This window comes from Roseococcus sp. (genome assembly GCF_965227005.1).
In the GTDB taxonomy this organism is placed as follows: Bacteria; Pseudomonadota; Alphaproteobacteria; order Acetobacterales; family Acetobacteraceae; genus Roseococcus.
In genome coordinates this window covers 1-56,538 of the sequence record NZ_CBDDFJ010000034.1, presented here as the reverse complement: position 1 = coordinate 56,538, position 56,538 = coordinate 1, and the positions used below count along the sequence as shown (strand labels likewise).

At 70.1% G+C, this 56,538-nt stretch carries 45 protein-coding genes, 1 tRNA gene and 3 pseudogenes (1 of these 49 only partly in view); 19 read left to right on the top strand and 30 right to left on the bottom strand.

All coding sequences use genetic code 11. The annotated features are described in order from the left end of the window. From ACO057_RS16195 to ACO057_RS16145, 11 genes are all read right to left on the bottom strand, one after another. A protein-coding gene (locus tag ACO057_RS16195; RefSeq protein WP_421993595.1) for a TIGR00730 family Rossman fold protein crosses the window boundary here: on the bottom strand, nucleotides 1-521 show its 5' portion. 244 nt of this gene lie to the left of the window's left edge; only the first 521 of its 765 coding nucleotides appear in the window; its start codon is at nucleotides 519-521; its stop codon lies beyond the left edge, outside the window. A 126-nt stretch (nucleotides 522-647) separates the two neighbouring features. Next, entirely contained in the window at nucleotides 648-4,859 is a 4,212-nt protein-coding gene (locus ACO057_RS16190) for an ATP-binding protein (protein ID WP_421993593.1), read from the bottom strand. A 75-nt stretch (nucleotides 4,860-4,934) separates the two neighbouring features. After that, nucleotides 4,935-5,282, bottom strand: coding sequence for an arsenate reductase (glutaredoxin) (gene arsC, locus ACO057_RS16185; protein WP_421993591.1), 348 nt, complete (start codon nucleotides 5,280-5,282; stop codon nucleotides 4,935-4,937). Between the two features lie 104 nt (nucleotides 5,283-5,386). Continuing rightward, nucleotides 5,387-6,556, bottom strand: coding sequence for an amidohydrolase family protein (locus tag ACO057_RS16180; RefSeq protein WP_421993589.1), 1,170 nt, complete (start codon nucleotides 6,554-6,556; stop codon nucleotides 5,387-5,389). Next, on the bottom strand, nucleotides 6,553-7,491 hold the full coding sequence (locus ACO057_RS16175; protein WP_421993587.1) for a threonine dehydratase: 939 nt from the start codon (nucleotides 7,489-7,491) through the stop codon (nucleotides 6,553-6,555). The genes ACO057_RS16180 and ACO057_RS16175 overlap by 4 nt, the downstream gene beginning before the upstream one ends. Before the next feature lie 57 nt (nucleotides 7,492-7,548). Beyond that, complete coding sequence (locus ACO057_RS16170) at nucleotides 7,549-8,505, bottom strand: TIM44-like domain-containing protein (RefSeq protein ID WP_421993585.1); 957 nt, start codon at nucleotides 8,503-8,505, stop codon at nucleotides 7,549-7,551. A gap of 171 nt (nucleotides 8,506-8,676) precedes the next feature. Further along, nucleotides 8,677-9,579, bottom strand: a complete 903-nt coding sequence (locus ACO057_RS16165; RefSeq protein WP_421993583.1) for a PHP domain-containing protein — start codon at nucleotides 9,577-9,579, stop codon at nucleotides 8,677-8,679. After that, nucleotides 9,579-11,594, bottom strand: a complete 2,016-nt coding sequence (locus ACO057_RS16160; protein ID WP_421993581.1) for a TRAP transporter permease — start codon at nucleotides 11,592-11,594, stop codon at nucleotides 9,579-9,581. The genes ACO057_RS16165 and ACO057_RS16160 overlap by 1 nt, the downstream gene beginning before the upstream one ends. A 129-nt stretch (nucleotides 11,595-11,723) precedes the next feature. Continuing rightward, nucleotides 11,724-12,713, bottom strand: a complete 990-nt coding sequence (locus ACO057_RS16155) for a TAXI family TRAP transporter solute-binding subunit (protein WP_421993579.1) — start codon at nucleotides 12,711-12,713, stop codon at nucleotides 11,724-11,726. A 199-nt stretch (nucleotides 12,714-12,912) separates the two neighbouring features. Beyond that, nucleotides 12,913-14,178, bottom strand: coding sequence for an MFS transporter (locus tag ACO057_RS16150; protein ID WP_421993577.1), 1,266 nt, complete (start codon nucleotides 14,176-14,178; stop codon nucleotides 12,913-12,915). A 49-nt stretch (nucleotides 14,179-14,227) separates the two neighbouring features. Beyond that, nucleotides 14,228-18,862 carry an NAD-glutamate dehydrogenase gene (locus tag ACO057_RS16145; protein WP_421993575.1) on the bottom strand — a complete coding sequence of 1,545 codons (4,635 nt, stop codon included), beginning with the start codon at nucleotides 18,860-18,862 and terminating at the stop codon, nucleotides 14,228-14,230. A 98-nt stretch (nucleotides 18,863-18,960) separates the two neighbouring features. On the opposite strand from ACO057_RS16145, the gene ACO057_RS16140 reads away from it, so the two are divergent. Genes ACO057_RS16140 through ACO057_RS16125 form a run of 4 tightly spaced genes read left to right on the top strand, consistent with a single transcriptional unit; the run spans nucleotide 18,961 to nucleotide 22,490 of the window. Further along, complete coding sequence (locus ACO057_RS16140) at nucleotides 18,961-20,190, top strand: cupin domain-containing protein (RefSeq protein ID WP_421993573.1); 1,230 nt, start codon at nucleotides 18,961-18,963, stop codon at nucleotides 20,188-20,190. Beyond that, nucleotides 20,187-20,615, top strand: a complete 429-nt coding sequence (locus ACO057_RS16135) for an OmpA family protein (RefSeq protein ID WP_421993571.1) — start codon at nucleotides 20,187-20,189, stop codon at nucleotides 20,613-20,615. The genes ACO057_RS16140 and ACO057_RS16135 overlap by 4 nt, the downstream gene beginning before the upstream one ends. An 8-nt stretch (nucleotides 20,616-20,623) precedes the next feature. Beyond that, the gene (locus ACO057_RS16130; protein ID WP_421993569.1) at nucleotides 20,624-21,766 is read left to right on the top strand and encodes a hypothetical protein; all 1,143 of its coding nucleotides are present in this window, start codon (nucleotides 20,624-20,626) and stop codon (nucleotides 21,764-21,766) included. A 4-nt stretch (nucleotides 21,767-21,770) separates the two neighbouring features. Further along, the gene (locus ACO057_RS16125; RefSeq protein WP_421993567.1) at nucleotides 21,771-22,490 is read left to right on the top strand and encodes an enoyl-CoA hydratase/isomerase family protein; all 720 of its coding nucleotides are present in this window, start codon (nucleotides 21,771-21,773) and stop codon (nucleotides 22,488-22,490) included. 22 nt (nucleotides 22,491-22,512) lie between these two features. Here the strand turns inward: ACO057_RS16125 and ACO057_RS16120 are convergent, their stop codons facing one another. The 7 genes from ACO057_RS16120 to ACO057_RS16090 form a co-directional block, all read right to left on the bottom strand. After that, a complete protein-coding gene (locus tag ACO057_RS16120; protein ID WP_421993565.1) occupies nucleotides 22,513-23,028 on the bottom strand; it encodes a GNAT family N-acetyltransferase in 516 nt (171 codons plus the stop codon). A 278-nt stretch (nucleotides 23,029-23,306) separates the two neighbouring features. Then, complete coding sequence (locus ACO057_RS16115) at nucleotides 23,307-24,908, bottom strand: ABC transporter substrate-binding protein (RefSeq protein ID WP_421993563.1); 1,602 nt, start codon at nucleotides 24,906-24,908, stop codon at nucleotides 23,307-23,309. Nucleotides 24,909-25,007: 99 nt separating this feature from the next. Beyond that, a complete protein-coding gene (locus tag ACO057_RS16110; protein WP_421993561.1) occupies nucleotides 25,008-25,730 on the bottom strand; it encodes an alpha/beta hydrolase in 723 nt (240 codons plus the stop codon). Nucleotides 25,731-25,764: 34 nt separating this feature from the next. Beyond that, nucleotides 25,765-25,850 (bottom strand) — tRNA-Leu (locus ACO057_RS16105). A 30-nt stretch (nucleotides 25,851-25,880) separates the two neighbouring features. After that, the gene (locus ACO057_RS16100) at nucleotides 25,881-26,849 is read right to left on the bottom strand and encodes a Bug family tripartite tricarboxylate transporter substrate binding protein (protein ID WP_421993559.1); all 969 of its coding nucleotides are present in this window, start codon (nucleotides 26,847-26,849) and stop codon (nucleotides 25,881-25,883) included. A 44-nt stretch (nucleotides 26,850-26,893) separates the two neighbouring features. Beyond that, entirely contained in the window at nucleotides 26,894-27,487 is a 594-nt protein-coding gene (locus tag ACO057_RS16095; RefSeq protein ID WP_421993557.1) for a Maf family protein, read from the bottom strand. Then, nucleotides 27,484-28,371 carry a pyruvate, water dikinase regulatory protein gene (locus tag ACO057_RS16090; protein ID WP_421993555.1) on the bottom strand — a complete coding sequence of 296 codons (888 nt, stop codon included), beginning with the start codon at nucleotides 28,369-28,371 and terminating at the stop codon, nucleotides 27,484-27,486. Before ACO057_RS16090 ends, ACO057_RS16095 begins: the two co-directional genes overlap by 4 nt. 310 nt (nucleotides 28,372-28,681) lie before the next feature. Between ACO057_RS16090 and hemE the strand changes: the two genes are divergently transcribed. From hemE to ACO057_RS16070, 4 genes are all read left to right on the top strand, one after another. Next, on the top strand, nucleotides 28,682-29,719 hold the full coding sequence (gene hemE, locus ACO057_RS16085) for a uroporphyrinogen decarboxylase (protein ID WP_421993553.1): 1,038 nt from the start codon (nucleotides 28,682-28,684) through the stop codon (nucleotides 29,717-29,719). Nucleotides 29,720-29,796: 77 nt separating this feature from the next. Then, the gene (gene hemH / locus ACO057_RS16080) at nucleotides 29,797-30,879 is read left to right on the top strand and encodes a ferrochelatase (RefSeq protein ID WP_421993551.1); all 1,083 of its coding nucleotides are present in this window, start codon (nucleotides 29,797-29,799) and stop codon (nucleotides 30,877-30,879) included. Continuing rightward, nucleotides 30,876-31,502 (top strand): HAD family hydrolase, encoded by a 627-nt coding sequence (locus ACO057_RS16075; RefSeq protein ID WP_421993549.1) that lies wholly within the window; start codon nucleotides 30,876-30,878, stop codon nucleotides 31,500-31,502. Before hemH ends, ACO057_RS16075 begins: the two co-directional genes overlap by 4 nt. 38 nt (nucleotides 31,503-31,540) lie before the next feature. Further along, on the top strand, nucleotides 31,541-32,749 hold the full coding sequence (locus tag ACO057_RS16070) for an MFS transporter (RefSeq protein ID WP_421993547.1): 1,209 nt from the start codon (nucleotides 31,541-31,543) through the stop codon (nucleotides 32,747-32,749). A 1-nt stretch (nucleotide 32,750) separates the two neighbouring features. Here ACO057_RS16070 and ACO057_RS16065 read toward each other — a convergent pair. The 5 genes and pseudogenes from ACO057_RS16065 to ACO057_RS16045 form a co-directional block, all read right to left on the bottom strand. Continuing rightward, nucleotides 32,751-34,555, bottom strand: a pseudogene (locus tag ACO057_RS16065) (DUF4175 family protein). Further along, nucleotides 34,521-34,841, bottom strand: a pseudogene (locus ACO057_RS16060) (DUF4175 family protein); the annotation flags it as partial. The pseudogenes ACO057_RS16060 and ACO057_RS16065, both read right to left, overlap by 35 nt. A gap of 71 nt (nucleotides 34,842-34,912) precedes the next feature. Beyond that, nucleotides 34,913-35,296: pseudogene (locus ACO057_RS16055) on the bottom strand (DUF4175 family protein); the annotation flags it as partial. After that, complete coding sequence (lysA, locus tag ACO057_RS16050; RefSeq protein WP_421993545.1) at nucleotides 35,293-36,645, bottom strand: diaminopimelate decarboxylase; 1,353 nt, start codon at nucleotides 36,643-36,645, stop codon at nucleotides 35,293-35,295. The pseudogene ACO057_RS16055 and the gene lysA, both read right to left, overlap by 4 nt. A 40-nt stretch (nucleotides 36,646-36,685) precedes the next feature. Beyond that, nucleotides 36,686-37,645 (bottom strand): hypothetical protein, encoded by a 960-nt coding sequence (locus ACO057_RS16045; RefSeq protein ID WP_421993543.1) that lies wholly within the window; start codon nucleotides 37,643-37,645, stop codon nucleotides 36,686-36,688. A gap of 137 nt (nucleotides 37,646-37,782) precedes the next feature. On the opposite strand from ACO057_RS16045, the gene ACO057_RS16040 reads away from it, so the two are divergent. Next, on the top strand, nucleotides 37,783-38,457 hold the full coding sequence (locus ACO057_RS16040) for a substrate-binding domain-containing protein (protein ID WP_421993541.1): 675 nt from the start codon (nucleotides 37,783-37,785) through the stop codon (nucleotides 38,455-38,457). Between the two features lie 122 nt (nucleotides 38,458-38,579). On the opposite strand, the gene ACO057_RS16035 is transcribed toward ACO057_RS16040, so the two are convergent. Both ACO057_RS16035 and ACO057_RS16030 read right to left on the bottom strand, forming a co-directional pair. Continuing rightward, complete coding sequence (locus ACO057_RS16035; protein ID WP_421993539.1) at nucleotides 38,580-39,755, bottom strand: UxaA family hydrolase; 1,176 nt, start codon at nucleotides 39,753-39,755, stop codon at nucleotides 38,580-38,582. 10 nt (nucleotides 39,756-39,765) lie between these two features. Then, a complete protein-coding gene (locus ACO057_RS16030) occupies nucleotides 39,766-40,050 on the bottom strand; it encodes a UxaA family hydrolase (RefSeq protein ID WP_421993537.1) in 285 nt (94 codons plus the stop codon). Nucleotides 40,051-40,286: 236 nt separating this feature from the next. Between ACO057_RS16030 and ACO057_RS16025 the strand changes: the two genes are divergently transcribed. The 3 genes from ACO057_RS16025 to ACO057_RS16015 are packed head-to-tail and all read left to right on the top strand — an operon-like array spanning nucleotide 40,287 to nucleotide 43,226. Next, a complete protein-coding gene (locus ACO057_RS16025; RefSeq protein WP_421993787.1) occupies nucleotides 40,287-41,537 on the top strand; it encodes a class I SAM-dependent methyltransferase in 1,251 nt (416 codons plus the stop codon). Nucleotides 41,538-41,554: 17 nt separating this feature from the next. Beyond that, nucleotides 41,555-42,433 (top strand): branched-chain amino acid aminotransferase, encoded by an 879-nt coding sequence (locus ACO057_RS16020; protein ID WP_421993535.1) that lies wholly within the window; start codon nucleotides 41,555-41,557, stop codon nucleotides 42,431-42,433. 28 nt (nucleotides 42,434-42,461) lie between these two features. Continuing rightward, nucleotides 42,462-43,226 (top strand): helix-turn-helix domain-containing protein, encoded by a 765-nt coding sequence (locus ACO057_RS16015; protein ID WP_421993533.1) that lies wholly within the window; start codon nucleotides 42,462-42,464, stop codon nucleotides 43,224-43,226. Between the two features lie 36 nt (nucleotides 43,227-43,262). On the opposite strand, the gene ACO057_RS16010 is transcribed toward ACO057_RS16015, so the two are convergent. After that, entirely contained in the window at nucleotides 43,263-43,595 is a 333-nt protein-coding gene (locus ACO057_RS16010; protein ID WP_421993531.1) for a DUF1330 domain-containing protein, read from the bottom strand. 143 nt (nucleotides 43,596-43,738) lie between these two features. Here ACO057_RS16010 and ACO057_RS16005 point away from each other — a divergent pair, with 143 nt between their 5' ends. Next, complete coding sequence (locus tag ACO057_RS16005; RefSeq protein ID WP_421993529.1) at nucleotides 43,739-44,092, top strand: nuclear transport factor 2 family protein; 354 nt, start codon at nucleotides 43,739-43,741, stop codon at nucleotides 44,090-44,092. Between the two features lie 80 nt (nucleotides 44,093-44,172). Continuing rightward, nucleotides 44,173-45,153 (top strand): Bug family tripartite tricarboxylate transporter substrate binding protein, encoded by a 981-nt coding sequence (locus tag ACO057_RS16000; RefSeq protein ID WP_421993527.1) that lies wholly within the window; start codon nucleotides 44,173-44,175, stop codon nucleotides 45,151-45,153. Between the two features lie 9 nt (nucleotides 45,154-45,162). On the opposite strand, the gene ACO057_RS15995 is transcribed toward ACO057_RS16000, so the two are convergent. Continuing rightward, nucleotides 45,163-46,212 carry a Bug family tripartite tricarboxylate transporter substrate binding protein gene (locus tag ACO057_RS15995; RefSeq protein ID WP_421993525.1) on the bottom strand — a complete coding sequence of 350 codons (1,050 nt, stop codon included), beginning with the start codon at nucleotides 46,210-46,212 and terminating at the stop codon, nucleotides 45,163-45,165. Between the two features lie 236 nt (nucleotides 46,213-46,448). Between ACO057_RS15995 and ACO057_RS15990 the strand changes: the two genes are divergently transcribed. From ACO057_RS15990 to ACO057_RS15980, 3 genes are all read left to right on the top strand, one after another. Further along, nucleotides 46,449-47,480, top strand: a complete 1,032-nt coding sequence (locus tag ACO057_RS15990) for an RluA family pseudouridine synthase (protein WP_421993523.1) — start codon at nucleotides 46,449-46,451, stop codon at nucleotides 47,478-47,480. 423 nt (nucleotides 47,481-47,903) lie between these two features. Then, on the top strand, nucleotides 47,904-48,122 hold the full coding sequence (locus ACO057_RS15985; protein ID WP_421993521.1) for a hypothetical protein: 219 nt from the start codon (nucleotides 47,904-47,906) through the stop codon (nucleotides 48,120-48,122). Beyond that, nucleotides 48,119-50,653, top strand: coding sequence for an HWE histidine kinase domain-containing protein (locus tag ACO057_RS15980; protein ID WP_421993519.1), 2,535 nt, complete (start codon nucleotides 48,119-48,121; stop codon nucleotides 50,651-50,653). The genes ACO057_RS15985 and ACO057_RS15980 overlap by 4 nt, the downstream gene beginning before the upstream one ends. Here ACO057_RS15980 and pbpC read toward each other — a convergent pair. Both pbpC and ACO057_RS15970 read right to left on the bottom strand, forming a co-directional pair. After that, a complete protein-coding gene (gene pbpC, locus ACO057_RS15975; RefSeq protein WP_421993517.1) occupies nucleotides 50,639-52,528 on the bottom strand; it encodes a penicillin-binding protein 1C in 1,890 nt (629 codons plus the stop codon). The two genes, ACO057_RS15980 and pbpC, sit on opposite strands and share 15 nt — an antisense overlap. Before the next feature lie 108 nt (nucleotides 52,529-52,636). Continuing rightward, nucleotides 52,637-53,395: an HpcH/HpaI aldolase family protein gene (locus tag ACO057_RS15970; protein ID WP_421993515.1), complete on the bottom strand. Its 759-nt coding sequence runs from the start codon at nucleotides 53,393-53,395 to the stop codon at nucleotides 52,637-52,639. A gap of 138 nt (nucleotides 53,396-53,533) precedes the next feature. Between ACO057_RS15970 and ACO057_RS15965 the strand changes: the two genes are divergently transcribed. Then, the gene (locus tag ACO057_RS15965) at nucleotides 53,534-54,928 is read left to right on the top strand and encodes an FAD-binding oxidoreductase (RefSeq protein WP_421993513.1); all 1,395 of its coding nucleotides are present in this window, start codon (nucleotides 53,534-53,536) and stop codon (nucleotides 54,926-54,928) included. Nucleotides 54,929-54,956: 28 nt separating this feature from the next. Next, nucleotides 54,957-56,132 (top strand): MFS transporter, encoded by a 1,176-nt coding sequence (locus tag ACO057_RS15960; RefSeq protein ID WP_421993511.1) that lies wholly within the window; start codon nucleotides 54,957-54,959, stop codon nucleotides 56,130-56,132. Here ACO057_RS15960 and ACO057_RS15955 read toward each other — a convergent pair. Beyond that, the coding region (locus ACO057_RS15955; protein WP_421993509.1) for a 2OG-Fe(II) oxygenase at nucleotides 56,129-56,538 on the bottom strand (410 nt) is incomplete at its 5' end. The two genes, ACO057_RS15960 and ACO057_RS15955, sit on opposite strands and share 4 nt — an antisense overlap.

Below are 56,538 nucleotides of genomic sequence, written 5' to 3'. Positions count from 1 at the left end.
GTCCCGAATCCGCCCGGGAAGACCACCAGGGCATTCGCCCGCATCGCCAAATGCATCTTCCGCATGGCGAAATAGTGGAAGCGGAAGGTCAGCTCGGGTGTCGAATAGGCGTTCGGGCTTTGCTCATGCGGCAGGGTGATGTTGAAGCCGATGTTCGGCGCGCCGGCCTCCGCCGCCCCACGATTGGCCGCCTCCATGAGGCCGGGCCCGCCGCCGGTCGCGATCACATTGTGGCGGATGCCGTCCTCGCCGACGATCAGCGCGCCGCCGCGCTCGGAGGCGATGCGGCCGAATTCGCGCGCCTGCGCGTACCAGAAAGGCTGCCGGCCCGGCCCGTTTTCCCGAACCCGCGCCGAGCCGAAGACGACGATGGTCGAACCGACATGCCAGTTCCGCAGTTCCTCCTCGGCCTTGCCGTATTCGAGCATGAAGCGAACGCCGCGCATCGAATCGCCGAGGATGAAATCCTGATCGAGGGCGGCGAGGCGGTAGCTCGGTAAGGATATGCGGTCTTGGTCCAAAATCGACTCTCCTGTCCTGTAGGTCGCATCATCCCACGGACACGCCGCATTGCCTGCCCCTGGGAGCTGAACGTCAGCAACCAGGATCAGGCGGCGGGAAATCCTCGCATAAAAATCTCCCGATGATTAACGCCTGGCCGGGGCGGCGGCGGCGGGCGGGCGCGGCGGAACCGCGGGACGCACCACGCGCCGGTCCAGCGCCGCCGTGAGGGCGCCCACCCGATCCGTGATCTCCGAACGGCTCAGCGGCTCGCGGCGGATCAGCTCGCGCTGGTCCGTGCGCAGCCGGAGGCGGCCCTCGCCGTCCAGCCAGGCCGCCTGGAACTGCTCGCGCGCCGCCGCATCCGGCAACTGGTCCGGGGTGAGCGAGAGCAGGACGAAGCCGCTCGCATAATCCAGCACGGTCAGCCGATCGGGCATCCATACGACCAGCGCGGCGACAGGCGCGTCCGGCGTCTCGTTCGGCTCGCCCGAGAAGCGCATCTGGACTCCCTGCGCGATCCGGTCGCGATCGGGGCTGGTGCCGAAGGCCAGCGCGTCCATGGGGTCGGAGATCCAGCGGATGTAGCGCCGCTCCGGGCTCAGCAGCACGAGGCGCCCATCGGCCGCCACGCAGGCCAGCTCCTGGCGAAGGAAGGCGCGATCGCCGTCGAAGGCGCGGGCGTCGCGGGCGCAGCGCAGCGCCTTGCGGGCGGCGATATTCAGGAAGAAGCGGGAATCCGAGGCGGCATTGCCGCCCTCCTCCAGCGCCGCGACCCGCGCGAAGGCGCTGGCGCGCGAATTGGCGCCCGCCGGCGGCTCCCATCGCCCGAGCGGATTGGAGCCGTAGAACTGGCGCCGGACGGGGGCGGCCGGCTGGTTCGGGCGGAAGCGCCAGACCTGCCGGTTGGCCGTGCCGTAGAGGACGTCGCCCGTGCGCGGCGAGAAGGCGATGGACACGCCGTCACGCGGCAGGGCCGGGCCTGCGAGGTAGCGCATCTCGTGCAGGTCCATGACGGCGAGGTTGCTGTCCAGGCTCGCCCCGATGATGGCGAAGAGCCCGCCGCTCAGGTCGATGTCGGTCGGGCAGTTCTCGCCGCAGAAGGATTGCAGGCAGCGCGGCCGCCCGGTGCCGATCGCGCAGACGCCCAGCGAGCTGGCCCCGGCGCGGCGGGGGTGGAAGACGAAGCGCGTGTCGCCGATGGCGAGGCTGGTGCCCCCGGTGAACTCCTCCATCGCGGCGGCGCCGCCGGGCACCTGGGCCTCGGCGTCCTGGGGCGAGAAGGGGGCGCCCGGCAGATCGTCGGGCGGCAGCGGCACCACGAGCTCCGGCCGGAAGGGCGTCCACAATCCGGCCTCGCCCTGCCGCGCCTGGGTGACGAGGGTGATTTCCGAGATCGGCGCCCGCAGCTCCTGCCGCAGATTGGGACACAGCACCTCGCTCCCCGCGACCGGCGCGCGGTCCTGCGGACTGGTGCCCCGGCTGGGCAGGCGGCCGCGCGCCAGGCCGAGGCCGACGCGCTGCCCGTCCAGGATCAGCTCGCCGCAGCTCTCCGTCAGCCGCCAGGCCTCGGTGAAGGTGCGGGTGTCGTTGGCCCCGGTCACCGGCTCGATGACGGTCAGGGCGCGATAGGGCTGGGCCGTCTCGCCCGATCCGGTGACGACCCAGTAGGAGCCGGCCGGGCTCGACACGAAGCCCACGGCGTAGTCGCGCAGCGGCCGCATGCTGCGGGCATTGCCCGAGGGCGCGCGCAGCACCTCGCCCGAGAAGGCGAGCCGCCCAGTGTCGAAGGTATGCCGCAGATGGCCGCGCCGGTCGGTGAGCAGGATGCGGTCGTCATCGGTGAAGAGGATCGCGCCCGAGCGGTCCGGCGCGAAGACGTAGTCGCGGATGAAGGCGTTCTCGATCCGCGCCGGCTCGCCCCCCTCGGGCAGCACCCAGGCGGAGGGGCCGATCTGCACCACCGAATTGGCGGCGCCGCGGATCACCTCGCCCGTGGAGGTCTGGTGCATGAGCCGGTAGGAGAGGATCCGCCGCAGCGACGGGTCGGTGATGATGCCGAGCCGCTCGGCGGCCTCCATCAGCATGGGGTTGATGATGCGGGTCTGGTCGCCCTGCTGGGCCGCGAGGGCCGAGGCCGCCTGCACGTTCACGGCGGCGCCGGTCTCGTCCTCGGCGATGACCGCCGCCCGCGCCGTCTGGGCGATCTGCCCGAGGGTGGAGGCGACGAGGCGGGTGCGCTCGCGGCGCTCCTCGCCGTCGCGGGTGCGGTCCGCGCGCTCGGCGTGGGCGGAGGCCTCGCTGCGCCGCAGCTCGGCCTCGCGCTGGGCGAGGGTGGCCTGGTAGCGCGCCTCGGCGGCGCTGCGCTCCAGGCTATGGGCCTCGCGCTCGGCCTGGGTCGCGTCCCGGCTCGTGGCCAGCTCGCCCGAAATGTTCCTGGCGTAGATCAGCGACCCGCCCAGCAGGGCCAGGAAGCCGGCGGCCACGGCGGCGAAGGCGAAGCGGCTGCGCCGACGCGCGAAGACGACGCTGGCCAGAACCGGGACGGGTTGTTCCAGCGCGGGCGGCTCATGCCGCACCAGCACCGGCAGGCGCGCGTTCAGCCGTTCCGCGCGCTTGCGGTCGACCTGCTCCTGCATCAGCGGCCAATGCGTGAGCAGCGACTCATGCGCGAGGCGCAGGGTGTCGCCCTCGATGGCGAGCAGGCCCACGCCCTCGGCGGCAAAGGCATCGATGGCCAGCCGCCCGGCGCTGCCCTCGGGAAAGAGGTCGAGCAAGGCGGGGCAGGACGTCACCTTGCCCTGCGGCTCCGCCCCCATGACGAAGAGCTGGCGCAGGAGGCCGGGCAGCGCGTCCTGCGCCTCCTCCGGCAGTTGCGCGAGCGTCCGCCCCGCGCGCACCGCGATGGCACCGGCGAGCCCGCCCAGATTGCGGTAGGTGCCCCAGCCCAGTACTCCGGACTGCCGCCGGAGCCAGAGCTGCTGCAGCGTGTATTGGAGCAGCGGCAGCCCATCGCGCGTCCGGACGGCCTCGGCCGCCAGGGCCTCGTTCACCGGCTGCCCGGTCTCGGGATGCGCCTCGAAGCGCAGGCCGGCGATCTCCGCCGGGCCGCGCACCATATGGGCGATCTCCACCGCATCCGGCGGGGCGAGGTAATAGGTGCCCTCGCCGCCCCCGAGGCGCGCCAGGCCGGGAATATCGGCCAGGTCCTCGACGAAATCCGAGCGCAGGGTGCCCACCACCATCGCCGTGCCGCTCTGGGCGATCGCTTCCAGCGCGGTCACGAAGGCCTGGCGGTCCAGCGGCGCGAAGGTGCCGTCGAAGAGCCGCTCCATCCGGTCCACCACGACGACGAGCCGCGCATGCCGGCCCCGGCCCAGGACCAGGGCCTGCCGCAGGAGGGTGCGCAGATCCTTGCCGGGCTGCTCGACCTGGGCGCTCAGCAGACCCGCGAGGTCGGCGGCATCCTCGAAGCCCTCGGCGAGCTTGGGCAGGGCGGCGAGCATCGCCTCGGCCAGCGCCTCCAGCAACGGGCCCGTCAGACCGCCGAGCCGCAGGACGGCGGGGCGGACGGGCCCCAGCGTCTCGAGCTCCGGCAGGAGGCCGGCCTGCACCAGGGAGGAGCGGCCGGAACCGGCGGGGCCCGCGACCACCACGCTGGCCTGCCCGGCCTTGGCGCGGCGGGTCAGAAGCTCGCGCAGGTCGTGCTTGGCGCGGGTGCGGCCGAAGAACAGCGCCGCCTCCTCCCGTCCGAAGCCGGCGAGGCCGCGATAGGGGCTCTCCTCAGCCGCGGCCTCATCGGCGGGGAGATGCCGGCGCAGCAAGGGGCGCAGCTGCTCCAGCAGCAGGTCCTCGAAGCCGGCGGCGTCGGCGAAGTTGTTCCAGATGACGCCAGCTTCAGCCTTCCGCCGGGGGTTCCAGCGGGAGAAGAAGTCGGCGACGACCTCCTGGTCCTGCACCTGCTTCAGCACCGCCTCGCGATCGGCGAGCTCGGCCAGGACGGGGGCGGTCTTGCGGAAGAGGAGCAGCTCCGGCCTGCCGCCGGCGCGATGGGCCGCCAGGGCCTCTTCGAACTCCCATTCGGTCGCCGCCATGGGCAGCAGGCCGGAGACGGCGCCGGCGAAGCTCTTGCGCCGCGGCAGGAGCGGCCCGAGCTGGGACCAGAAGGTGACGAGGACGATATCGGCCGAGGACGGCAGGGGCTCCAGCCCCGGCGTCTTGGCGAAGACGGTCTCGATCTCGAGATGCGGTTCGAATTCACGCGAGAGGCGGCGAATCGCCCCCTCCGCGATGCGCCGTTCCGGCAGCACATCCTCGGGCGAAGACAGGAAAATACGAATCCGCTTCAGCTCAGCCATGAAGTCCCCCTCCCCAAGTCGTAAAGCCCAATCGACGGGAGTTGAAGGACCAAGGCATCCTTCGGGGTCAAATACCTAAAGTATTGTTCCAACCTTCTCCTTCGGTCGCGCCAGAACGGTTCCCTTGGGGGAAACAACGATCGGTCGCTCAACCAGAAGGGGATGCCGCACCATCGCGTCCAGGATCTGGCCGGCCGGGGCGTCGAGCAAACCGAGCTCGACGGCCAGCCGCTCCTTGGTCCGCAGGATGTCGCGAGGCGTCTTGCCCATCGCCTTGAGCAGCGATTCGAGCTGCGGATGGGTCCAGCCCGTCTTGAGGTATTGCACCACCTCCGGCTCGTGGCCCGCTTCGCGGATCATCGCGAGGACATTGCGCGAGGTGCCGCAATTGGGGTTGTGGAAGATGGTGTAGCCGTCGCTCATGGGTCTCGGTCCGCCTGGATTTCGGGACGCTGTATCACAGCCGGCCCGCTTTCGATCTCCGTCCGGCAAAGGGCGAAGGCTCGCCGTTTTCCTTGCTGGATCGCTTACGTTCCAAGGGAAGGGACGCAGATCGCGCCGTCCCGCGCGACCTCGCGGCCCTGGGAGACGACCAGCTTCGGCGGCCTGCGGGTGACGACGGCCTCGGCGACGCTCTCCGCCTCGACGAGCACGAGATCCGCCTGCGCGCCGACCTCCAGCCCATAGCCGGCGAAGCCGCAGCCCTTCGCCGCCTCGGTGGTGACGGCGGCCAGCGCCCATCCCACCTCCTCGTCGCGCCGCAGCTCGTATTTCATGCCGACCATGGCCGCGCGGGCCAGCATGTCGGGCGCGTTATAGGGATTCCAGGTGTCGCGGATGTTGTCGTTGCCGGCGAAGAGCGTGACGCCTAGCTCCCGCGCGCGGCGCAGGGGCGGCGTGGGCCGCGAGGGCGGGGCCGAGGTGCAGATCGCCACCCCCGCCTCGGCCAGCATCGCGAGCAGCGCGTCGGCCCGCGGCGCCGGCACGTCGCCCAGCGCGAAGCCGTGGCTGATGGTGACACGGCCCTGCATCCCCAAAGCGCGGCTGCGCTCGGCGACCAGCTCCATGCTGAAGGCGCCCAGCTCATGCGGCTCGTGCAGATGGAGGTCGACCGGCTTGCCGTGGCGCTCGGCCAGCTTGAAGACGATGTCGAGGTGGCGCACCGGATCGCGATCGATCACCGAGGGGTCGAGGCCGCCCACCACGTCGCAGCCCAGGCGCAGCGCCTCCTCCACCCATTCCGCCGCGCCCGGCGTGCGCAGCAGGCCCGATTGCGGGAAGGCGACGAGCTGGATCTCCATCACGCCGCGCAGGGATTCGCGCAGCTCCAGCAGCTTTTCCACATGGCCAAGGCGGCTTTCCTCGTCGATGTCCACGTGGCTGCGCAGCCGCGTGGTGCCGGCGGCGAGATGCGCCAGGCACAACGCGCGGCCCTCGCGCGCCGCATCCATGCCGAGCGACTTGCGGACCGCCTTCTCGTTCTCGATGCGGTGGCGCAGCAGCGGGCCGACCTCGTTGGGCCACCAGGGCCGGCCCCAGAGCGTCTTGTCGAGATGGCAATGCCCCTCGACGAGGCCGGGCAGCAGGATCGGTGCGGCATCGCCGCGTGTGCTGGATACCAGTTTCGCGATGCGGCCCTCGGCCACATGCACATCCACAGGCGCCCCGCCCATGGGGCTGACGTGTTCGAGGATCATGCCATCACCCAATCGCGGAAGAGCGGCAGGTCGATATTGCCGCCGGAGAGGATCGCCGCCACGCGCTTGCCGCGCATCCTGTCGCGCTCCTGCATCAGCGCCGCGAAGCCGGCCGCGCCCGCGCCCTCGGCGAGGTTGTGCGTATCGGTCCAATAGGCACGGACGGCCTCGCGCACCTCGTCGTCGGTGACGGTCACGATGCGGGCGGCGCCCTTGATGATCATGTCCAGCGCCTTGGCGTCGGGCACGCGGGTGGCCATGCCGTCGGCCAGCGTATTGGCCGCTTCCGTCTCGATCACGCGGCCGGCCGCAAAACTCTGCGCATAGGAATCCGCGCCGACACTCTGCACGCCGACGATCTCAGTCGAGAGCCCCAGCAGGTCGCGCGCCATGATGCAGCCGCAGATACCCGAGCCGAGCCCGATGGGCACGTAGAGCGCGTCCAGCGGCGGCGCGTGGCGGAACAGCTCCAGCGCATAGGTGGCGACGCCCATGACCAGCGCAGGCGCGAAGGAGGGCGCGAAGTCCAGCCCGCGCTCGGCGGCGAGCTGCATGGCGAATTGCCGCGCCACGTCGAAGTCGCGGCCGCGCTCGATGAGCTCGGCGCCCTGCGCCCGCATCGCGGCGTTCTTCTCGAGACTGTTGCCCTCGGGCACGACGATGGTGACCGGAATGCCGGCCCGCGATCCGGCATAGGCCAGCGACTGGCCGTGATTGCCGCGCGTGGCGCTGATGACGCCCTTCGACTTCAGCGTGTCGAAGAAGGTGAGCCCGCCGCGGACCTTGAAGGCGCCGGTCGGCGTGTGGTTCTCGTGCTTGACCCAGACCTCGCAGCCGGCCCGCGCGGAGAGCAGCGGCCAGTTGAATTGCGGGGTCGCGGGGAAATGCCGGCGGATGAGCCGCTCGGCGGATTCGAGCTCGGGGAGGGTGAACATTCCCCGAGCCTAGCTTGAGGGACGCCGCCCCTCAAACTCCCTGGCAGGGCTTTTCGCCTACGAGGCCTGCTGGATGGCGCTCAGCGTCCAGGGGCCGCCCTGCACGCGCACGAAGGTCCATAGCTCGGTCGACATGGAGCGAACATTGGGGTCGCCCTCGGTCACGGCGCCCGTGCGCACATCGCGCGTCACGTCCACGAGGCTGAAGCGCATGGCGACGGTCGCATAATCGCGCGGGCCCTCGCTCCAGGATTCGGACAGGTCGCCCTGCTCGAGCTTCACGTCGCGCGTCTCGTTCTTCCAGCCGCGCTCCTTCAGCGCCTCGTAATCGTCGCGGAAGTACTGGACCATCTCGGGAGTGGCGCGGCGCGACAGCGCCTCCAGGTCACCACGCGACCAGGCACCGTTCACCTCGATCAGCGTCTGCTCGAAGGCCTTGAAGTCGGCCTCGCCGAGGCCGAGCTCGTCCGTCGGGCCGGTGCCGCGCGCCGTGCCGCCGCCGCCCGTCATGGCGGCCTGCTGCGGCGCGCCCTCGCGCATCACCGCGTTGGGAACGCCGGCCGGCGCCATCTGCTGACGGCGGCGCAGGAAGCCGACCACGAGCGCCACCAGCCCGGCGATGACCGCGATCTGCAGCAGGAAGCCGAGGAAGCCGGCCATGCTGCCGAGGCCGGCGAAGAAGCCGCCGCCCGCCAGCATCCCGAAGAGGCCCGCGCCCAGCATGCCGGCCATCAGGCCGCCCATGAAGGGATTGCGCGCGAAGAAGCCGCCCTGGCGAGCGGGGGCCGCCGCGCCGGCGGCCGCGCCGGGGCGGGCCGCATTGGGCTGCTGCGCCGTCCGGTCGAACTGGCGTGGCGCGCTGGGCGCCGTCGTCGTCGAGGGCGGCGCGGAATAGCTGCGCGAGCCGCGGCTGCCGGAGGAGGATCCGCCGCCGGGACGCGCATCCGCGAGGGCGGGCGCCAGCGCGAGCGCGGCGGCGGCCAGGAGGGTCAGGAAGCGGGCACTGCGGCGCATGGTATCGGCATCTCCCAGGAGCAATTCTGTCTTCGATGCAATATAGCGGAAGGGTGAGCAGATTGCGACATCTCGTCGCACCGCCGCCTATCGCGGGGATTTTCCGCGATAGGCGCGCATGTGGTGTCGTAATCTTCCGGCGGCAATGGCCCTGGTTTCGAGCGGTAGAGCCTAGAACCAGTAGGCGTTCGACCAGGCCTTCTTCCCGGCCTCGTCCACCACGACGATTCGGCCGAATCCCCCCTCCAGCATCCGCGGGGCCAGCGGCAGCACCACCCGCGTCTGGCCCGGCGCGATCGCCGGCATGGAGCGCGAGCCGCGGCCCAGCACCGCCACCGTGGAGGCGGGCGAGCAATGGACCTCCACGCTGTCCTCGCCCCAGTGAATGGCCTCGATCATGGGCCCCTGCGTCGAGTAGAAATGCCCGGCCTTCAGCGCGGCAAGAAGCGCGCCCGGCTCATTCGCCCCGGCCTTGACCATCAGCCACCCGCCGAAGGCGTCGTCGCTGTGGAAATGCGCGTCGTCGGTGGCGAGCAGGTTGACGCGCCGGCCCTCGGCGAGCAGCTGGTCGATCAGATAGGCGCCGTCGCCCCGGTCGATCCGCGTGGCGCTGGTGTGGTTGTAGATCTCGACCGCATGCGCCCCGGGGATGGTCGCCGCATCCGTCGTGGACAGCGCGTACCAACCCGGATGGGGCAGGGCGACAAAGGCCCCCGCATCCAGGCAGCGCTGCGCGAGCTGCGGGCCGCTCTCCGCCTCGGGCGTGGGCGCGAAGTCGAGCGGCAGGCCCACGGCGAGGATATGCCAGGTCTCGCCCAGCGCCGTCGCGGGCGCGTGCACCTCCGCACCGAGGATCGTGGTGAAGCCCTCGGTGCGCCAGGGGCGCGTGTCCACGATGGGGAAGCCGAACTTCGCCTGGAAGTGGTCGGTCAGCGCGAGGAAGTCGTAGCCCGCCTCGCGATAGGTGGCGCAGACCTCCGCCGGGCCACGCGCCCCGTCGGAGCGCGTGGAATGCGTGTGGACGTTCCCCTTGAAGAAACGTCCCGGCGCCGCGAAGGCGGGGTCCGCGCGCATCAGGCCAGAACCACCCTGCTCTTGTGACGCATGAACTGCACCACGAGCAGAGCCACGCCCAAGGCCAGGCCGAGCAGATGCGGCACCGGGATGCTGTCGCCGAACGCCGCCTCGAAGACCGCGGGGAAGACCATCAGCAGACCGGCCAACGCCATGCCCCAGCGCTCAAGCTGGCTCATCTTCGTGATGCCGAAGCCCTGCGTCGCCGAGGAGAGGGCGGCGAGGCCCAGCGTCGCGAGGATCGTCATCCAGGCCACCGTCATCCAGGTCATGCCCGGCTTGAGGTTCAGCAGCAGGCCGACGCCATTGGGGTCGGTCACGAAGACGAAGGGCAGGATGAAGGCCGGCAGCGTGTACTTCCAGGCCATCAGCGTCGTCTTATAAGGACCGGCGCGGGTGATGGCGGCGGCGGCGAAGGGACTCAGCGCCGTCGGCGGCGAGACCTCGGAGAGCACCGCGTAGTAGAAGACGAACATATGCGCCGCGTAGTCGGGCACGCCCAGCTTCATCAGCGCCGGCGCGGCCACGACCGCGCAGATGATGTAGCTCGCCGTCACCGGCACCGCGAGGCCGACGACCCAGACGATCAGCGCCGTGTAGATGGCGGTGATGACCAGGCTGCCGCCCGCCGCCTGGATGGCGATGTCGGAGAACTTCAGCCCCAGGCCGGTCAGCGTGATGCAGCCCACGATGATGCCGGCGCTGGCGCAGGTCGCCGCGATGCTGAGCGCCTGCTCGGAGCCGGCCGCCAGGGTGCGGGCCAGCTTCCGCGGCCAGAGCGCGTGCTCCTTCGACAGGAAGGAGAGCCCGATGGCCAGCAGCATGGCGTAGAGCACGGAGAGCGTCGCCGAATAGCCCACGGCCATGAAGCCGACGATCGCGATCAGGCTGCTGAAATGGTACCAGCCCTTGCGGAACAGCACGCCCACCGGCTCGACGTCGATCTTGGTTTCCTCGATGCCGCCGCGCGCGTGGCGGATGCGGCGCTGGTCGAGTTCCACCATGAAGAGCAGCGAGGCGTAGAAGAGGCAGGTCGGGATCACCGCCATCAGCAGCACGTCGAGGTAGCTGATCTTCAGGTATTCGGCGATGAGGAAGGCCGCCGCGCCCATGATCGGCGGCGAGATGATGGCGCCCAGGCCGCCGGCCGCGAGCAACCCGCCCGCGTCATGCGCCGAATAACCGACGCGCTTCATCATCGGCCAGGCCACCGTGCCGATGGTGACGGTCGTCGCCACGCCCGAGCCCGAGGGCCCGCCGAGCAGGAAGGCCGAGAGCACCACGGTGCGCCCCGCGCTCGACGCCCTGGCGCCGGTCGCCGCGAAGGAGAAGTCGACGAAGTATTTGCCCGCGCCCGTCGAGGACAGGATCGCGCCGTAGATGGTGAAGAGGATGATGAGCGTCGCGCTCACATCCACCGCCGTGCCGTAAATGCCCTCCAGCGTGATGGCGATATGCGGCACCAGGCGCTCGGCGTCATAGCCGCGATGGGTCCAGGGCTCGGGGAAATGGTTGCCGAAGAAGGCGTAGAGCAGGAAGCAGATGGCGATGACGGGCATGATCCAGCCCGTGCAGCGCCGCGTCACCTCCAGCACCAGCGCGATCAGCATCCAGCCGACGACGATGTCCATCGGTTCGGGGAAGATGATGCGGTCCTGCAGGTCGTCGCCGCCGGAGATCAGATACCAGGTGACATAGAGCCCGGCCGCGACCAGCGCCCAGTCCCAGGGCGGGAAGCGGTCGCGGAAGCGGAGGGCGACCGGGAAGAGCATGAAGCCCAGCACCAGGGTGAAGCCCACATGCGCGAAGCGCAGCGTGGTCGTCGGAACGATGTCCCAGGCGGCCCAGAGGTGGAACAGCGACATCGCCAGGGCAATGCCCACGGCGATGGTGCCGAGGATGCCGGGGAGGCGATTCATCGCCCCCTCTTCGGCCTCGATGAGCTCGGAGACCCGCTTGGTGGTCTCGGCGTCCATGGTGCTGGGGTCGATATCGGGCGGTAGGGTGCTGGACATCAGCGAGCCTTTTCAAACGCAAGCGGCCGGGCGACGAGCCCGGCCGAAAGTCACAACCAGAGGTCGCCCGTCAAGGCCTTTCGCCAAGGCGGGCATCGTCCTCTCAACGACGTGGCGCGCAATGGGCGCTCAGCCCATCGACGCGCCTTTGCTCTTCCAGAAGGCGTCGGCGGCGGGGTGCCAGGGCACGCCGGCGGCGGCGGTCTTCTGCTGTTCGAGGGTGAAATCGCGCGCGGCGGAATGGACGCGCGCCCAATCCTCGCGATTGTCCCACAGGATGTTCAGGATCTGCGTGACGAGCTGCGGCGAGGCATCGTCGCGCATGCCCAGGATGTTCGCCACCGAGAGCTGCTGGTTCGGCGCCGTCTGGCCGGGATAGGTGCCGGCCGGGATGGTTTCGGCGAAATAGACCGGGCCGTGCTCGCGCACGATGTTCGCCAGCGCATCGGCATGGTCGACCATCACCAGCTGCGTGCCGGGCGTGGCGCCCAGATCGGTGATCGCGCTGGTCGGGATGCCCGAGACGAAGAAGTAGGCGTCGATCTTGCCGTCACGGATGGCGTTGGTGCTCTCGGCCGGGGAAAGCCGCTCCACGCCGCGGAAATCCTTCGCGATGTCGAGGCCGGCGGCCGCGATCAGGCGGCGCGCGAAGAGCTCGGTCGCCGAGGCGGGCGCGCCCGTCGAGATGCGCTTGCCCTTCATATCCGCGATGGAGCGGATGTTGCGGTCGGCCGTCGTCACCACCTGCATGCGGTTGGTGTAGAGCACGGCGATGGCGCGCGTGGGCACCACGCGGCCGCGGAAGGGCCCCGCGCCGCGGACGCTGTCCACCGCGGCGTCGACCTGGCCAAAGACGAGTTGCGCGCGGCTGGCACCGAGCAGCTGGAAATTGGCGGTGGAGCCGGCCGTCACCTCGGCCGTGGCGGAGACGCCCGGGATGCCGCGGGTCAGATAGTTCGCGAGCGCGCCGCCGAGCGGATAGTAGACGCCGCCCGTGGTGCCGGTGGCGATGGCGATCTGCTGCGTGGTCTGGGCAGAGGCCAGGGAAGCAAGGCCGGTCTGTGCGGCGACGAGGCCGAGACCCGCCCCGAGCGCACCCCGGCGGCTGATATGAATCATGGTTCGTTTCTCCTCGTGCAAGCTTTCTCGTATTTTGGAAGACCGCAATCCACACCTGGGGTCAAGGGCCTTCGTCGCGCCGGGGGGCCGAGTGTTGCTGAATTTAATGCTGCGGTGACGAATCGTTGCGGGTTTTTCCCTGCAAGAACAACATTATGCGGCAACGGCATTGTCCGGGCGCCCGGGAGACGATGCCCCGTCACGGCTGCGGCGGGCGCTCCCGTCCCGCGGTCGGGCGGACCGTGGCCAGGATCGCGGCCCCGATGCCGAGCATCACCAGCACCACCGCCATCCCCGCATGCTGGCTCCCGAACAGGCTCGTGACCATGGCCAGGGCGGCGGGGCCGATGAAGCCGGTCGCCCGGCCCGACAGCGCATAGAGGCCGAAATAGGCCGCGACCTCGCCCTTCGGCGCGAGATGCGCCATCAGACTGCGGCTCGCCGCCTGAGCCGGGCCGAAGAACAGCCCCAGCATCACGCCCAGCATCCAGAACGCCGACTTGGTCTCGACCAGCAGCATGCCGGCGCCCAGCGTCATCAGCGCGACGAGGGCGATCAGCACCGTCGTCCTCGCGCCCAGCCGCTCCTCCACCCAGCCGCCGGAAAAGGCGCCGATGCCGCCTGTCACGTTCAGCGCGATGCCGAAGAGCAGGATTTCCTCGAAGCCCATCTGGAAGACGCCCGCCGCGAAGACCGCGCCAAAGGCGAAGAGCACGTTCAGGCCGTCGGTGTAGAAGAAGCGGGCCAGGATGAAGCGCATCACGGCGGGCTGGTGCGGCAGCTGGCGCAGGACGCGCCCGAGTTCCGCCAGGCCATCGCGCGCGGCCACGCCCCAGGGCTGGCGCGCCGCCGCATCCGGCACGGCGATCAGCACGGGCCAGCCGAAGAGCAGCAGCCAGCCCCCCACCACCAGCGCTGTGGCGCGGACATGCTCGGCCTTGTCGCGATCGAGGCCGAAATGCGCGGGATCGGGCTGCACCAGCAAAATCAGGCACAGCACGAGGCAGGCCAGCCCGCCCGCATAGCCCAGCGCCCATCCGATGCCCGAGATCCGCCCGAGCCGCGCCGGCGTTGTCACCTCGGTCAGCATGGCGTTGTAGAAGACCGTGCCGAGCTCGAAACACAGCGTTCCCAGGCCCACGCAGAGCAGCGCCCACATGGCGTAGCCGGGCTCGGGCAGGGCGAACCAGATGCCCGCCGTGAAGAAGGCGGTGAGCAGGGTGGTGATGAGCAACATCGCCCGCCGCCGCCCGCCCGCATCGGCGATGGCGCCCAGAAGCGGCGAGAGCAGCCCGATCGAGAGCCCGACCAGCGCCTGCATCCATCCCCACATCACCTGGCCCGTCACCGGGTCGGGGGCGATGCCCTTGGTGAAATAGGCGGCGATGACGAAAGTGGAGACGACCGTCGGGAATGCGGAGTTCGCCCAGTCATAGCTGGACCAGGCCCATTCGCGTCGCGTCATGCCGTCCCCTTGTCACTGCCGGGATGGAAAGCCCGTGCGGGGCGCGACCCTACCCGGCGGGCGCCACTGTCGCCAGCGCCCGGGCCGCCACCGTGACGGCCGCGAAGTCGGCGGCGGCGGCGGCGTCCTGCACCAGCTTGCGGATGACCTCCGCCGCCGGCCCTTCCTCCGTCCTCCCGCCCAGCCGCGCCGCGGCGAGCCGGGCCTGGGTGTTGCGCAGGTCGGCCAGCAGCGCGGCCCTGGCGCGGTCGCCATAGAGGCCGGTGACCGGCATGCGGCGGGCCGCCTGGGCCAAGGCGTCGATGTGGAAGGCGGCGCCGACCTCGTTCCAGGCCAGCGCGGCCTCGTCCGGCGAGGCGCCGCTGCTCCCGGCGAGCTGCACCACCGAGGGGGCGGCCGCCAGACGCGGCGCGGCGGCGACGAAGCCGCCGAGATCGCCGGGCAGGCCCGAGGCTTCGTCCGACTGGCCTGCCATATCCGCCGCGGCCAAAGCGGCGATGCCGCCGCCGAGGGTGGCGATGGCCGATTGCAGCCCGGCCCTGGCCGGCGCCATCAGCTCCACGGCCGAGGCTTCCAGCAGCTCGCGCAGCGTGGTCTGGGCGGCCAGGCGCGGCTCGGCCGGGGCCTGCTCGGCCTGCTCGAATCGCGCCTCGAGGCCGAAGAGCTCGGAGGCCAGCCAGACGGCCCCCACCACCTCGGCCGGCTCCGCCTCGGCGACGAGCCGCGCGATTCCGGCGCAGCCCAGCCGGTTCGCGACCATATTGGCGAGCGCCGTCGCGACCAGGTCGCGCCGCAGCCGGTGCCGCGCGACGAATTTTCCGAACTTCTCGCCGCGCAGCGCGGTCGGGAAGTAGTCGAGCAGCAGCGGCGCGAAGGCCGGGTCGTCGGGCAGGGCGCTCTCGATCACCGCCTCGCCGAGCCAGAGCTTGGCGAAGGGCAGCAGCGCCGCCACCTCGGGCCGCGTCAGCCCCTCGCCGCGCGCGACGCGCGTGGCCAGCGTCGCCGCGTCGGGCAATCCTGCCAGAGCGCGATCGAGCAGGCCCTCGGCCTCCAGCCGCGTCATCAGCGCGCCCTGCGCCGTCAGCGCGGCGGCGCCGGCGCGGACCTCCAGCGAGACGGCGACGGATTGCAGCTCGTTGTCGCGCAGGACCAGGGCCGCCACCTCGTCGGTCATGCTCACCAGCAGCTCGTCACGCTGCTTGCGGGTCATCATCCCTTCGGCCTCGGCATCGGCCAGCAGGATCTTGATGTTCACCTCGTGGTCCGAGGTGCTGACGCCGGCGGAATTGTCCAGCGCGTCGGTGTTGATGCGGATGTTGTTGCGCGCCACCTCGATGCGGCCCGCCTGGGTCACGCCGAGATTGGCGCCCTCGCCCACCACCTTCGCGCGGATCTCGCGCCCGTCGATGCGGATGGCGTCGTTGGCGCGGTCGCCGGCCTCGGCCTGGCTCTCCGTGCTCGCCTTCACATAGGTGCCGATGCCCCCGAAATAGAGCAGGTCCGCCTCCATGCGCAGGATGGCCTGGAGGATGGCGGCGGGCTCGGCGCGATCCGCCGCGATGCCGAGCATCGCCTGTGCCTGCTGGCTCAGCGGGATGGTCTTGAGGTTGCGCGGAAACACGCCGCCGCCCGCGCTGATCAGCTTCGTGTCGTAATCGGCCCAGGAGGAGCGGGGCAGGGCGAAAAGGCGGGCGCGCTCGGCGTAGCTCGAGGCCGGATCGGGGTCGGGATCGAGGAAGATGTGGCGGTGATCGAAGGCCGCGCGCAGCTTCGTCTGCTTCGAGATGAGCAGCCCGTTGCCGAAGACGTCGCCCGACATGTCGCCCACGCCCACAACCGTGAAGGGCGCGTCGTGGATGGAGCGGCCGAGCGTCTCCACGAAATGCCGCTCGATCATCACCCAGGCGCCGCGCGCGGTGATGCCCATCCCCTTGTGGTCGTAGCCGGCCGAGCCGCCCGAGGCGAAAGCGTCGCCCAGCCAGAAGCCGTATTCGGCGGAAAGTCCATTGGCGATGTCGCTGAAGGTGGCCGTGCCCTTGTCGGCGGCGGCAACAATATAAGGATCGTCGCCATCACGGCGCACGATATCCGGCGCGGTGATCACCTCGACGCCGCGCAGGTTGTCCGCGAGGTCGAGCATGCCGCGCACCAGCGTGCGATAGGCCGCGATGCCGGTGGTCTGGAAGGCTTCGCGCTCGGTCGGGATGCTGCCCTTGAGGACGAAGCCGCCCTTCGCGCCCGTCGGCACGATGACGACGTTCTTGAGGCGTTGCGCCTTCATCAGCCCGAGCACCTCGGTACGGAAATCCTCGCGCCGGTCGGACCAGCGGATGCCGCCGCGCGCCACCGGGCCGGAGCGCAGATGGCAGCCTTCCATCGTCGCGTTGTGCACGAAGATCTCGCGCCAGGGCCGCGGGCTCGGCATGTCGCCGGCCTGCGCGCTGTCCAGCTTGAAGGCGATGTAAGCCTTCTTCTGGTAGAAGTTCGTCCGCAGCATCGCGTCGAGCAGCTTGCGCATGCGCTGCAGGATACGGTCGGTGTCGGGATCGGCCACCTTGTCCAGCATCGCCGTCCAGGCCTCGTCCAGCTTCGTCTCGTCGCGATCGGCCAGCGCCGGATCGAAGCGCTTGTGAAAGAGGTCGGCCAGGAGGCGCGCGGCTTCCGGTGTCGCGGCCAGCGCCGCCGTCACGCTCTCCTGCGCGAAGGGCAGGCCGACCTGCTTCAGCCAGCGGTACATCGAGCGGATCAGCCAGCATTCGCGCCAGTCGAGCCCGGCGCGCAGCACGAGACGGTTGAAGCCATCCGCCTCGATCTCGCCGGCGATCAGCACTTCCAGCGCCTCGATGAGGCGCGCCTCGCGCTCGGGCAGGATGTCGCAGCCGGCATCGAGCTTGAACACATGTAGCGAGACCTCGGCCGCGCCGCGCGGAGTAAGCTTGTAGGGCACCTCCTCCAGCGCCCGCAGGTCCAGGCTGTCGAAGAGCGGCAGCGCGTCGGCCAGCGCCAGCGCGGCGCCCGGCACGGCGAGGCGCAGCACCAGGCGGCGCGCGCCCTCGCCGGGCGGCGTGATCACCGCGGCCTCGGTGCGGCCGCTGGCCAGCGCCGTCTCGGCCAAGGCGAGGTCGGCGGCGGCCTGGCCGGCGTTTTCCGTCTCCTGATAGGTGCCCGAAAAGGCGTCGCGCCACTGCTCCATCACCCCGGCGGCGACGGTCTCGCCGCGCTCCTCGGCCAGCACCTCGCCGAGCCGGTCGCCGAAGCTGCGGGCGATCTGCCGCACCGCCGCCTCCAGCGCCGCCTGGTCGGGCGTCACGGGCCGGGCGGGGTCGGTGCCGATGATGTAGTGGATGCGCGCCAGCGGGCTGTCGCCCAGCGCGATATAGAAAGCCGAGAGCCGCCCGCCATGGGCGCGCGCCAGCATCTCGCCCACGCGCGAGCGCAGCTGGGAATCGAAGCTCTCGCGCGGCAGCCAGGCGATGACGGAGACGAAGCGGCCGAAGGGGTCGGGCCGGATGGAGAGCGCCGGGCGCGGACGGATCGAGAGGTCCAGCGCCAGCCGCGCGGCCGCCAGGATCTCGGCCTCGCTCGCCTGGAAGAGCTCGTCGCGCGGCCAGGTGTCCATGATATTGCGCAGCGCGCGCCCGTCATGGCTGTCGGCCGCCACGCCGGCCGCCTCCAGGATCCGCTCGACCTTGCCGCGCAGCAGCGGGATGGAGCGCGGATTGCGGTTATAGGCGCCGGCCGCGAAGAGGCCGAGGAAGAGGCGAATCCCCACCACCTTGCCGTCGGCGCCGACGATGCGCGTCGCGACCACATCGGCGTGCTGCGGCCGATGGACCGTGCTGCGCATATTGGCCTTCGCGACGGTGATGGGCAGTTGCTCGACCAGCGCGGCGCGGATGCGCGGATTGATCGTGGGCAGGCTGGCCAGAGCGTCGAAGACCGGCACCTTGGGGTCACGCAGCAGGCCGAGATTCTCCTCGGTCAGGATATGCGCGCCCTCGCCCTCCACCACGAAATGCCGGTGGCCAAGCAGGACGAAATTCTCGCCGCGCAGCCAGCCCAGGAACTCGCGGGATTCGCCGTCATCGCCGATCTCGTCCATGGCCTGGTCGAGCAGGGCGGTCATCGCCTCGAAATCGCCGGTCGCGTCGCGCACATCGGCCAGGGCCTTGCGCAGCGCGGCCTCGACCTGCCCCCAGCTTCCGGGATTCATGCCCGGCAGCAGGTTGCCGGCGGTGGCGCCGATGGTGACGCGCATCAGGCTCTCGCGCAGCGGGCCTTCGCCGAGCCTGGCCAGGGCGCCCGAATCCTCGCGCGTCATGGCCACGATCGGATGCAGGAACTCCTTCACCACCCGGCCCTGCCGGGTCAGGGCGCCGAGCACGCTGTCCACCAGGAAGGGCATGTCGTCGATGACGATCTCCGCCACGCCATGGGCGCCCCGGCCCGAGGCGGGGGGCAGCAGGCGCAGCTTCACCTCGCCGGGAAGGCGCTGGGCCGCGAGGGCGGAGAGCGAGGTGGCGGCTTCGCCTAGGGTCTCGGGCGACCGGCGGGCTAGCTCGCCCACGGGGAGCCCGGCGAAGAGCCGGGGCAACAGCGCGACGGCCATCGGCTGGAGACCCGCGGCGGCGGCGCGGAGAACCTCTTCGCGCACCGGATCGGTGGGCAGGGGAGCTTCGGGCATGGCGATCTCCAAAATCATTCTTTGGGTGGCACTCTCCGCCCCACGGCGGTCTCGGTGCAAGCGTGGCGTGGGCCGGGGTCCTGCGCTAGCATGGTGGTATGACGATGACGCTCGCCCAGCTCCTGGCTCCCATGTCCGTGGAGCAGTTCTTCTCCGAGTATCATGACAAGCAGCCCCTTCACCTGAAGGGGGCCGCGGCCAAATTCGCGTCCGTGCTGTCCTGGCGGCAGATCAACCGCCTGATGGACATGACTCATGCCTGGACCAGCCAGTCCATGATGGTCGTCCTCGACGGCAAGCCGGTGCCGGCCGAGCAATATTGCACCCGCGCCCCCGGCCGCGACACCAATGCCCAGCTCATGCAGCCGGTGACGGATCGCGTTCGCGAATGGATCGCCAAGGGCGCCAGCCTGGTCCTGAACGATGTGGACAGCCTGACGCCGGGCCTGGCCGCCGTTTCCTCGGCCATCGAGGATGCCGGGCTGGGGAAGGCCCAAGCCAACGTCTATATCTCCTGGCAGAGCCACAAGGCCTTCCACGCCCATTACGACACGCATGACGTCTGGGCCGTTCAGGTCGAGGGCGAGAAGACCTGGAACATCTGGGAAGGCCGGGCCGAATGGCCGATCAGCCACCCCGTCTTCCGTTCGCAGACCCAGGACCATCACGAGCAGGCCAAGGGCAAGCTCCGCGCCAAGGTGACGCTGAAGGCCGGCGACCTGCTGTATCTGCCGCGCGGCTGGTATCACGACGCCCTGGCCGAGGCCCCGGCCAGCGTCCACGTCGCCTATGGCGCGCATGCGCCCGTCGGCATCGACCTGATGACGATCCTCGGCGAGCGCGTGCTCTACGACGTGAACTTCCGCCAGCCCCTGCCGCGACAGGATGGAACCGCGGCCGCCCGCTTCGCGTTGACCCAGCGCGCGGGCCAGCTCGGCGCGCGCCTCGCGGAACTGTGCAAGGATCCCAAGGTGATGGAAGTGCTCGAGCGCTTCGTGGCGGACTATCGCTTCCAACGCGGCGGCAACGACCTGCTGGCCTGGCGCGGTATGGCCCCTCCCTCGGTGGACGGCGCCGAGGAGGCCGGCGAGGCCGGCGCCTTCCGGGTGGTGGCCGGCGGAGCCAAGCCCGTGCGGCGCGGCGCCGAATGGGTGCTGAAGACCGCGACGGGCGCCCTCGCCCTCACCCCCGTCGAGGCGGAGGCCGCCCAATGGGTGCTCTCCCGCCCCGATGTGACCGAAGCCGAGCTCCGCAAGGCCCATCCGCAGGCCGACGCCTCCGCATTGCTGGGCAAGCTGCGCGAGGCCGCTCTGGTGGTGCCCACGTGAGGCGCCTGGCCTTCGTTCTCCCCCTGCTTCTGGCCGCGCTGCCCGCCGAAGCGCAGGTGCGCGAATTCTCCTGCGTCGGCGTCGAGCGGCTGACCGAGGACACCGCCACCATCAGCTTCGCGCATGGTGCATCGCGCGTTGGCCCCGATGCCGCCGGCGTCCTGCAGCCCCTGGCCGATCTTGCCCGTGAAGCGCCGGAGCGGAATTTCTGCGTGCTCGGCTATGTCTCGTCGGGCGAGGGCGGCGCGCGGACCGGGGCGCGCCTTGCCGCCAGCCGCGCCCGCGCGGTCGGGCTGGAGCTCGCCAAGATGGGCGTGGAGCGCGACCGCATCCGGGCCGAGGCGCGCACGCGCGGCTTCGCTCCCACCAGCGCCGCGGCGGATCGCCGTGCCGGCGCGCGGATCGTGCTGCTGCCCCTTCCGTGAGGATGCCCATGCTGCGCCTGCTTCTCGCTTTGATTTTCCTGGCCGGGCCCGCTCTCGCCCAGAAAACCGGCCCATCGCCCGCGCCGCCGGCGCCGGGCGGCAAGCCCTCCGCTCCGGCGCAACCGGCCGTGCGCGAGATCCTGCTGCGCAACAATTCGCAGAGCGCGTTGCGCGAGGTCTATCTCTGGGAGGGCGCCGCAGGCTCCAACGCCCAGGGTCAGGACCGGCTGGGCAACGACATGGTTCCGCCGGGGCGCAGCTACCGGCTCAATCTCGGGCGCGGCGGCTGCCAGATGCAGCTGCGCGCCGTCTTCGAGGACAACAGCGCCGAGACGCGCCAGGTCGAGGTCTGCCGGGCGCGGGAGCTGGTGCTGGACGACAGCAACACCCGCCCCATCGAGATCACCAACAACACCGATGCCGAGCTGACCCAGCTCTTCCTCGCCCGGCCGAATGCCACGGGGCCGGACCGGCTCGGTTCGGCCACGGTGCCGGGCAATGACAGCCTGCGCATCCGGCTGCGCGGCGAGACAGGCTGCGAATTCGAGGCACGCGCCCTCTTCCGCGGCAGCCGGCAGGCGGTGCGCCAGACGGTGAATATCTGCACCACGCCCTCGATCGCCTTCGGCGATCCCGCGGTTCCGCTGCGCGAAACCACGGTCGCCAATCGCAGCCGGCGCGTGATGCGCGAGCTCTACGTCGCGGCCGGCACGGCAGGCTGGGGCGCGGACCGCCTCGGCGCCACCATGCTGCAGCCGAATCAGAGCTTCCTCCTGCGCACGCGCAGCCCCGAATGCCGGGTGCGCCTGCGCGCCGTTTTCGCCGACAGCCGCGCGCTCGAACAGGCGGATGTGGACCTCTGCAACGGACAGCCCGTCACCTTCTCGACGGCGCGGCGCGTGACGCTGGTGCAGAGCTACGCGCGACCGGTGCGCGCGGCCTATCTCTCCGACGTCGCCGAGGAGAATTGGGGCGCGAACCAGCTGACCGCGCCGCTGCCCAGCGGCGAGCGCCGGGAGATCGGCACGGATGGCGGTTGCCGGGCCGATCTGCGGATCGTCTTCGACAACGGCAATGCGGAAGAGGCGCGCAACATCGACATCTGCGCGCGCACGGAAATCGAATTGAAGCCCGGCTGGGTCACGGAGTAACTCAATGTCAGTGAAGGCGGAACGCGACGGTGCGGTCGCGACCCTGTGGCTCGACCGGCCGGATCGCGGCAATGCGCTGGGCGCGGAGATCGTGGAGGCGCTGTCGCTCGCCTTCGACGACGCCGTCGCGACGGGGGCTCGGCTGATCGTGCTGCGCGGCGCCGGCAAGCATTTCTGCACGGGTCTGGATCTCGGCGACCTGGACGCGATCTCGGATGGCGACCTCGCGCTGCGCATCCTGCGAATCGAGCTGCTGCTGCAGAAGGTGCACGGCGCGCCGGTGACGACGATGGCGATCGGCAATGGGCGCATCTTCGGGGCGGGAGCGGATCTCTTCGCCGCCTGCGACCACCGCGTCGCGCTGGAAGAGGCCAAGTTCAGCTTCCCCGGCCCGGCCTTCGGCTTGGTGCTGGGCACCGCGCGGCTCGGCGCGCTGGTCGGGGATGCGCCGGCCCGGGCGCTGCTGCTCAGGGGCGCGCCGGTGGATGCGCCTGCGGCGCTGGCTCTGGGCCTCGCCACGACGATTGGCGGCGCCGATGCCGCGGTCGCCGCCGCCGCGCGCGATGCCGAACGGCTGGATCCCGCGACGGTGGCGATGCTGCATGCGCGCACGCGGCACGCGGATGACGACGGCGACCTTGCCGCCCTGGCGCGCTCGATGGCGCGGCCGGGCCTGGTGCAGCGGGTGAAGGATTATCGGGCGAAGATGCTCGCCGCCCGGTGAGAGGGCGAAGCCCTCTCACGAATCAGGCCGGTGGACCCCGCTCCACCCCGATCACCCAGGCCGCGTGCGGACCCGCATGCGGCCTCAACCGAAGATGGCCCAGATCGTCCCGCGTGAATCCCCGGCCAAGCGTGCGGGGCGTCGTGACGTCATAGGGCTGCCCGTCCTCGAGATCGTGTTCGAGGATCAGCTCGCCGGTCTCGGCCTGGACGCCGGCCGGCTGGAAGAGGTTGCGGCCATAGAGGTGACGCGCGCCGAGGTTGTCGTGCGCCACCAGCAGCCGCACGCGGCGGCAGCCGGGGATATGCCCAAGCCGCGCCAGCACCGCCGCGAGGATCGCGCGGCCATGGCCGAAGCCCTGATGCGCCCGCGCGATGGCGAGCCAGCCCAGCCACCAGCAGGCGGCGTCGCGCCGGTCGGGATGGACGACGTAGAAGCCGATCAGCTCGCCGTCGCGCTCGACGCCGATGAGCGAGTGCAGCGGTCCGCGGCGCACGGCATCGACGATCTCCCCGAGCGGGCCGAGGAAGCGTTTCACCTGGTCCGGATCGAGGTCCAGGAGTTCGACGCGTGCCAGATCTGCGCGGCCGATCCGACGGTATTGAAGGGGCGAGCCGCCCCGATGGGATAACATGATACCCTGACGAAATGGTGGAAGTTCGAGGCCCCCGAAGGGGGCGTCCGGTCCTCAGGCCGGTCGAATCTCGTCAGGCACATGCCCGGGAGCTACCCGGACGAAGTTCCTTTTTCATGCCCGTCATCTAACATGCCCAGGCGGGCATTTTTGTGACAGTCCGGTGTTAGTTCGGGCCGATGTTAGTTCCGGGCCGGCGCCCCGCTCGCGACCGTGTCGGTGGCGGGCGAGAACTCCATCGCCCGCGTATTCTCCTGCAGGCGCGGCGCATAGGTGAGGGTGGGCTTGGTCGCCCAGATATTCACCTGGTGGTGCAGCGGAATCACCGCGACGTCGCGCTGGATCGCGACGCGGATGGTCTCCTGGTAGAGCGCCTCGCGCTGCCGCGTGTCGATGGTGGCCAGGGCCCGGTCGACCAGCGCGTCGACCGCCGGGTTGGTGTAATGCGAGGCCCGCAGCGTCGACCCACGGCCGCGCGGCGGATCGGGCGTCGCGGCCATCACCGTCAGGGAGGTATCGGCCTCGCCGGTGGAGGAGGACCAGCCGGTCAGGCTCACCGAATATTCGTCGCGCACCCCGCGGCTGAAGAACATGCTGGCGGGCTGGGTGACGACCTCCGTGCGCACGCCGATGCGCGTCCACATCTGCGCGATGGCCTGCACGATCTCGGTGTCGTTCACGTAGCGGTCATTGGGGCCGTTCAGCGCGATGCGGAAACCTTGCGGATATCCCGCCTCGGCCAGCAGGAGCCGCGCGCCCTCGACGTCATAGGCCGGCACGGGGATGGAGGGATCGAAGCCCAGCGCGCCCTCGGGCATGAGCTGGCCCGTCGGCACCGCGAAGCCCTCCATGGTCTGGCGGGAAATGCCGACGCGATTGATCGCCATCGAAAGCGCCCGGCGCACCCGGACATCGGCCAGCGGATTGACCGTGAAGGGACGGCCGTTGTTGTCGGTGACGAAGGGCGTCACCGGCCGGTTCGCGTCGACATAGAGGTAGATCAGGCGCAGGCCCGGCTTCTCGACGATGCGCAGATTGCCCGCCCGGCGCAGCGCGGCGACGTCGCGCGTGGGCACGGCGTCGATCCCGTCCACATCGCCGGCGCGCAGCGCCGCCACGCGGGAGCTGTCATTGGGAATCATGCGGTAGTTCACGCGCTCCCAGGGCTGGGTCGGCCCCCACCAGGCCGGGTTGCGCGTGAAGACGGCGCGGTCGCCGGGGGCGTAGCTCGTGAAGCGATAGGGGCCCGTGCCGACGGCGGCGCGGCCGGAGTTGTAGTCGCTGGTCAGCGCGCCGGTGCCGTGGTGGCGCGAGATGATGGAGAAGGCGCCCAGCATCATAGGCATCAGCGGCACGGGCGTGGGCGTGTGGAGCCGGATGGTGAAGTCGTCGATCACCTCGATCCGGCTGACGACCTGCGTGTAGCGCGCCAGCGTGGTCGGGCTGTTGATGACGTGGGGGATGCGCGAATAGGTGAAGACCACGTCGTCGGCCGTGAAGGGCCTGCCGTCGTGCCAGGTCACGCCCTGGCGCAGCTTCACCTCCCACAGATTGTCGTTGAGCGCCTCCCACGACAAGGCGAGACCGGGCGTGGGCCGCATCTGCGCATCGGTCCGCACCAGCTGGTCGAAGATATGCTGGGTCAGCGCATGATTGGGCGAAAGGTCCTGATAATGCGGGTCCATTGCCGTGAAGGCGCCACCGACGGCAAGGGTGAGGTCCGCGGCCTCGGCCCTGGGCAAAGCGAGGGCGGCAGCCAAGGTGGCCATGACGGCGATGCGCATCCGGAAATTCCCTGTTCCCTTTGCGGCGAAGCCTGTCCGCAGGGGATGCGGCACGCAAGCGAAATACAGCCGCGCTCGCGGCAATTCGTCGCGACGACGTCAGAGGCCGCCGGTCTTGCGGGCGTTTGCCACGAAATCGTCCAGACCGGCCGCGACGATCTCGCGCGGAAGGATGTGTCCGCCTTCGAATTCCTCGTAGCGGACGCCGTAGCCCTCCTCGCGCAGCAGCGCGACGACGGTTCGTCCGCAGCGATCGATGGGCAGGATCGCATCCTCGCGCCCATGCGAGACGAAGATCGAAGGCCGGCCGCGTCGCTCACCCGGCACGACGAAGCCGGGCGAGAAGCCGAGCGCATGCGTGAACAGGTCGCCATTCGCGACGCCCAGCGACAGCGCATAGGACGCGCCATCGGAGAACCCCGCGATGGCGATGCGTCGCGGATCGATGGCAAAGCGGCGGAAGACGGCGGTCAGCGCATAGTCGAGCACCGCGACGTCAAAGCCGTAGCCGCCCTGCAGGATGTCCCAGGTCGTGCCGTGCGATTTCGTCGCCAGGACCAGGCACTTCCGCAGCTCGGGCTCCTCGCCGAGGCGGTCCAGCGCGCGGGCGGGATTGGAGGTGGCGCCGTGCAACATCACGAGCAGCGGAAGCTCCGCGTCGGGAAGCTCGCGCGGCACATGCAGGATCGGGCGGTCCTCGCCCTCGCCGAGCGGGAATTGCAGCCCCGCCGGCAGCGGCGGCGCGATCGGGGGCGCCGGCCGCGCGGCGAGGCGGCCGTTCAGCCAGCCGGCCTGCGCCTCGTCGGAGAAGGAAAGATCCATCCGCCGTTCTCCCCCGTTTCGAGAAAATCCGCGCTGGTACGGGCGGCGGGGCTCGAACCCGCACGACCTTGCGGTCGAGGGATTTTAAGTCCCTTCCGTCTACCATTCCGGCACGCCCGCGCGGCACCGATCATGCCAAGTTTCGCGGCATCAGTCGATTGCGATACGGGCCTGTCGCGCGATGTCCTGCCAGCGCGCCGCGCTGGCCGCGACGAAGCTCTGGTTCTCGGCCGCCGGCACGATGAAGGGCTCGACGAAAGCGGTGCGCAGGCGCTGCGCGGTCAGCTCGTCGCGGGCCTTCGCGAGCGCCTCGGTGAGGCGCGCGACGATGGGCTCGGGCGTGCGCTTCGCCACGGCGAGGTTGAACCAGATTCCGAGGTCATAGCCCGCGAGGCCGGCCTCGATCATGGTTGGCACGTCGGGCAGGGCGCTGGCGCGGCGCGTGGTGGTGACGGCGAGCGCACGAAGGGAACCTGCGCGGATCTGCGCCGTGGAAGTGGCGGTGGTGTCGAAGCCGAAATCGACCTCCTTCGCCAGCATCGCGGCCACGAGAGGCGAGGACCCGCGATAGGGCACATGGGTCGCCTCGATGCCCGCCATGCGCAGGAAGACGCTGGCGGAAAGATGCGACGACGAGCCGTTGCCCACCGAGCCATAGACGAGCGGGCGGCTCTTCGCCTCCCGGATGAAATCCTGGAGATTGGTGGCGCGAACGCGGTCGGGCACGACCGAGAGAATATTGGCGACCTCGCCGATGGTGCCGAGGCTCGTGAAGTCGCGCACCGCGTCCACGCCGGAATTCGCGTAGAGGACGGGGTTCACGCCGAAGATCGCCGTCGTCCCGAAGAGGATCGTGTAGCCATCCGCCTCGGCCTGGGCCACGGCGACGGTGCCGATATTGCCGCCGGCGCCGGCCCGGTTCTCGATGATGACGGCCTGGCCGAGCTCCCGGCCGAGGGTGTCGGCGATGATGCGGCCGACGATGTCGTTCACCCCGCCGGGCGGATAGGTGACGATCAGGCGCAGCGGCCGCGTGGGCTGCCAGGCCTGGGCCTGGGCCAGGGCCAGGGCCGGCGTGGCGAGAACGGTGCCGAGGGCGGCACGGCGCGTGATCTTCATGAATCTTCCCCTATTTCTTGGCCGGAGGAACGCAGCCCCCCGGATTATCGGGGTATGATGCCTGAATCCCGCAGGTAGGAAAGCAAGGGCAGCAGCGGCATGCCCAGAATCGCCGAATGATCGCCGCGGATCTCGCGCATCAGCTGCACGCCCATTCCCTCAAGCCGATAGGCCCCCACGCTGGAGGTCACGTAAGCGCCTTCCCTCGCGAGATATTCGTCGAGAAAGGCCTCGGAGAAATTGCGCATCGCCAGGCGCGGCGTGGCGACATGATGCCAGGCGCGCTCGCCGGCGCGCCAGACGACGACGGCCGTGATCAGCTCATGCGCCTTGTTGCGCAGGCGGTGCAGATGGTCGCGCGCGGCCTCGATATCCACCGGCTTGTCGAACCATTCGCCCTCGCAGACCAGCAGCTGATCCGCGCCGATGATGACCGCGTCCGTATGGCGCCGAGCGATGCGGGCCGCCTTGGCATCGGCGAGCAGGATCGCGGCATCCGTCGGCGAAAGCCCTTCGGCCTTCGCGCTCTCCTTGATCGTGTCTTCGTCGACGGAGGCGGGCATAGCCTCGAAATCCAGACCGGCCCCCTCCAGCAAGGCGCGCCGGGCCAGGCTCTGCGAGGCAAGAATCAGCTTCACGTCTTGGAGCCCAGGATGCTCGCGGCCGGATCCTCGGGCGCGTGGGGCGGGCGGACCCGCTTGGCGTGCCACACATCCACCTGCTGCATCACGGTGGCCGCCGTCTCCTCGATGGAACGGCGCGTCACATCGATCACGGGCCAGCCGCGCGCGGCGCAGAGGCGGCGGGCCGTGAGGATTTCCTTCTTCACCGCCTCGGGGTCGACATACTCGCTCTCGCCCATGCGCATGCCGTCCGCGCCGATGATGCGCAGCCGGTGCCGGCGGATGTCGAGCAGCGCGACGGGGTCGATGGTCAGGCCCACCACGGGGCAGGGCGGGTTGTCGAGCTCCGGCGGCAAGGGCGCGCCGGGCACGAGGGGAATGTTCGCCGCCTTCACCCCGCGATTGGCCAGGTAGAAACAGGTCGGCGTCTTGCTGCTGCGCGAGACGCCCACGAGCACCACATCGGCATTGGCGATGCCGGCCGTGCCCTGGCCGTCGTCATGGCTGAGCACGTAGTGCATGGCATCGATCCGCCGGAAGTAATCGGCGTCCATCACATGCTGGGCCGCCCGCTTCTCCGTGGCGCGGGCGCCGATCTCGGCCTGCAGCATCTCGGTGACGCCGTCCAGGACGGAGATGCAGGGCACGCCGACGCGCCCGCAGGTTTCCTCCAGCGTGTGGCGCAGGCTGCTGTCCACCAAGGTGAAGATGACCGGGCCGGGCTCCTGCTCGATGCCCTCGATCACGCGGTCGAGGTTCATGCGCGAGCGCACCAGGAACCATCGGTGCTGCACGATGCCCGGGTTGTCGAAGCGGGCGATGACCGCGCGGGAGATGCTGTTCAGCGTCTCGCCGGTGCTGTCGGAGACCAGGTGGAGGTTGGTTTGCCGGACGGGCATGGCCTGTGGATCACTTTGCCGGGGTGTGCGGATCATGGGGATGAAATCCGGCCCGCCGCAATGGCGGAGCGGTCAGCGGGGATAAACCGAACATTTCCATCCACCATGTATGAACCCGGGACAGCTTCGTCGGGAATCTGGACATTCGGCGTTCGGGCCGGGTCTTCCGGGAGTCGCGTGTGAGTCAATCGGTGGAAAAACCCTGTGGATAGTTTTCGGCGACATTGGGTCCCCGTTATCCACAGGCCCTATCTCAACCACAACCTTAAGACTCTTCTTTTTTTTAGATTTCTCTGGTTTGGTCCGGCCCATGTCATCCAAGCCCATTCTCCAGGTGCTCTCAGGCGAGAGCGTCTGGCCCCCCCCTGCCTGGCTCATGCGCCAGGCAGGTCGCCATCTCCCGGAATACCGCGCGACACGGGCCCAGGCGGGGAGCTTCATGCAGCTCTGCCTGAACCCCGAGCTGGCAGCGGAAGTGACGCTCCAGCCGGTCCGGCGTTACGGCGTCGACGCGGCGATCCTGTTCTCCGACATCCTGATCGTGCCCTGGGCCCTGGGGCAGGGCCTGACCTTCGCGGAGGGCGAAGGCCCCCGCCTGCCGCCGATCCGCGACCGTGCGGGACTCGACGCGCTGGACGTCGCGGGCGCCGCGGCGAAGGCCGCGCCCATCATGGGAACGGTCCGGCGGGTTCGCGCCGCCTTGGACGCCGACCATCCCGACACGACGCTGATCGGCTTCGCGGGCGGGCTCTGGACGGTCGCCTGCTACATGGTCGAGGGCAAAGGCGGCGGCGAGTTCAAGCAGGCGCGGCGGCTGATCCACGAGGACCCCGTCTTCTTCGGCGAACTGATGGCCAAGCTGGAGGCCGCGACCCTGGCCTATCTGCTCGCCCAGGCCGAAGCCGGCGCCGAAGTGCTGATGATCTTCGACAGCTGGGCCGGCCAGTTGCCGCCCAGCGCCTTCCGCAAATGGGTGATCGAGCCCACGGCCCGGCTCCGCGCGGCGCTGAAGGCGGTCAGGCCCGATATTCCGGTCATCGGCTTCCCGCGGCTGGCAGGCCCGATGCTGGTTGAATATGCCGCCGCCACGGGGGTTCAGGCGGTCGCCATGGACACCGCGATGGATCCAGCCTGGGCCAGGGCCCATATTCCGGCCGGTACAGCCCTGCAGGGCAACTTGGACCCTGAGGCGCTCCTTGCGGGCGGCGAAGCCCTCCAGCGCGAGGCTCAGGGCATCCTGAGGGCTATGAAGGGACGGCCCTTCATCTTCAATCTGGGCCATGGCGTGGAGCAGCCGACGCCGCCGGAGCACGTCTCGGCCCTGATGGCGCTTCTGCGGGCAGGCTGAGGGGCAGCCGGCGCGATTCAGAGGGTTGAAACAACGGCCATAGCGGGTATGTCCCGCCCCATGACCGGATCCTGCAGATGACGCGTCGCGTGGCGGTGGTGCTCTTCAACCTCGGCGGGCCCGACAGCCCCGAGGCGGTGCGGCCCTTCCTGGTCAACCTCTTCACCGACCCGGCCATCCTGCGGGTGCCGGGTTTCGTGCGGCCTCTGCTCGGTCGGCTGATCGCCTGGAAGCGAACGAAGGCGGCGCAGGAGAACTACGCCATCATCGGCGGGAAATCCCCGCTGCGGGAGCTGACGGAGGAGCAGGCGGCGGCGCTGGAAGGCGTCCTGAACACCGCCGAGCCGGGCGACGCCTATAAATGCTTCGTGGCGATGCGCTATTGGAAGCCCTTCACCGAGGAGGCCGTGGCGGCGGTGAAGCAATGGGGCGCGGAGGAGATCCTCCTGATCCCGCTCTACCCGCAGTTTTCCTCGACCACGACCGGCAGCTCCATCACCGAGTGGAACGCGGAATGCGCCAAGGCCGGCCTGTCGCTGCCGACCAGCACGCTTTGCTGCTTCCATTCGGATTCCGGCTTCGCCCAGGCGACGGCGCGGATGGTGGAGGAGGCCTATGACAAGGCGCGCGCCAGCCTTCCCGCGGATGTCCCGCTGCGCGTGCTCTTCTCGGCGCACGGCCTGCCGGAGGTGATCGTCAAAAGCGGCGATCCCTACCAATGGCAGGTCGAGCAGACGATGGCCGCCGTGGTCGCGGCCATGAACGTGCCCGGGCTGGATCACGTGGTCTGCTACCAATCGCGCGTGACGCCCCAGAAGTGGCTCGGGCCCTCGACCGACTCGGAGATCGAGCGAGCGGCGGCGGAGAAGGTGGCGGTGCTGATCAGCCCCATTGCCTTCGTCTCCGAGCATTCCGAGACGCTCGTGGAGCTCGATGTGGAGTATCGCGATCACGCCGAAAAGCTCGGGATTCCCGGCTATTTTCGCGTACCTGCGCAAAATGCCGATGCGGGCTTCATCGCGGCCCTGGCCGATCTCGTCCGGCGCACGCAGCATTCGGCGCGCACGCTCTGCAGCTTCGCCGGCGGGCGGCAATGTCCGCGCCCGCACAAGGATTGCCCGCACGGCAAGGCGAACGCGCTGCAGGCCAAAGCCGCATGATCCGCGGCGTCCTGTTCGATTGCGACGGCGTACTGGCCGATAGCGAAGGCGTGGCCAATGGCGTCGTCGCCGAAGCGCTGTCGGCGCTCGGCTGGAGCCTGACCGCGCATGAGGCGCAGCACGAATTCCTCGGCATGGCCCTGCCGGACATGGAGCCGGTTATCGAGGCGCGGCTCGGCAAGCTGCCCGAGGGCTGGGCCAACCGGCTGGCCCACAGGATCGAGACGGATCTTTCCACCGGATTGCGCCCCATTCCCGGCGCCGAGGCGGCGCTGAAGGCCGTGCAGACGGCCGGATTGCCGATGGCGCTCTGCTCCAATTCCTCGCGCGGCGAGCTGGCGGTGAAGATGCGCGCGCTCGGCTTCGGCGCCTATTTCGAGGGGCGGATCTTCAGCTTCCAGGATGTCGCGCGGCCCAAGCCCGCGCCGGACATCTACCTGGCAGCCGCGCGGGCCTGCGGGCTGCGCCCGGAGGAGTGCCTCGTGGTGGAGGACAGCGCGACCGGCGCCGCGGCCGGTCTGGCGGCGGGCTGCCAGGTGCTGGGTATCGTCGCGGGCATCGGCGTGCCGCATATCGCGGGCATGACGGGCTTTCCCGCCTATCTGGCAGGCCTGGACGCCTGAGCACCTTCCGCCGACACTCAGGCGGGGGAAACCATCACATGCCGGCCGTCGAAGCGGAGAGCGTCGAAACACGCACATCCTGGATCATCGCGATCGCCGCCCTGACCATGCTGGCCATGGCCGCGGGCGCGCCGCTCATCGTCGTGGTGGGACTCGTGCCCATCTCCGAGACCCTGGGCGGCGGGCGCTCCCTGCCCTCGCTGGCAAGCTCGGTGGCCTATCTGGGCAGCGGCATCGGCGGCGTGGTCTGCGGGCTGATGGCGACCCGCTTCGGGCAGCGGCGCGTCGCTATGATGGGCGGGATCGCCATCTGCGCGGGGCTGTTCCTGGCCTCCTACGGGAGTTCCTGGTCGCTGCTGACGGGAGTTGGGCTCGGTGTGGGCGTCTTCGGCAATGGCGCGCTGTTTCCGCCGATGTTCGCCTATGTCTCGCTGTGGTTCGACCGGCGGCGGGGAACGGCGCTCGCTCTGGTCTCTTCGGGGCAATATATCGCGGGCTTCGTCTGGCCCTTCTTCTTCGAGCGCGGCATCGCCGCCTTCGGCTGGCAACGGACCATGCAGGCCTATGGAATCCTGGCCGCCGTCGTGGTGCTGGTGATCGCGGGCCTGCTGCTTCGGCCGGCGCCGGTGCCGCTGGCCGGGCCGGGATCGCTGCGCAAGGTCGCCGGCGGGCGCGTGCTGGGCATGGCGCCGAACATGGCGATGTTCCTGATCGCCTTTTGCTCCTTCCTCTGCTGCGTGCCCATGGCGATGCCGGCCGCGCATCTGGTGGCCTTCTGCGGCGACCTCGGGATCTCGGCGGCGCGCGGGGCCTCGATGCTCTCGGTGCTGTTGCTGAGCGCCTTCGTGGCGCGGCAGTTCTGGGGCTGGCTGTCGGACCGCATCGGCGGGCTCTGGACGGTCTTTCTGGGCTCGGTGGCGCAGGTGGTGGGGATGCTGGGCTTCCTCGCGACGACGAATGAAGCGGGGCTGTTCTTCGTCTCGGCCGCCTATGGGCTGGGCTTCGGCGGCATCGTTCCGGCCTATGTGATGGCGGTGCGCGCGCTGTTCCCCGCCATCGAGGCGAGCTGGCGCGTGCCGCTGCTGTTCTTCGCGAGCCTGGGCGGCATGGCGGCGGGCGCCTGGCTGGCCGGGGCGATCTATGACCGCGTGGGCTTCTACGCAGCGGCTTGGTGGGCGGGGATCGCGCTGAACATGGTGCAGCTGGGGATCATGGTCTTCCTGCTGGCCCGCCAGCGCCGCGAGTAGGTCAAAAGCGCCGCAACAGCCGGTCGATATATTCGAGCTCCTCGGACGGCCGCTCGCGCTCGGCGCCACGCCGCCGCAATTCCTCCTGCAGGCGACGAGTGCGGAGCAGTTCGGCCTCCTCGGGCACGCGGGTGTCGCTGCCGTTATCGGCATTGCCGGTGTTCTCGCGCCCGCGCCGGCCCAGGGGATCGCGGCCCTCGCCCAGCTGCTGCTGCCCGTCGGGCCCCTCGCCGCCCATCTCCATGTCGCCGGGGCTATCCTCCTCGCCCTCGCCCTGGCCTTCGCCCTGACCCTGGCCGAACTGGCGCTGCATCTGCTGGGACATCTGGCGGCCGCCCTCCTGGAGGCGGCGCATGGCCTCCTGCTGGTGTGGCCGCGCGTCGCCGCCACTGCCCAGGGCTTCCTGCGCCTCGCGCATCGCCTGGTCGGCGCGGCCGAGCGCTTCCGGTACCTCGCCCGTCAGATCGCCCTGCTGCTGCATGAGCTCGCCCAGCGCTCGGCGCAGCGCGCGCTGGCGACGGGCATCGGCCTGGGCGCCCTGCTGCGCCTCGCGCTCCGCCTGCTGCTGCTCGCCATTGGGTTGCGGGCGGTTCCAGGGGGATTGCTGCTGCTGGCGGCGCTGCTGGGCGGCGCGCTGGTCCGACTGGTCGGCGCGGCGCTGGCCCTGGTCCACCATCTCGCCCTGGCGGCGCACCATGTCCTGCACGGCGCCCATCTGCTGCTGGCCGCGCTCGCGCTGACGCTGGCGGTCGGGGCTTTCGCCACGGGCCATGCGGCCCTCCTGCATGGCCCGCAGCATCTCCTCCAGCTCGGCGAGCTCGCGACGGGCGTCCTCCACGCGGTTCTCGCGCGCGGCCTCCTCCATGCGGCGGGTGCGGCGGTCCATGTCGCGCTGGTCGAGCAGGCGCTGCTGCGGATCATAGGGCAAGGCCTCGGCATTCTCGCGCTGGAGACGCTCGGCCATGGCTTCGAGATGGCGGCGGATGGCCTCGCGCAGCTGCTCGATCTGGCGCTGCACCTCGCTGCGCTGCTGCTCGTCCTGCGGATTGCGCTCGGCCTCGTTCAGCGCCTCGCGGAGTTGCCGCTGCGCCTCGGCGAGGGCGCGGGCGGTGCGCGTGTCGCGGCCCTCCTCCAGAGCGAGCGCGGCTTCCCACAGCAGCTCCTGCACTTCGGGTATGGCCTCCGGCCGGCGGTCGCGCTGGAGCTGGCCGCGCGTGGTCCGCAGCGCGAGCAGCGTGCCGGCGTCATGCTCGAAGGCCTCGGGCTCGCTGGTCAGCCGCTCCAGCTCGCGCATGGCGGCGCCACGGGCGGTCGGGTTCAGCGAGAGGCCCTTGCGCACCTCGATCATCGCGCGGGCGACGGGATGGTTGAAGCTGCGCTCGGGCAAGGTCAGCCGCACTTCCTCGGAATGGCCCGCCTGCCCGCGCCGTCGCGGGCCACGAGGCGCAGCACCACCTCGAGCCCCGCCCAGGGATGTGCGGAGAGATCGGGCTGGGCCAAGCCGCGCGCCTGCCTCGGCGCGGAGGAAGGCAGCGTCATGTCCAGCAGGATGGGCGCGGCCTCCGGCCGGGCGGCGAGGCGGAATTCCGCGGCGAGGGCGACCACGCCCCAGTCGTCCTCGGTGCGCCAGGGCAGGCGCATGGCGAGGCCCCGCTGCGCGCGGGCCGGCGCCTCGGTGAAGGTGGCGACGGGCGGCGCATCGGCCTGGGACGGCAAGGTTCCAGGCGACCAGCTCGCGCCCCTCGCGCTGGATGGCGACGCGTGCCCCGGTGGCGAGGGTGGCCTGCGCCGTGTGGCTGCCGCCACCCAGGGCCTCGAAGGCGAGGCCAGGCGCGCCCGAGATCTCCGGAACGGCCGCCGTGCCGCCACCCGAGATGGCGACCTGGAGGCGGCTTCCGGCCGGCACGGTGGCCGCGCCGCCGCCGGCGGGCAGGAAGATGGGCGGCGCGCCGGTGTAGCTGGGGGGCGTGACCCAGGCCTCGTAGCGCAGCGGCGCGGGCGGGATGGAGGCGGCGAAGCTCGGCAGGAGGCCGCGGGCGAGCAGAGCCGGCGCGTCGGCCCCGGCCATGACGAGAGCCGAGGCCAGCGCCACCAGCAGCCGCCGCGCAAAGCGCGCCGGTCGCGCGCGGCGAGGCCGGGGCGCGGAGGACCCACGCGGAGCCGGCGGATCATTCCCCGCATGCGCGATTGATGGGCGCCCCAGAGCGCGAGGCCCGCCGGATCGGAGGTGGCGGGCTGGTCCTGCAGCGCGGCCAGGGGCCGGTGGGGGAGCCCCGTCGCCCGTTCCAGCCGGCGGTCGATCGCGGCGGCGTCGGGCCGCCGGAAGCTCTGCCAGCCGCGCCAGACGGCCCAGCCAAGGCCCCCGAGCAGGCCCAGGAGGATCAGCAGATGCAGCCATGCCGGCAGCAGCGCCGGGATCCCGAGCAGGGCAAAGACGACGAAGAGGCCGGCCACGCCCAAAGCGGGCCAGGCGGCCGGCCAGGCCGCCTCCCACCACAGGGCGGCCCGGGCGAGCGCGCGCTTGCGGCGAAGGCTGGCCTCGGTCATCCCGGCGTGTGGCCTTCGGCCCAGGCCGGCAGGCGCTGGCCCTCCAGCAGGGCGTCATAGGACTGGCGATCCCGGATCACGGAGAAGCGGGCGCCTTCGACCATCACCTCGGCCGCGAGCGGCCGGGCATTGTAGGTGCTGCTCATGGCGGCACCGTAAGCCCCGGCGTCCAGGATTGCCACGAGGGATTCCGCCGGCAGGGCCGGCAGGTCGCGGCCCTTGGTGAAGGTATCGCTGCTTTCGCAGACGGGTCCGACCACATCCGCCTGGGAAATCGGCGCATGGAAGGCCACGGGCGAGACCGGCAGGATGCCGTGCCAGGCCTCGTACATGGCCGGGCGCAGCAGGTCGTTCATGGCGGCGTCCACGATCACGAAGCGGCGCGTGGTGGCGTGCTTCTCGATGATGACGCGGGTCAGCAGCACGCCCGAGGGGCCGGCGATCCAGCGGCCGGGCTCCATCATGATCTTCACGCCGAGGTCGCCCAGGCCCGCCTTGATGGCGCCCGCCAGGGCGGCGGGGGAGCCGGGCAGCTCGTCGCGATAGGGAATGCCCAGGCCACCGCCGCAATCGACGCGCGCGACGCTATGCCCCGCCGCGCGCAGCTCGCGCACCAGCTGGCCGAGACGCTGATAGGCCGCGCGGTAGGAGGCCACGCCCTGGGCGATCTGGCTGCCGATATGCACGGTGAGGCCGACCACCTCGAGGCCCGGCATCGCCGACATCCGGCCATAGAGCTCGGGCGCCATGGCGATGGGCACGCCGAACTTGTTCTCGGTGAGGCCGGTGGTGATCTTGGCGTGGGTCTTGGCGTCCACGTCGGGGTTCACGCGCAGCGCCACGCGGGCGCGGCGGCCGAGCGAGGCGGCGACGCCGCTCAGCATCTCCGCCTCCTCGGCGGATTCGACGTTGATCTGGAGGATGTCCTCGGCCAGGGCCAGGCGCATCTCGCGCTCGGTCTTGCCCACGCCGGAGAAGACGATGCCCGAGGCGGGCACGCCAGCGGCCCGCGCGCCGCGCAGCTCGCCCTCGCTGACCACGTCGGCGCCCAGGCCCTCCTGCGCGAGGAGGTTCACCACGGCGAGCGAGGGGTTGGCCTTGGTGGCGTAATGGATGGAGGCGTCGAGCCCGGCCTCGGCCAGGGCGTCCTTCAGCAGGCGCGCGCGGCGGCGCAGCGTGCTGGCGGAATAGACCCAGGTCGGCGTGCCGACGGCGGCGGCGATGCGCGCAAGCGGCACCTCCTCGACCATCAGCCCGGCGAGGGGGTCCATCGCGAGGGCGGGGCGGGCGGCGAGGAGATCGCCGAAGGAGGGATCGGGCGTGTCTAGGACAGGAGCGGGTGCGGCCATTCCCGTAGATAACGGCCGGCACGCCCTGCCGACAACACCATCAGATCGCCGGACGGGGCGCCCAGGCCGAGGCCTTGCTCCGCAGTTCCTGGAATTTGCCCGAGGCCGAGGCCAGCCGGGCATCCCAGGCGGGGTCCGGCGCCTGGCCCGCCGAGACCTTGAAGAAGGCCTGCATCATGCAGGCGACGGCGAAGGGCTCGATCAGCGCCGCCTTCACCGCCCAGGCGAAGAGCACCGCGAAGACGATGCCCCCGGCCGACCATCCGCCCGGCATGGCATAGGCGACCGCCGCCGCCGGGGCGAGCATGACCAGGAAGATCACGAAGGTCAGGCCGTAGATGATGAAGGTCAGGAAGGCCGCGTTGCGCAGCATGGCCGTGCCGTTCTGCGCGTAGAGCACCAGGCCCTGGCGGCCGCCCTCCCAGCTGTCCGCCGGCTTCGTGCGGAAGATGTGGCCGAGGATCACCTCGTCCATCAGGCCGACCGAGACGCGCAGGATGCCGCGGATGATGCCCATGAGGGTGTCCAGCCCGGGAATGGGCAGAAGATTCGCGATGCCCTGGATCAGCCCCACGGTCACGGCCAGCACGCCCTTGATGATCAGGTCCAGCGCGAAGAGCGTATTGGCCTCGGCGAAGCGGCCCCGGACCATGACGCTGGCATGATCGATCTGGGCGCGGCCCATGGGGATGGGACGGCCTTCCATCAGCTCGACCAGCACGGCGATATGGCCAGCCTTCACGACATAGAGGATGTATTCGCGCAGCATATAGAGCACGGCGGCCGTGAGCCCGAAGCCCGCAAAGCCGCCGATGCCAGTCGCCGTGGCGCGGAACTCAGCGCTGCCCGCCGCGCCGATCAGCCAGCCGAGTCCGGCGCCCACGGCTGTCAGGACCACATAGGCCACGGCGATGCCGGCATAGACCAGCATGCGGAAGACGATGAACGGCGCCGTCCGGGCCATGAGGCCGAGGGCCGCGCCCACCGAAAAATCCCACATGACAGCCCTGTCTCCCCGCGATGGGGTCATCTTCCCCGTTTTCGGGACCCGCGAGAATTGTCGAACGTGTCGCGTGCGTCGCGCCTTGCCGGCCTCGCGGCACCGGAGGAACATCGCCGCCCTGTCAGGAGGCATGTGTGGCTGATCTCAGAATTTTCTCGACCCTCGGCGTGGTGAGTGTGCTGGAGGAGCTGCTGCCGCGTCTCGGCCTGAAGGTGGATCCCGTCTTCGAGCCGACGAAGCGGCTGATGGACCGCATCGCGGCGGGTGAGCGCGCGGACCTCGCCATCCTGACCTCGGAGGCGATCGACGAGTTGATGGCCTCGGGCGTGCTGGTGCCGGGCAGCCGCTTCGACCTGGCGCGCTCCTATGTGGGCATGGCGGTGGCGCCGGGCGCGCCGCGGCCCGACATCTCCACCGTGGACGCCTTCCGCGCGACGCTGCTGGCGGCCCGGACCATTGCCTATTCGCGCGCCGGGGCCAGCGGCATCTTCTTCGCCGGATTGCTGGAGCGGATGGGGCTGTCGGCCGAGGTGAACGCCAAGGCCACCATCATCCCGAGCGGCTTCACGGGCCAGCTGCTGCTGGACGGAAAGGTGGAGCTGGCGGTGCAGCAGGTCAGCGAGCTGATGGCCGTGCCGGGCATCGACATCCTCGGCAAGATTCCGATGGAGATTCAGCCCGATACCATCTTCTCCGCCGCGCTCTTCGCCGGGACGGCCAGAGCCCAGGAGGCGCGGGACTTCGTGGCGGCCGTCTCGGGGCTGTCGGTCGCGGCGCTGTATCGCGAGAAGGGCCTGCAGCCCGTCTGAAGATTTCCTGGAACAGATCCCGATCAGGCTGCTGTGCCTGATCGGGTGAAGATACTCGAAAAACAACAGGCCAGAGCTTTTGGGCGCGCTGCCCCGAGCAGCGCGCCCGCCTTCCCCGCCCCTCAGGCGCTTTCGTAAAGCCGGGTCAACGAGAACTCGCGATGGCCCAGCAATTCGGCCGCCGTCAGCTCCCCATCCGCCGTGCGCAGCATGCAGTCGAGCAGCGCCTCGCCGGCCTCGTCCATGTTGATCTGCTTCTGCAGCAACCCGGTCACGTCGACGTCGACATGCTCAGACATGGTGCGCTGGGTCCGCGGATTGGCCGTCAGCTTGATCACCGGCAGGATCGGATTGCCGATGACATTGCCCTGGCCCGTCGGGAAGAAATGCACCGCATAACCGGAAGCCGCGCAGAGGGTGACCATCTCGGCCGCCGCGCTGGAGCTATCCATGAACCACAGGCCGGGGCCCGTCGGTTCCTCGGCCTTGTCCAGCACGCCATCGACCGTGCACTTCTTGCCGATCTTGGTGATGTTGCCGAGCGCCTTCTCCTCGATGGTGGTGAGGCCGCCCTCGATGTTGCCTTTCGTCGGTTGGCTGTCGGACAGGTCGGACGTCTTGTTCGCTTCGATCACTCGCTGATAGCGGTCGAACATCGCCATGAACTGCTTCCGGATCTCTGGCGTCTTGCAGCGCGCGGCCACCAAGTGCTCGCCGCCCGTCAGCTCCGTCGTCTCGCCGAAGACCAGCGTGTGCCCGGCCTCCCAGAGCTTGTCGAAGGCATTGCCCACGGTCGGGCAGGAGGCCAGCCCCGAGGTCGTGTCGCTCTCGCCGCATTTGGTCGAGACCCAGAGCTCCACCAGCGGTGCCTTCACCTTCTTCAGGCGCGAGGCGTGCTTCACCATGCGGTAGGCGCTGCGCGAGGCCGAGGCGATGGTGTTGATGTCGCCGTTCTGCTCGATGGCGAAGCCCTCGACCGGCTTGCCGCTCGCCGCGATGCCCTCGACGATCTTGCCCGTCCATCCCGGCTCGATGCCGATGACGATGACCGCCGCGACGTTCGGGTTCGTCCCCGTGCCGATCAGCGTGCGGAAATGCAGGTCGAGATCCGCGCCGAACTGCAGCCGCCCATAGGCGTGCGGGATCGCCATCGCGCCCTTGATGTTGTTCGCCACGGCCTCGGCCGCCGCATTCGAGAGGTCGTCCACCGGCAGGATGATGACGTGGTTGCGCACGCCCATCCGCCCGTTCTCGCGCCGCCAGCCCTCGAAGGAGGAGCCTTTCAGGTTCATACTCATGAAGATTCCCCTACCAGCGCTTCGTCTTGACGTTGTGGACGTGCAGATGTTCGCCGGCGGCGATGTCCGAGACGGCTTTGCCGATATCCACCCCGTATTTGATGATGGTGTCGCCGGCCTTGATCGGCTTGATCGCCAGCTTGTGGCCGATCGGGATGTCCGACTTCGCGTCGAACTCGATCATCTTGTCCTGGTCCATCACCCAGCCGTTGATGCGGTTGCTGGCGCTCAGCCCCTCGACCACGACGACGCCGACGGAATCCCCCTCGTCATGAACGACGAAATGGATGGTCATTTTCTGGCTTCCTCCCTGTTATGGACGGAAGGCTAGTCCTCGCTTGCCGCGCGCCACAACCGAAGTGTTTGGACCCGGGGCCCGTGGGCGGTCGTGACGCTGCCGGCATCTTCAAGGCCGCGGGCTTACAATTGAGGTATGATGTCCGCGCATTGAATGCTGACTTGCCCTCAATGGGAGGAGTGGGCGTAACATCCCCACCATCTCCCAGGGAGTGACAGAGGGTGCTGCATTGGATGCTGCGCCGCTTCGTCCGACGAGGCGTGCTGGTCGTTCGCTACCCCGATGGGCGGCTGGCCACCTACGGCCCCGGCGTGGCGTCGGCCGGGGATCTCTCCGGCGGCCTTCACATCAAGACCGACCGCGCGGCGCGGCGCATGGCAGCGAACCCGTCCCTCGCTCTGGGCGAGCTCTACATGGACGGCGAGATCGAGCCGATGGACGGCGATCTGCACGACGCGCTGGACGTGCTGACCCTCAACCAGTCGCTCAGCGGCGATCCCGGCCTCACCTGGATGCTGGATTGGGGCCGGGTTGCCATCCGGCGCCTGTGGCAGCTCAACCCCGCGGGCCTGGCGCGCCGGCGCATCGCGCATCACTACGACATCGACGAGGCGGTCTACGCCCTCTTCCTCGATGAGGACCGGCAATACTCCTGCGCCTATTTCCCCACCGGGACCGAGACGCTGGAGGAGGCGCAGCTTGCCAAGAAGCGGCACATCGCCGCCAAGCTGAAGCTCGATCGTCCGGGGCTCGAGGTGCTGGACATCGGCTGCGGCTGGGGCGGCATGGCGTTGACGCTCGCGCGTGAATACGGCGCGCGGGTGACGGGAATCACCCTGTCGCAGGAGCAGCTCGGCATCGCCCGGTCACGGGTGCGGGCCGCCGGGCTGGAGGGCCAGGTGGCGTTCGAACTGATGGATTATCGCGCCTGGGACCGCCCGATGGACCGCGTCGTCTCGGTGGGCATGGTGGAGCATGTGGGGATCAACCATTTCGGCGCCTATTTCAGCACCATCGCGCGGGCGCTGCGCGAGGATGGCGTCGCGCTGGTGCATGGCATCGGGCGCTCGACCGGGCCGGGGGCGACCAATCCCTGGATCAACCGCTACATCTTCCCCGGCGGCTATTCGCCGGCCTTGTCCGAGGTGATTCCGGTCGTCGAGAAGGTCGGACTCTGGGCCACCGACATCGAGGTGCTGCGGCTACATTACGCGATGACCCTGCGCGAATGGAGCCGTCGCTTCGCGGCCCATCGCGATGAAATTCGTGCAAGGCACACGGAGCGCTTCTGCCGGATGTTCGAGTTCTATCTGGCCGGCGCGGAGAGCGCCTTTCGCCATGGCGGGCTCATGAACTGGCAGGTGCAGCTGGCCCGCTCGGTGGACGCCCTGCCGCTCAGCCGCGCCTATATGCTGGAGGAGGCCAGCCGGGCGAGCGCCCCGGGTTCCGCGCCGGTTCAGGCCATGGCAAATACGGAGGCGTGATCCAGGGGAGAATACCAATGGCCGGCGTCTATTTTCACAACGATGTGTGGTCGACCGAAGAGCCCAAGCTGCTCGGCCCGATGGACAACGCCTTCTGGCAGGGCTCGGTGATCTTCGACGGCGCGCGCGCCATCACCGGCTGGGCGCCGGACCTCGCGCTGCACTGCGCCCGCGCGGTCCGCTCGGCGAAGGTCATGGCCATGAAGCCGACCAAGACGCCCGAGGAGATCGAGGCCCTGGCGCGCGAGGGCATCAGGCGCATGGGCCCCGAGGCGACGGTCTATGTCCGCCCGATGTTCTTCGTGCGGGACTCCATCGGCTCCTCGCAGCCCGATCCGGACAGCACGGAATTCCTGCTCGCCGTCTACGACGCGCCGCTGCCGGGCTTCGGCGGCTTCTCGGCGATGATGGCGCCCTATCGCCGCCCGGCGCCGGACATGGCGCCGACGGACGCCAAGGCCTCCTGCCTTTATCCGAACAGCCAGCGCGCCGCGGCCTGGGCGCGCGCGCACGGCGCCGACAACGCCGTGCTCTGCGACATCGCGGGCAATGTGGCGGAGTTCGCGACCTCGAACATCTGGTTCGCCAAGGACGGCGTGGTGGTGACGCCGGCGCCGAACCACACCTTCCTCGCGGGCATCACGCGCCGCCGGATCATGGGCCTGCTGCGCGATGCCGGCGTCACGGTCGAGGAGCGCACGGTGCGCCCCGAGGAGCTCGAGACGGCGGATGAGATCTTCTCCACCGGCAACTACGCCAAGGTGCAGCCGGTGAACCGCTACAACGGCCGCGACCTGCAGCCGGGCCCCTTCGCGAAGAAGGCGCGCGAGCTGTACTTCGCCTGGATGGAAGCCCAGCCGAAGGTTGTCGAAGCCACGTCGGCGGCCGCCGAGTGACATGACTCGCGGCGGAGCCGCCAGGTAGATGCGCGCCGTCGGGGAGCTGCTGCGGGACTGGCGGCAACGGCGGCGCGTCAGCCAGCTCGACCTCGCGCTGGATGCCGGCGTTTCGGCCCGTCACCTGAGTTTCCTGGAGACGGGCCGGTCGCTACCGAGCCGCGAGATGCTGGTGCTTCTCGCGGAACAACTCGAGGTCCCGCTACGCGAGCGCAACGCGCTGCTGCTGGCGGCGGGTTATGCGCCCATCTATCGCGAGCGCGGGCTGGATGATCCGGACTTCGCCGCCATCCGCGCGGCCGTGCAGCGTATCCTGGCCGGGCATGAGCCCTTTCCGGCGGTGGCGGTGGACCGGCATTGGAACCTCGTCGCGATGAATGCGGGCGTCGCTCCGCTGCTGGCGGGCGTGGATCCCTCGCTGCTCACGCCGCCGGTGAATGTGCTGCGGCTCTCGCTGCATCCGGCCGGCCTCGCACCGCGCATCGCCAATCTCGCGCAATGGCGCGAGCACCTGCTGTCCCGGCTCGGACGGCAGATCGCGGAAAGCGGTGATCCGGTTCTCGCCTCGCTGCGGCACGAGCTCGAAGCCTTTCCGCATGAGGGCGACGAAGCGATCGATGACGGCCTCGCCTCCCTGGCCGTGCCGCTTCAGCTGAAGACGGAGCACGGGCTGTTGAGCTTCATCAGCACTTCCATGGTCTTCGGCGGGCCGCGCGACATCGGCCTCGCGGAACTGGCCATCGAGGCCTTCCTTCCCGCCGACGAGGCGACGGCGAATGCGCTCAGGCCGTGAGAGCGGATCGCCGAAGGGCGTGGATCCGCTCTCCAGCTATCCGATGAGCTGCGCCACCAGATCCCTGGCCCGGTAGCCGTCCTTCGTGCCCTGGATGAAGAAAGCCGTGGAATTCGAGTTCCTTACACGCAAGGGCAGGATCGCCTGATACGCGGCGGACTCGTACCAGCCCTTGGCGGCGTCCATGTCCGGGAAGGCGATGACCACGATGTGGCCCGCCCATCCCGGCTCCACGATCTCCGGCTCGGCGCCGTGGATGAGGAAGTGGCCCTGGAAGGGTTCCAGCGAGGCGTCGATGCGCAGCAGGTAGTCGGCGATCTCGGCGCCGAGCTGAACCGCGTTGAGTTGCGCGATGGCATAGGCGGGCATGGCGGGCTCCTGTCGTTGACCGCCCGCTTATGGCGAGGCCCGGCAGGCTTGCGCGATTACCTCCCACGTAATCGCGCCATCGCTTTCGCCCCCGCATCCTCAAGCCGTCCGGAACGACCGGGCGATCGCAAGAGGAGATTTCGATGACCAATGCGGCCAATATCGCCGAGACCTACATCGCGCTCTGGAATGAGAAGGATGCGGCGCGCCGCCAGGCGATGCTGCAGGAATCCTGGGCGGCGGGCGCGACCTATATCGACCCCCTGATGAAGGGCCAGGGTCACGCCGAGATCGACGCCCTGGTGGGCGCGGTCCAGGCGCGCTTCCCGGATTTCCGCTTCGACCTGCTGAAGCCGGCCGACGGCCATGGCGACTTCGTGCGCTTCTCCTGGGGGCTCGGGCCGGACCATCCGATCAAGGGCTCGGACGTGCTGGTGGTGGAGGGCGGCAAGATCCGGTCGGTGATCGGTTTCCTGGACCAGGTGCCCGCCACGTGATCCGCTACGCCCCGGCTCCCTTTTCGGCGCCGGGGCGTGTAGGACGGCCCATAGATGCTCAAACGGCGGGAGGCCGCGCCATGACCCATTTCCTCACCCCCCGCCGCTCCCTTCTGCTGGGGGCCGCGCTCGCCGCGCCGGCCCTGGCGCGCGCGCAACCCGCCTATCCGGACCGGCCCATCCGCCTGATCGTTCCCTTCCCGCCGGGTGGTGGCACGGACGCGATCAGCCGCGAGGTCGGCGGGCGCATGCTGGCCATCGCGGGCTGGACGGTGGTGGCGGAGAACCGCCCCGGCGCGGGCGGCAATATCGGCCTCGATTCCGTCGCGAAGGCCCCGGCCGACGGCTACACCATCGGCATGGGGCAATGCTCCAACCTGGCGGTGAACCCCTCCCTCTACCCCAACATGCCCTTCGACGGGCTGCGGGACTTCGCCTTCCTCTCGCTGCTGGCGAAGCAGCCATTGGTGCTGGTGGTGGCGGCCAACTCGCCCTGGAAGACCATGGGCGAGCTGGCCGCGGCGATCCGTTCGTCGCGCGATCCGATGAAGTCCGGCCATCCGGGCAACGGCACGCTGGCGCATCTGTCGAGCGAGCTCCTGGCGCAGCGCCTCGGTGCCGAGCTGCTGGTGGTGCCCTATCGCGGCGCCGGCACGGTCACGGCGGACCTGCTGGCGGGGCGGGTGGAAATGTACTTCTCCAGCCCGCCGCCGGTGCGGGGATTGCTGGAGGCCGGCGCGCTGCGGGCCCTGGCCGTCACGACCGCCGAACGCGCGCCCGCCCTGCCGGAGGTGCCGACCATGATCGAGGCCGGCTTCGAGAACTTCCTCGCGGTGAACTGGACCGGCCTGGTCGCGCCAGCGCGCACGCCGGCGGAGATCGTGGCGCGCTGGAATGCGGAGATCCAGCGCGGCCTGGCGACGCCGGAGATGCGCGCGCGGCTGGCGCAGGATTTCAGCGTGCCGCACGGCTCGACGAGCGAGGAGTTCAGAACCTTCGTCGAGGCTGAGATCGTGCGGTGGCGCGAGGTCGTGCGCTCGGCGAAGATCGAACTGGGCTGACCTTCGCCCTCAGTCGACCCGCGCGCCGGACGCGCGCACCAGCGGCGCGAAAATCGCCTCGTTCCGCACCCGGAAGGCCGCGAGATCCTCGGGCGAGGTCCACCACGGCGTCGCCCCATTGTCCTCGAAGAGCCGGATCGTATCGGGCGATTCCAGCGCCCGCTTCGCCAGTTGCGAGATGCGCTCCACCATCGCCGGCGGCATCCCCGCGGGGCCGATCACCGAACCCCAGGAGGTCAGCTCGAAGCCCGGCAGGAACTCGGCCATGGCGGGCACGTCCGGCGCCTGGGGGCTGCGCCGCGCGCCCGTGACCGCCAGCGCGCGCACCTTGCCCTCGCGCGCCTCGGCGAGGGCCTGGGGAATGTTATCGAAGATCATATGGACCCGCCCGGCCAGCAGATCGATATGGGCCGGCGCGCCGCCGCGATAGGGCACGTGCAGCATGTCCACGCCCGCCATCACCTTGAACATCTCGCCGGAGAGATGAACCGTCGTGCCCGAGCCCGAGGAGGCGAAGGTGTAGCGCCCCGGATTGGCCTTCAGCAGCGCGATCAGCTCGGGCACGCTGTGCGCGGGCACGTCGTTATGCACCACCAGCATGTTCGGCAGCTGCCAAAGCCCGGCGATATAGGTGAAGTCCTTCGCCGGATCATAGGGCAGGCGCGGATAGATCGAGGGCGCGATGGCCAGCGGCGCGATGCTGCCCAGGCCGATGGTCCGCCCATCGGGCGCCGAGCGCGCGATGGCCTCCGTCCCCACATTCCCGGCCGAGCCGGCGCGGTTCTCGACGATGAAGGATTGCTGCGTCAGCTCCGTCATCTTCTGGCACCAGATGCGCGAGATGATGTCGGTGCCGCCGCCGGGCGGGAAGACGCCGATGAAGCGCGTCGAGCCCAGGGGCCAGGAGGCGGTCTGGGCCTGGGCGCCGGTGAATCCGGCCGCGCCGAGCATGGCCGAGGCCTGGCCGAAGGCGCGCCGCGACAGCCGGCCCAAGGGCCGGGCCTGATCCTTCATCGTGAAGCCTCCCTGGTCCGGCTTGCCGCCGGTTTGTCCGGACATGACAGGGATCAGGACGTTGAAAGTCAAGCGTGGATGGGCTTACCTTAGCGAAGGGCCGCGCTCCGTTTCCGATCTTTTCGCACCATTCCGGCCCGGGGGCTCGCCGCCACCGCGAAACTGGTCCACCCAGCGAGCATCCAACCGCCGGGGAAGCCGTGCAGACGAAACGCCGACATTCGGAGGCTTCATCAACGGACAGGCCGGCGCCTGAACGCGAGGTCCTGCTGCCCGACTGGATGGCCGCGCGCATCCTGCACCAGGACCAGGAGGTCCTGATCCTCAACAAGCCCTCCGGGATCGCGGTGCATCCCGGCCCGCGCGGTGGGCCCAGCCTGTCGGACTGGCTGCCCGCCCTGCAGCAGGGCCGCAAGCATCTGCCCCAGCCGGCGCATCGCCTGGACATGGACACCGCGGGTTGCCTGGCCTTCGGCCGCACCAAGCCGGCCATCGCCGCACTCAACAAGCTCTTCGCCGAGGGGCGGACGCAAAAGACCTATTGGGCCGTGCTCATCGCGCCGCCGCCCAGCGAGACGGGCGTCTGCGAGGCGCCGCTGCTCAAGCGCAGCTCCAAGGCGGAGGGCTGGCGGATGTCGGTGGACCCCGCCGGCCAGACCGCGCGGACGGAGTGGCGCGTGATGGGCCGCGACGGCGCGTTCACCGCCGTCGAGCTGACGCCGCGCACCGGGCGCACGCACCAGCTGCGCCTCCATATGTCGCATCTGGGCTGCGCGATCGTGGGCGATGGCTTCTATGGCGGCGGGGAGGGGCGGCTGCACCTTCTGGCGCGAACGATCGGCCTGCCGCTCGACCCCGAGCGCCGCGCCACCCGCGCCCATCCCGGACCATATGCGCGAAGCCCTGGCGCGATGCGGCGTGCGCTGATCCTGGCGGCCCTCGCGCCGCTGCTCATGGCGCAGAGGGCGGCGCCGGGCGTGCGGGTGGAGGATGGAATCCCGCGGCAGAGCTGCGGCTTCGGCGAGGGCCTTTCCCTCCTTCGCGGCATCGAGCGCGAGGCCGGGCAGCCCATCCCCGGCGTGGCGGAGGGCCGTGCCAGGGGCGAGCGCGCCGTCTCGGGGCTGAGCTCGGCCGCCGCCGCCTTCGGAAACTGCGGCTGCCCCCGCCTGGCCGAGCTGACGACCGAAGCCGGACGGGTGGCCGCCAGCGCGCCGTCCGAGGCGAGCGTGGCGCGGCTGACGGCGGTCTTCGCGCAGGTGAAGTTCCGCGCGCAGCTTGCGCGCGAGTTCAGCGAGCAGCGGGCCTGCCGGTGACGCAACCCGCGAGCTGCCGCGGGATTTGGCATGTGAACAGCTTTCCAAAGGCCGGATTCTGGTGACTTCCTCCCATGCTGGGGCAGCTATAGCCTGGGCTCATGACCCCCTGCCGACGCACCATATGACCCCCGTCTCGGCCCGTATCGCCCTGCGCGAGGCCACCGGGCCGCTGCACGGCGCCGTCGAGGAACGGTTCACCGGGTTGAATCTGGCGGAAGCCGTTGATTATGGTCGTTTCCTGGTCGCCCATGCCGAGGTCATCCCGCCCTGGAGGATGCGCTGGGTCGTGCCGGCATCGAAGCCGCCCTGCCCGACTGGCCCCGCCGCCGCCGCACGGACAGCCTGGCTGCGGACCTCGCCGCGCTCGGCCTCCCCCTTCCAGCGATTCGCGCCATCGACATCGCCCCCGGGGCAGAGGCCATGGGCGTGGCCTATGTGCTGGAGGGCTCGCGGCTCGGCGCCGCCATGTTGCTCAAGACGGTCCCGGTCGGCCTGCCCAGGGGCTTCCTCAGCCATGGCCAGGGCGAGCATCTGTTCCGAAGCTTCCTCGTGCCGCTCGATGCGGTCAAAGACATCCCCGCCGCCATCATTGGCGCTCGTCGCGCCTTCGGCCTCTTTTTGGCGTATCCCTCCGCATGAGCCTCAACTACGGTGAGCCGATCACCCTGACAAATTGTGATCGGGAGCCCATCCACCGGCTCGGCCATATCCAGCCTTTTGGTTTCCTGCTGGCGGCCGATTCCGACGGTGTGGTGCGCAACGTCTCGAAGAACATCGAGATCTTCATCGGCGTGCCGGCCCAGGTCTCGCTGGGCCGCCGTCTGGCCGATCTCATCGTCCCCGAGACCTATGCCGCCATTCACGAGCGCACGGACGATCTGACGGAACTTCCCGTCGCGGAACGCCTGTTCGGCGTGCCGCTGCGGGAGGGCGGCACGCTCTACGACGTGGCAGTCCACATGGCCGATGGCTGGCTCGTCGTGGAGGCGGAGCGCAGCACCCCCGCCGGCAATTTCGATCCCACGGCGGACGTGCGCTTCCTCATGGCGCAGTTCGACCAGGCCTCCGGCCTGCTGCCCTTCTGCCACATCGCGGCGGAGCGGCTGCAGGCGCTGCTGGGCTACGACCGGGTGATGGTCTACCGCTTCGACGATGATGCATCGGGCGAGGTGATCGCGGAGGTCGCGCGGCCGGGCATCGGCAGCTTCCTCGGCCAGCGCTATCCGAAGGAGGACATCCCGCAGCAGGCGCGCGTCCTCTACCTCAAGAACTGGCTGCGCATCATCGCCGACGTGAATGCGGCGCCGGTGCCCGTCCAGGGCGGCGGCAACGACGCCCAATCCATCGGGCTCGACCTGTCGCTGAGCACGCTGCGCGCGGTTTCGCCGGTCCACCTCGAATACCTGCGCAACATGGGCGTCAGCGCCTCGCTCTCGATCTCGATCGTGGTGCAGGGGCGGCTCTGGGGGCTCTTCGCCTGCCACCACTATTCGCCACGCCTCGTGGATTTCCGGCGCCGTTCGGCCGCCGAGCTCTTCGGCCGCATGTTTTCCCTCCTGGTCGACAGCCGCGAGCGCAGCGAGGAGGCCGAGCACGAGGCGCATGCGCGTACCGTGCACGACCGCGTGATGGCCCGCATCGCGGTGCGGGAGGATGCGGCCAAGGGCATCCAGGATCTGCTGCCGGAGATCGCCGACACCATCCCCTCCGACGGCGTGGCGCTCATCCTCGGGGCGGAAATCACCCTGCTCGGCCATACGCCCACCCAGGCTGAACTGGCGGACCTCCTGGCCGCGTTGCCGAGGCAGGAAGGTGCCACCGTGCTGAGCGAGGAATCAATTCCCCGGCTCTACCCGCCCGCGGCAGCCTGGACCGAGCGCGCGACCGGCATGCTCGTCGTGCCGCTCTCACAGGCGCCGCGCGACTACCTCATCTACTTCCGCCTCGAATACGCACGTACCGTCGTCTGGGGCGGCGAACCGGCGAAGATCGAGAATGTCGGCCCGCTGGGCGTGCGCCTCACGCCCCGAGCGAGCTTCGATGCCTGGAAGGAGGTCGTGCGCGGTCGATCCGCGCCCTGGACCGCGCTGGAGCGAAGGATCGCGGCGAGCCTGCAGGTTGGCCTACTCGACATCATCCTGCGCCTGTCGGAAGCGGCGCATGAGCAACGGCGACTGGCCGCGGAGCGCCAGAAGCTGCTCATCGCCGAGCTGAATCATCGCGTGCGCAATATCCTGGCGCTCATCTCCGGCCTGGTGAAGCAGACCCAGGCAGGAACCGCCGCCGATTTCGCCAGCCAGATCGAGGGCCGCATCGAGGCCCTGGCTCGCGCGCACGACCAGATCACGCGAGACAATTGGGGCCCGGCCCCGTTGCGCGCGCTTCTCCAGGCCGAGACGGGCACCTATGCGCAACGCGTCGTACTGAGCGGACCGGAGGTGTCCATCACGCCGCTCGCCTTCTCCACGCTCGCGCTGGTGCTGCACGAGCTGGTGACGAACTCCGCCAAATACGGCGCCCTTTCGGCCCCGAGCGGCCGGGTGGAGATCCGCTGGTACATGGAGGCCGATGGGCAGCTCGCGCTGGAATGGGGCGAGCACGGCGGTCCGCCCGTGCAGGCGCCGCAGCGGCGCGGCTTCGGTAGCAGCTTTATCGAGCGCGCCATTCCCTTCGACCTGCATGGCGAAGCGCGGATCCATTTTGCCGTGGCAGGCGTATCCGCGACCTTCGTGATTCCGCGTCTGCACGTGGTCGATACGCCCGGTGCCAAGGAGATCATGGCGCTGGGCGTGCCCACCGCGCGGTCTTCTACCAACGAGGTGCGCAACGCCCTGGTAGTGGAGGACAACTTCATCATCGCGCTCGATGCGCAGTCCATGCTGAAGCATCTCGGCGTACCGAAGGTCGAGGTAGCCAGCAATGTGACGGCCGCGCTGCGGCGGATCGCGCAGGATGTGCCGGATTTCGTGGTGCTGGACTTCAACCTCGGCCGCGAGAGCAGCGTTCCTGTCGCCGAGGAGCTGGAGCGCCGCGGAATCCCCTTCGTCTTCGCCACGGGTTATGGCGAGGATGCCGATATCCTCGGGCTTTTCCCGGAGCGGCCGGTGTTGCGCAAGCCTTATACGCGCGCGGACCTCAAGGCCTTCCTGACCGGCTTAGCGAACCCTTAGCTCCGTCGCCGCCGCCGCGCCCTCCGCATCCAGCACGGTGATCCGGTAGAAGCCCGGCCCTGGCGGAACCCAGGCCGCCTCGCGCCGCGCGGGATCGGTCGCCAAGGGCGCGCCATCGACCAGGAAGACGAGCGGGCGCTGGCCGCCGGACGCGCGCAGCACGACGCGCCCCGCCTCGGGCAGCACGGCGCGCGGCGGCGGGAAGAGCAGGCGCAGCGCATCCGTCGGAGTAGCGACGGCCACCGTCAGGGCGCGCTGCTGCGCGGCCGGGCGCGGCGCGGCGGGCAGGCGCTCGAAGACCTGGGCGAGCAGGGGCAAAGCCAGCCGCGCGCCGGTCGCGCCCGGCATGGGTGTCCCGTCGGGGCGCCCGATCCAGACGCCCACGACATGCTGGCGGTCCATCCCGAAGGACCAGGCGTCCCGGCCGCCCCAGCTCGTGCCGGTCTTCCAGGCGATGCCGGCCGGTCCGCCGCCGGGGAAGGGCTGCACCAGGATGGCGCTCGCCAGGCCCGCGGCGCGCGGCTCGACCACGGACTGCCCCGCCCCCGCCGCGCGGCCGCCATCGCCGAGCATGGCGTAGAGGCCGACCATCTCGCGCAGCGTCACGCCCACCCCGCCCAGCGCCAGGGGCAGCGAGGGCTCCGCGCCGGGCGGCAGTCGCGGCAGGACGCCGGCGGCCTTCATGGCGCTGGCGAGCCGCAGCGGGCCCAGCTCGCTGAGCAAGGCGACTGCGGGCTGGTTGAGGCTCTGGCGCAGCGCGTCGGCGATGCGCAGGCGGCCCTGGAAGGCGCGGTCGAAATTCTCCGGCGCGTAGTCGCCGAAGCGGCGGGGGAGGTCCTCCAGCACGGTGTCGGGCGTGACCACGCCGTTCTCGAAGGCCAAGGCGTAGATCAGCGGCTTCAGCGTGGAGCCGGGCGAGCGCACGGCACGCGAGAGGTCCAGCGCGCCGGCCCGCGCGGGGTTCATCCAGTCGCCGCCGACGAGGGCGCGCATTTCGCGCGAGCGCAGGTCGCTGACCATGATCGCGAGGGAAACGCGCTCGGGCAGGCGTTGCAGCGCCTCGCGCGCCAGGGTCTCGATGGCGCGCTGGAGGTCGAGGTCGAGGGTGGTCCCTCCCTCCCGTATCTGCCGCGCGAGATGCGGGGCGTGGCGGGGCAGGTCGTGCCGCTGCGTCGGCACCGCGCCGGCCAGGGCGACCTCCGCCTCGCTCGCGACGTCGCGGGCACGGGCGAGCAGCACGGCGTCGCGCGCCGCCTGGGCGCGCTCGGGATGGCGGTCGGGGCGCAGCGCCTCGGGCCGGCGCGCCAGGGCCACGAGGAGCGCGCTTTCCCCCGCATCCAGCGCGGACGGCGCGCGGCCGAACCAGGCCAGCGAGCCCGCGCGCAGCCCCTCCAGATTGCCGCCCTGCGGCGCCAGGGTCAGCCATATCTCCAGCACGCCCCGCTTGCCGTGGCGCCATTCCAGTTGCAGCGCGCGGGCGATCTCGATGAGCTTGCTGCGCAGGTTGCGCGGGCGCGGCTCCAGCAGGCGCGCGGCCTGCATCGACAGCGTCGATCCCCCGGAGACCACGCGGCCGGCGCGGATCCACTGGAGGGCGGCGCGCGCCAGCGCGAGAGGATCGACGCCGGGATGGTCGTAGAAGCGGCGGTCCTCGGCGGCGATCAGCAGGGCGAGGAGATGCGGCGGCACATCCTCGGGCCGGGTGCGCAGGCGCCAGATGCCGCCGGCGGCGGGCAGGACGGAGAGGGTGCGGCCATCGCGCGCGGAGACCTCGCGGGCAAGGTTCTCGAAGCGGGCCATGGGGGGCGGGCAGGCGCGGTCCAGCAGCCAGACGCCGCCGAGCAGCACGCACAAGGCCGAGGAAAGGATCGCCATCCGCCGCATCGGTCGCATTCTGGACCGACAGGGGCGCGTTTGTCGCTACGGGCGAGAGTCAGAGGAAAGGGGCCGGCCCGCGGGTTCGCCGCGGGCCGGCCATCCGGTTCAGCCGCGCGCGGTCTTCACGGCGGCGGTCGCGGCCTGGCACATCAGCCCGACCTCATTGGCGATCGTGACGAGCTTGAAGCCCTTCTTGATCATCTTGTTCGCGTATTCGGCCGAGCCGTTGTGCAGGCCGGCCGCGATGCCGCGCTTGGCCGTCTCGGCCAGCAGCTTGTCGTAGATGCCGAGGATGAAGGGATCCTCGACGTCGAGCTTCGGCTCCAGGCCGTAGGAGAAGGAGAGGTCCGACGGGCCGATATAGATGCCGTCGATGCCGGGAACGTCGAGGATCTTCTCGATGTTCTCGATCGCCTGCTTGGTCTCGATCATGGGGATGACGAGGATCTCGTCATTCGCCGTCTTCTGATAACCGCCCGAGGAGCCGTAGGCGCCCGCGCGGATCGGGCCGTTGGAGCGCGTGCCGGCCGGCGGATACTTGGAGTACTGCACCAGCGCGCGGGCTTCCTCGGCGGTGTTCACCATCGGGCAGATCACGCCATAGGCGCCGGCGTCCAGCACCTTGCCGATGATGCCGGGCTCGTTCCACGGCACGCGCACCATGGGCGTCACGCCGGAGGGCTGCATGCCCTGGAAGCAGGAAACGCAGGAAATATAGTCCTGCACGCCGTGCTGCATGTCGACCGTGACGCTGTCCCAGCCGCAGCGCGAGTACATCTCGGCGGAAAAGGCGTTCGGGATGGCGAGCCATCCATTGACCACGGCCTTGCCGGCCTTCCACGCTTCCTTGACCTTGTTTGCCACTGCATTTCCTCCTCAGGTGAATCGTCTGCGAACGCTAGGAGCCGGCCGGGGAGGCGTCAACGCGGCGGGACCGGCAAAACCCCTCCGCTGGAATGGGGCGCGTGCGCATGTTACGCCTCGGCGCGAGGGACAACCGCCATGAACGAGCTTTCGCCCAACCCCGCCGCCATCGTGATCGCCGCCGCGCGCGCCCTGCTGGGCGAGCGGCTCTCGACCCATGACGCGATCCGCCAGCAGCACAGCCGCGGCGAGGACACCTCGACGCCGACCCTGCCCGATGCGGTCGCCTTCGTGGAAACCACGCAGGAGGTGAGCGAGCTCATGAAGCTCTGCAACCAGCATGGCGTCGCGGTCACGCCCTTCGGCGCCGGCACCTCGCTGGAGGGGCATGTGAACCCGGTCCGCGCCGGCCTCTCGCTCGACCTCAGCCGCATGACCGCGGTGCTGGAGGTGAACGCCGAGGACATGGATTGCCTGATCGAGCCGGGCGTGACGCGCCAGCAGTTCAACGAGCATCTGCGCGACCAGGGGCTGTTCTTCCCGGTCGATCCGGGCTCGGTCTGCACCATCGGTGGCATGTGCGCGACGCGCGCGAGCGGCACCAATGCCGTGCGCTACGGCACCATCCGCGAGAACGTGCTCGGGCTGGAAGTGGTGCTGGCCGATGGCCGCGTGATTCAGACCGGCGGGCGCACGCGCAAGGCGGCCAATGGCTACGACCTGACGCGGCTCTTCATCGGCAGCGAGGGCACGCTCGGCATCATCACCAAGGTGCGGCTGCGGCTGCACGGCATTCCCGAGGCGATGACCTCGGCGGTGTGTCAGTTCCCGACGCTGGAGGCGGCGGTGAACAGCGTCATCACCACCATGCAAGCCGGCGTGCCCGTGGCGCGCATCGAGCTGCTGGACGAGGTGCAGATGGCCGCCTGCATCAGCTATTCGAAGCTGGAGGGCTACAAGCCCGTCCCCACGCTCTTCCTCGAATTCCACGGCACCGAGGCGGGCGTCGTCGAGCAGGCGGAGCTGGTGGAGGGCATCACCTCCGAATACGGCGCCGAGGGCTTCGCCTGGGCGCGCGACGCCGAGAGCCGCAACAAGCTGTGGAAGGCCCGGCACGACGCCTATTGGGCCTGCATCGCGGCGCAGCCCGGCTCGCGCGGCATCGCCACCGACGTCTGCGTGCCGATCTCCCGGCTGGCGGATGCGCTGCTCGGCTGCAAGCGCGACATCGAGGAATCCGGACTGATGGCGCCCATCGTCGGCCATGTCGGCGACGGTAATTTCCACACCGTCATCCTGGTGGAGGACGGCAATCCGCAGGCGCTGGAACGCGCCTGGGAGCTGGACAAGAAGATCGTGAAGCGCGCGCTGGATCTCGGCGGCACCTGCTCGGGCGAGCATGGCATTGGCCTGGGCAAGCGCGAATTCCTCGAAGCTGAGCATGGCGCGGAGGCGATGGCAGTGATGCGCTCGCTGAAGGTTGCGATGGACCCGAAGGGGATCCTCAATCCAGGGAAGATCTTCCGGAACTGAATCCGGAGGGCCACACGGTAAGAACAGAATGAATCCGGTCGCATGGCCGCTGCTCGCGCTCACGCTCGGGCACATGTTCTCGAACGCCGTCCGTACGCTGCCGGCCGTCGCCAGCGATGTCCTGGCGCGCGACCTCGCCATCACGCCCGAGGCGCTGGCCGGTATCACCGGCGCCTTCCCGGCCGCCTTCGCCGCGGCGATGATCCCGGTGGGTGTCGCGCTCGACCGCTGGGGTGTGAAGCCGGTGGCCCTGGCGCTGCTGGCCATCGCCTCGGCGGGGGCCGTGCTGGCGGCGATGGCGCCTTCCGCCCCGGCCATGCTGCTCGCGCAGATCGTGCTGGGGGTCGGCTGCTCGGGGATGATGATGTGCCCCATGACCTATGCCGCGCGCGCCGTCCCGCAGGAGCGGTTTTCCGTCTGGGCCGGGCTGGTCCAGAGCGTGGGCAATTGCGGGATGATCCTCTCCGCCTCGCCTTTGGCCTGGCTGGTCGAGGAACGCGGCTGGCGCGCGGGGTTTCTCGCCTGCCTGGGCATCGCGGCCATCGGCGTGGTCGCCGTGTCGCTGACGGTGAAGCACGAGCGGCCCGCGCTGGTTCCGGGCCGCAGTGCCTGGGGCGATGCCAAGGAGGTGATGCGCGTCGCCGTCTCGCCGCGCCTGCGCGGGCTGATGGCGCTGGCCTTCGTCTCCTTCGGGGCCGTGCTTGGCGTGCGCGGGCTGTGGGGCGGGCCCTGGCTGATGGACATCAAGGGCATGGGGCGCGTGGCGGCAGGCAACCTGCTGCTGGGCGTGACCTTCGCGCTGGTGATCGGCCCGGCCTTCGCGGGCTGGGTGGTGAGCCGCGTCGGTCATCTGCGCTTCCTGCTGGTCGGCGGGCATCTGCTGGCGGCGGCGCTGATCGTGACGCTGGTGGCGGGCGGCCCGCTCGGCTTCCCGGCCTGGGCGGATGGCCTGATCCTGACCGGCTTCGGCCTGGCGATCGCCTTCCAGATCCTGTGCTTCGCCTTGCTGCGCAGCCTGGTGAAGCCCGAGGAGGCGGGCCGCGCGCTCTCGGCCCAGAATATTTTCTTTTTTGGCGGCGCCGCGGTGCTGCAGGGGATCAGCGGCATTTCGGCCGGCTTTGGCGGGGTGGCGGCGGCGCTGCTGACCTTCGCCGCCGCGCTGGTGATCGCCTCCCTGCTCTTCCTGCGCTGGCAGAAGACCTAGGCGGCGTCGTGCAGGATGATGCCGAGGGTGTGCCGCCGGCCCTCGCGCAGCCGGCTCACGCCGTGGCGCATGTTCACCCGGTAGATGCCGCGCGAGCCCTGAACCGGCCGGTTGTGGACGGCGAAGATCACGGCCTCCCCCTGGCGCAGGGGAACCACGCTGGCGCGTGACTGCATCCGCGGCCGCTGCTCGGTCAGCACGAATTCGCCGCCCCGGAAATCGCGTGCCGGATCGGAGAGCAGTAAGGCCGCCTGGAGCGGGAAGACGTGCTCGCCATAGAGGTCCTGGTGGAGGCAGTTGTAGTCGCCGGCGACGTAGCGCAGCAGCAGCGGCGTCGGCCGCGCCTGCCCCGCCGCGTGGCAGCGCTCCAGGAATTCCGCATGCGACGGCGGGAAGCGTGGGGCAA

What these genes read in the sequence shown, in the direction of transcription:
- ACO057_RS16190 (WP_421993593.1), bottom strand. Translation starts at nt 4,859, where the DNA reads ATGGCTGAGCTGAAGCGGATTCGTATTTTCCTGTCTTCGCCCGAGGAT.
- arsC (WP_421993591.1), bottom strand. Translation starts at nt 5,282, where the DNA reads ATGAGCGACGGCTACACCATCTTCCACAACCCCAATTGCGGCACCTCG.
- ACO057_RS16180 (WP_421993589.1), bottom strand. Translation starts at nt 6,556, where the DNA reads ATGATCCTCGAACACGTCAGCCCCATGGGCGGGGCGCCTGTGGATGTG.
- ACO057_RS16175 (WP_421993587.1), bottom strand. Translation starts at nt 7,491, where the DNA reads ATGTTCACCCTCCCCGAGCTCGAATCCGCCGAGCGGCTCATCCGCCGG.
- ACO057_RS16170 (WP_421993585.1), bottom strand. Translation starts at nt 8,505, where the DNA reads ATGCGCCGCAGTGCCCGCTTCCTGACCCTCCTGGCCGCCGCCGCGCTC.
- ACO057_RS16165 (WP_421993583.1), bottom strand. Translation starts at nt 9,579, where the DNA reads ATGCGCGCGGACCCCGCCTTCGCGGCGCCGGGACGTTTCTTCAAGGGG.
- ACO057_RS16160 (WP_421993581.1), bottom strand. Translation starts at nt 11,594, where the DNA reads ATGTCCAGCACCCTACCGCCCGATATCGACCCCAGCACCATGGACGCC.
- ACO057_RS16155 (WP_421993579.1), bottom strand. Translation starts at nt 12,713, where the DNA reads ATGATTCATATCAGCCGCCGGGGTGCGCTCGGGGCGGGTCTCGGCCTC.
- ACO057_RS16150 (WP_421993577.1), bottom strand. Translation starts at nt 14,178, where the DNA reads ATGACGCGACGCGAATGGGCCTGGTCCAGCTATGACTGGGCGAACTCC.
- ACO057_RS16145 (WP_421993575.1), bottom strand. Translation starts at nt 18,862, where the DNA reads ATGCCCGAAGCTCCCCTGCCCACCGATCCGGTGCGCGAAGAGGTTCTC.
- ACO057_RS16140 (WP_421993573.1), top strand. Translation starts at nt 18,961, where the DNA reads ATGACGATGACGCTCGCCCAGCTCCTGGCTCCCATGTCCGTGGAGCAG.
- ACO057_RS16130 (WP_421993569.1), top strand. Translation starts at nt 20,624, where the DNA reads ATGCTGCGCCTGCTTCTCGCTTTGATTTTCCTGGCCGGGCCCGCTCTC.
- ACO057_RS16125 (WP_421993567.1), top strand. Translation starts at nt 21,771, where the DNA reads ATGTCAGTGAAGGCGGAACGCGACGGTGCGGTCGCGACCCTGTGGCTC.
- ACO057_RS16115 (WP_421993563.1), bottom strand. Translation starts at nt 24,908, where the DNA reads ATGCGCATCGCCGTCATGGCCACCTTGGCTGCCGCCCTCGCTTTGCCC.
- ACO057_RS16110 (WP_421993561.1), bottom strand. Translation starts at nt 25,730, where the DNA reads ATGGATCTTTCCTTCTCCGACGAGGCGCAGGCCGGCTGGCTGAACGGC.
- ACO057_RS16100 (WP_421993559.1), bottom strand. Translation starts at nt 26,849, where the DNA reads ATGAAGATCACGCGCCGTGCCGCCCTCGGCACCGTTCTCGCCACGCCG.
- ACO057_RS16090 (WP_421993555.1), bottom strand. Translation starts at nt 28,371, where the DNA reads ATGCCCGTCCGGCAAACCAACCTCCACCTGGTCTCCGACAGCACCGGC.
- hemE (WP_421993553.1), top strand. Translation starts at nt 28,682, where the DNA reads ATGTCATCCAAGCCCATTCTCCAGGTGCTCTCAGGCGAGAGCGTCTGG.
- hemH (WP_421993551.1), top strand. Translation starts at nt 29,797, where the DNA reads ATGACGCGTCGCGTGGCGGTGGTGCTCTTCAACCTCGGCGGGCCCGAC.
- ACO057_RS16075 (WP_421993549.1), top strand. Translation starts at nt 30,876, where the DNA reads ATGATCCGCGGCGTCCTGTTCGATTGCGACGGCGTACTGGCCGATAGC.
- ACO057_RS16070 (WP_421993547.1), top strand. Translation starts at nt 31,541, where the DNA reads ATGCCGGCCGTCGAAGCGGAGAGCGTCGAAACACGCACATCCTGGATC.
- lysA (WP_421993545.1), bottom strand. Translation starts at nt 36,645, where the DNA reads ATGGCCGCACCCGCTCCTGTCCTAGACACGCCCGATCCCTCCTTCGGC.
- ACO057_RS16045 (WP_421993543.1), bottom strand. Translation starts at nt 37,645, where the DNA reads ATGTGGGATTTTTCGGTGGGCGCGGCCCTCGGCCTCATGGCCCGGACG.
- ACO057_RS16035 (WP_421993539.1), bottom strand. Translation starts at nt 39,755, where the DNA reads ATGAGTATGAACCTGAAAGGCTCCTCCTTCGAGGGCTGGCGGCGCGAG.
- ACO057_RS16030 (WP_421993537.1), bottom strand. Translation starts at nt 40,050, where the DNA reads ATGACCATCCATTTCGTCGTTCATGACGAGGGGGATTCCGTCGGCGTC.
- ACO057_RS16025 (WP_421993787.1), top strand. Translation starts at nt 40,287, where the DNA reads ATGCTGCGCCGCTTCGTCCGACGAGGCGTGCTGGTCGTTCGCTACCCC.
- ACO057_RS16020 (WP_421993535.1), top strand. Translation starts at nt 41,555, where the DNA reads ATGGCCGGCGTCTATTTTCACAACGATGTGTGGTCGACCGAAGAGCCC.
- ACO057_RS16015 (WP_421993533.1), top strand. Translation starts at nt 42,462, where the DNA reads ATGCGCGCCGTCGGGGAGCTGCTGCGGGACTGGCGGCAACGGCGGCGC.
- ACO057_RS16010 (WP_421993531.1), bottom strand. Translation starts at nt 43,595, where the DNA reads ATGCCCGCCTATGCCATCGCGCAACTCAACGCGGTTCAGCTCGGCGCC.
- ACO057_RS16005 (WP_421993529.1), top strand. Translation starts at nt 43,739, where the DNA reads ATGACCAATGCGGCCAATATCGCCGAGACCTACATCGCGCTCTGGAAT.
- ACO057_RS16000 (WP_421993527.1), top strand. Translation starts at nt 44,173, where the DNA reads ATGACCCATTTCCTCACCCCCCGCCGCTCCCTTCTGCTGGGGGCCGCG.
- ACO057_RS15995 (WP_421993525.1), bottom strand. Translation starts at nt 46,212, where the DNA reads ATGTCCGGACAAACCGGCGGCAAGCCGGACCAGGGAGGCTTCACGATG.
- ACO057_RS15990 (WP_421993523.1), top strand. Translation starts at nt 46,449, where the DNA reads ATGGCCGCGCGCATCCTGCACCAGGACCAGGAGGTCCTGATCCTCAAC.
- ACO057_RS15985 (WP_421993521.1), top strand. Translation starts at nt 47,904, where the DNA reads ATGGGCGTGGCCTATGTGCTGGAGGGCTCGCGGCTCGGCGCCGCCATG.
- ACO057_RS15980 (WP_421993519.1), top strand. Translation starts at nt 48,119, where the DNA reads ATGAGCCTCAACTACGGTGAGCCGATCACCCTGACAAATTGTGATCGG.
- pbpC (WP_421993517.1), bottom strand. Translation starts at nt 52,528, where the DNA reads ATGGCGATCCTTTCCTCGGCCTTGTGCGTGCTGCTCGGCGGCGTCTGG.
- ACO057_RS15965 (WP_421993513.1), top strand. Translation starts at nt 53,534, where the DNA reads ATGAACGAGCTTTCGCCCAACCCCGCCGCCATCGTGATCGCCGCCGCG.
- ACO057_RS15960 (WP_421993511.1), top strand. Translation starts at nt 54,957, where the DNA reads ATGAATCCGGTCGCATGGCCGCTGCTCGCGCTCACGCTCGGGCACATG.